This window comes from Pelistega europaea (genome assembly GCF_013133775.1).
In the GTDB taxonomy this organism is placed as follows: domain Bacteria; phylum Pseudomonadota; class Gammaproteobacteria; order Burkholderiales; family Burkholderiaceae_B; genus Taylorella; species Taylorella europaea.
In genome coordinates this window covers 57,672-115,342 of record NZ_JABGBO010000008.1, presented here as the reverse complement: position 1 = coordinate 115,342, position 57,671 = coordinate 57,672, and the positions used below count along the sequence as shown (strand labels likewise).

At 42.2% G+C, this 57,671-nt stretch carries 61 protein-coding genes and 1 pseudogene (2 of these 62 cut by a window edge); 20 read left to right on the top strand and 42 right to left on the bottom strand.

Annotated features, from left to right (window positions below; all coding sequences use genetic code 11):
* Window positions 1-411: the 3' end of a YadA-like family protein gene (locus HKX40_RS08300; protein ID WP_171589108.1), read on the top strand. 1,449 nt of this gene lie to the left of the window's left edge; 411 of the gene's 1,860 nt are visible here — the last part of the coding sequence; its start codon lies off the left edge, out of view; it ends in the stop codon at window positions 409-411.
* 128 nt (window positions 412-539) lie between these two features.
* On the opposite strand, the gene lipA is transcribed toward HKX40_RS08300, so the two are convergent.
* Entirely contained in the window at window positions 540-1,523 is a 984-nt protein-coding gene (lipA, locus tag HKX40_RS08295; RefSeq protein ID WP_171589107.1) for a lipoyl synthase, read from the bottom strand.
* 154 nt (window positions 1,524-1,677) lie between these two features.
* On the opposite strand from lipA, the gene cutA reads away from it, so the two are divergent.
* From cutA to HKX40_RS10745, 3 genes are all read left to right on the top strand, one after another.
* Window positions 1,678-2,013, top strand: a complete 336-nt coding sequence (gene cutA, locus HKX40_RS08290) for a divalent-cation tolerance protein CutA (protein WP_171589106.1) — start codon at window positions 1,678-1,680, stop codon at window positions 2,011-2,013.
* A 189-nt stretch (window positions 2,014-2,202) separates the two neighbouring features.
* Window positions 2,203-4,329 carry a protein-disulfide reductase DsbD gene (dsbD, locus tag HKX40_RS08285; protein ID WP_246233645.1) on the top strand — a complete coding sequence of 709 codons (2,127 nt, stop codon included), beginning with the start codon at window positions 2,203-2,205 and terminating at the stop codon, window positions 4,327-4,329.
* 548 nt (window positions 4,330-4,877) lie between these two features.
* Window positions 4,878-5,609, top strand: a complete 732-nt coding sequence (locus tag HKX40_RS10745; RefSeq protein ID WP_171589105.1) for a 2Fe-2S iron-sulfur cluster-binding protein — start codon at window positions 4,878-4,880, stop codon at window positions 5,607-5,609.
* A 103-nt stretch (window positions 5,610-5,712) separates the two neighbouring features.
* On the opposite strand, the gene HKX40_RS08275 is transcribed toward HKX40_RS10745, so the two are convergent.
* The 22 genes from HKX40_RS08275 to HKX40_RS08170 form a co-directional block, all read right to left on the bottom strand.
* Window positions 5,713-6,063 (bottom strand): 4a-hydroxytetrahydrobiopterin dehydratase, encoded by a 351-nt coding sequence (locus tag HKX40_RS08275; protein ID WP_171589104.1) that lies wholly within the window; start codon window positions 6,061-6,063, stop codon window positions 5,713-5,715.
* A 149-nt stretch (window positions 6,064-6,212) separates the two neighbouring features.
* The gene (phhA, locus tag HKX40_RS08270) at window positions 6,213-7,016 is read right to left on the bottom strand and encodes a phenylalanine 4-monooxygenase (RefSeq protein WP_171589103.1); all 804 of its coding nucleotides are present in this window, start codon (window positions 7,014-7,016) and stop codon (window positions 6,213-6,215) included.
* A 202-nt stretch (window positions 7,017-7,218) separates the two neighbouring features.
* Window positions 7,219-8,358, bottom strand: a complete 1,140-nt coding sequence (locus HKX40_RS08265; RefSeq protein ID WP_171589102.1) for a DMT family transporter — start codon at window positions 8,356-8,358, stop codon at window positions 7,219-7,221.
* 273 nt (window positions 8,359-8,631) lie between these two features.
* Complete coding sequence (gene rplQ, locus HKX40_RS08260; RefSeq protein ID WP_171589101.1) at window positions 8,632-9,018, bottom strand: 50S ribosomal protein L17; 387 nt, start codon at window positions 9,016-9,018, stop codon at window positions 8,632-8,634.
* A 269-nt stretch (window positions 9,019-9,287) separates the two neighbouring features.
* Window positions 9,288-10,271 (bottom strand): DNA-directed RNA polymerase subunit alpha, encoded by a 984-nt coding sequence (locus HKX40_RS08255; protein ID WP_171589100.1) that lies wholly within the window; start codon window positions 10,269-10,271, stop codon window positions 9,288-9,290.
* A gap of 209 nt (window positions 10,272-10,480) precedes the next feature.
* Window positions 10,481-11,104 carry a 30S ribosomal protein S4 gene (gene rpsD / locus HKX40_RS08250; RefSeq protein ID WP_171589099.1) on the bottom strand — a complete coding sequence of 208 codons (624 nt, stop codon included), beginning with the start codon at window positions 11,102-11,104 and terminating at the stop codon, window positions 10,481-10,483.
* 20 nt (window positions 11,105-11,124) lie between these two features.
* Window positions 11,125-11,529, bottom strand: a complete 405-nt coding sequence (gene rpsK / locus HKX40_RS08245) for a 30S ribosomal protein S11 (protein ID WP_171589098.1) — start codon at window positions 11,527-11,529, stop codon at window positions 11,125-11,127.
* 15 nt (window positions 11,530-11,544) lie between these two features.
* On the bottom strand, window positions 11,545-11,910 hold the full coding sequence (gene rpsM / locus HKX40_RS08240; RefSeq protein WP_171589097.1) for a 30S ribosomal protein S13: 366 nt from the start codon (window positions 11,908-11,910) through the stop codon (window positions 11,545-11,547).
* Between the two features lie 35 nt (window positions 11,911-11,945).
* The gene (gene rpmJ, locus HKX40_RS08235) at window positions 11,946-12,059 is read right to left on the bottom strand and encodes a 50S ribosomal protein L36 (RefSeq protein WP_081710613.1); all 114 of its coding nucleotides are present in this window, start codon (window positions 12,057-12,059) and stop codon (window positions 11,946-11,948) included.
* Between the two features lie 23 nt (window positions 12,060-12,082).
* The gene (gene infA / locus HKX40_RS08230; protein WP_159991406.1) at window positions 12,083-12,301 is read right to left on the bottom strand and encodes a translation initiation factor IF-1; all 219 of its coding nucleotides are present in this window, start codon (window positions 12,299-12,301) and stop codon (window positions 12,083-12,085) included.
* Between the two features lie 3 nt (window positions 12,302-12,304).
* Entirely contained in the window at window positions 12,305-13,648 is a 1,344-nt protein-coding gene (secY, locus tag HKX40_RS08225; RefSeq protein WP_171589096.1) for a preprotein translocase subunit SecY, read from the bottom strand.
* Between the two features lie 13 nt (window positions 13,649-13,661).
* Window positions 13,662-14,102, bottom strand: a complete 441-nt coding sequence (gene rplO / locus HKX40_RS08220) for a 50S ribosomal protein L15 (RefSeq protein ID WP_171589095.1) — start codon at window positions 14,100-14,102, stop codon at window positions 13,662-13,664.
* 10 nt (window positions 14,103-14,112) lie between these two features.
* Window positions 14,113-14,298 carry a 50S ribosomal protein L30 gene (rpmD, locus tag HKX40_RS08215; protein ID WP_171589094.1) on the bottom strand — a complete coding sequence of 62 codons (186 nt, stop codon included), beginning with the start codon at window positions 14,296-14,298 and terminating at the stop codon, window positions 14,113-14,115.
* Window positions 14,299-14,302: 4 nt separating this feature from the next.
* Window positions 14,303-14,824: a 30S ribosomal protein S5 gene (gene rpsE / locus HKX40_RS08210; RefSeq protein WP_171589093.1), complete on the bottom strand. Its 522-nt coding sequence runs from the start codon at window positions 14,822-14,824 to the stop codon at window positions 14,303-14,305.
* Between the two features lie 14 nt (window positions 14,825-14,838).
* Window positions 14,839-15,204 (bottom strand): 50S ribosomal protein L18, encoded by a 366-nt coding sequence (rplR, locus tag HKX40_RS08205; protein ID WP_171589092.1) that lies wholly within the window; start codon window positions 15,202-15,204, stop codon window positions 14,839-14,841.
* Window positions 15,205-15,225: 21 nt separating this feature from the next.
* Window positions 15,226-15,759, bottom strand: a complete 534-nt coding sequence (gene rplF, locus HKX40_RS08200; RefSeq protein ID WP_171589128.1) for a 50S ribosomal protein L6 — start codon at window positions 15,757-15,759, stop codon at window positions 15,226-15,228.
* Between the two features lie 17 nt (window positions 15,760-15,776).
* Entirely contained in the window at window positions 15,777-16,172 is a 396-nt protein-coding gene (rpsH, locus tag HKX40_RS08195; RefSeq protein ID WP_171589091.1) for a 30S ribosomal protein S8, read from the bottom strand.
* 10 nt (window positions 16,173-16,182) lie between these two features.
* Window positions 16,183-16,488: a 30S ribosomal protein S14 gene (gene rpsN / locus HKX40_RS08190; RefSeq protein WP_171589090.1), complete on the bottom strand. Its 306-nt coding sequence runs from the start codon at window positions 16,486-16,488 to the stop codon at window positions 16,183-16,185.
* Window positions 16,489-16,499: 11 nt separating this feature from the next.
* Window positions 16,500-17,039 carry a 50S ribosomal protein L5 gene (rplE, locus tag HKX40_RS08185; protein ID WP_171589089.1) on the bottom strand — a complete coding sequence of 180 codons (540 nt, stop codon included), beginning with the start codon at window positions 17,037-17,039 and terminating at the stop codon, window positions 16,500-16,502.
* 13 nt (window positions 17,040-17,052) lie between these two features.
* The gene (gene rplX, locus HKX40_RS08180) at window positions 17,053-17,373 is read right to left on the bottom strand and encodes a 50S ribosomal protein L24 (RefSeq protein ID WP_171589088.1); all 321 of its coding nucleotides are present in this window, start codon (window positions 17,371-17,373) and stop codon (window positions 17,053-17,055) included.
* A 10-nt stretch (window positions 17,374-17,383) separates the two neighbouring features.
* Window positions 17,384-17,752: a 50S ribosomal protein L14 gene (gene rplN / locus HKX40_RS08175; protein WP_171589087.1), complete on the bottom strand. Its 369-nt coding sequence runs from the start codon at window positions 17,750-17,752 to the stop codon at window positions 17,384-17,386.
* A gap of 456 nt (window positions 17,753-18,208) precedes the next feature.
* Window positions 18,209-18,997, bottom strand: coding sequence for a MetQ/NlpA family ABC transporter substrate-binding protein (locus HKX40_RS08170; RefSeq protein ID WP_171589086.1), 789 nt, complete (start codon window positions 18,995-18,997; stop codon window positions 18,209-18,211).
* A 443-nt stretch (window positions 18,998-19,440) separates the two neighbouring features.
* Between HKX40_RS08170 and yczE the strand changes: the two genes are divergently transcribed.
* The 5 genes from yczE (at window position 19,441) to HKX40_RS08145 (ending at window position 25,983) form a co-directional block, all read left to right on the top strand.
* Window positions 19,441-20,085 carry a membrane protein YczE gene (gene yczE / locus HKX40_RS08165; RefSeq protein ID WP_171589085.1) on the top strand — a complete coding sequence of 215 codons (645 nt, stop codon included), beginning with the start codon at window positions 19,441-19,443 and terminating at the stop codon, window positions 20,083-20,085.
* A 156-nt stretch (window positions 20,086-20,241) separates the two neighbouring features.
* Entirely contained in the window at window positions 20,242-21,567 is a 1,326-nt protein-coding gene (locus HKX40_RS08160) for a Na+/H+ antiporter family protein (RefSeq protein ID WP_171589084.1), read from the top strand.
* 496 nt (window positions 21,568-22,063) lie between these two features.
* Window positions 22,064-23,197, top strand: coding sequence for a copper-containing nitrite reductase (gene nirK / locus HKX40_RS08155; RefSeq protein WP_171589083.1), 1,134 nt, complete (start codon window positions 22,064-22,066; stop codon window positions 23,195-23,197).
* Window positions 23,198-23,475: 278 nt separating this feature from the next.
* Window positions 23,476-24,651, top strand: coding sequence for an SCO family protein (locus HKX40_RS08150; protein WP_171589082.1), 1,176 nt, complete (start codon window positions 23,476-23,478; stop codon window positions 24,649-24,651).
* A gap of 105 nt (window positions 24,652-24,756) precedes the next feature.
* Window positions 24,757-25,983 (top strand): YncE family protein, encoded by a 1,227-nt coding sequence (locus HKX40_RS08145; RefSeq protein ID WP_171589081.1) that lies wholly within the window; start codon window positions 24,757-24,759, stop codon window positions 25,981-25,983.
* A gap of 26 nt (window positions 25,984-26,009) precedes the next feature.
* Here the strand turns inward: HKX40_RS08145 and HKX40_RS08140 are convergent, their stop codons facing one another.
* Window positions 26,010-28,259, bottom strand: coding sequence for a heavy metal translocating P-type ATPase (locus HKX40_RS08140; protein WP_171589080.1), 2,250 nt, complete (start codon window positions 28,257-28,259; stop codon window positions 26,010-26,012).
* A gap of 85 nt (window positions 28,260-28,344) precedes the next feature.
* Window positions 28,345-28,557: a heavy-metal-associated domain-containing protein gene (locus tag HKX40_RS08135; protein WP_216605205.1), complete on the bottom strand. Its 213-nt coding sequence runs from the start codon at window positions 28,555-28,557 to the stop codon at window positions 28,345-28,347.
* 307 nt (window positions 28,558-28,864) lie between these two features.
* On the opposite strand from HKX40_RS08135, the gene HKX40_RS08130 reads away from it, so the two are divergent.
* The 3 genes and pseudogenes from HKX40_RS08130 (at window position 28,865) to HKX40_RS08120 (ending at window position 32,040) form a co-directional block, all read left to right on the top strand.
* Window positions 28,865-29,842 (top strand): tripartite tricarboxylate transporter substrate binding protein BugE, encoded by a 978-nt coding sequence (locus HKX40_RS08130; RefSeq protein WP_425500457.1) that lies wholly within the window; start codon window positions 28,865-28,867, stop codon window positions 29,840-29,842.
* A 138-nt stretch (window positions 29,843-29,980) separates the two neighbouring features.
* Window positions 29,981-30,430, top strand: a pseudogene (locus tag HKX40_RS08125) (tripartite tricarboxylate transporter TctB family protein); the annotation flags it as partial.
* 107 nt (window positions 30,431-30,537) lie between these two features.
* Complete coding sequence (locus tag HKX40_RS08120) at window positions 30,538-32,040, top strand: tripartite tricarboxylate transporter permease (RefSeq protein ID WP_171589126.1); 1,503 nt, start codon at window positions 30,538-30,540, stop codon at window positions 32,038-32,040.
* 138 nt (window positions 32,041-32,178) lie between these two features.
* Here the strand turns inward: HKX40_RS08120 and HKX40_RS08115 are convergent, their stop codons facing one another.
* The 4 genes from HKX40_RS08115 to HKX40_RS08100 form a co-directional block, all read right to left on the bottom strand.
* Window positions 32,179-33,096 (bottom strand): aldose 1-epimerase, encoded by a 918-nt coding sequence (locus HKX40_RS08115; protein WP_171589077.1) that lies wholly within the window; start codon window positions 33,094-33,096, stop codon window positions 32,179-32,181.
* Between the two features lie 24 nt (window positions 33,097-33,120).
* Window positions 33,121-34,509: an FAD-binding oxidoreductase gene (locus tag HKX40_RS08110; protein WP_171589076.1), complete on the bottom strand. Its 1,389-nt coding sequence runs from the start codon at window positions 34,507-34,509 to the stop codon at window positions 33,121-33,123.
* Window positions 34,510-34,638: 129 nt separating this feature from the next.
* The gene (gene dpaL / locus HKX40_RS08105; protein WP_171589075.1) at window positions 34,639-35,811 is read right to left on the bottom strand and encodes a diaminopropionate ammonia-lyase; all 1,173 of its coding nucleotides are present in this window, start codon (window positions 35,809-35,811) and stop codon (window positions 34,639-34,641) included.
* A 14-nt stretch (window positions 35,812-35,825) separates the two neighbouring features.
* Entirely contained in the window at window positions 35,826-37,052 is a 1,227-nt protein-coding gene (locus tag HKX40_RS08100; RefSeq protein WP_171589074.1) for a Zn-dependent hydrolase, read from the bottom strand.
* 160 nt (window positions 37,053-37,212) lie between these two features.
* On the opposite strand from HKX40_RS08100, the gene HKX40_RS08095 reads away from it, so the two are divergent.
* On the top strand, window positions 37,213-38,091 hold the full coding sequence (locus tag HKX40_RS08095; RefSeq protein ID WP_171589073.1) for a helix-turn-helix domain-containing protein: 879 nt from the start codon (window positions 37,213-37,215) through the stop codon (window positions 38,089-38,091).
* A gap of 47 nt (window positions 38,092-38,138) precedes the next feature.
* Here HKX40_RS08095 and HKX40_RS08090 read toward each other — a convergent pair whose 3' ends face one another.
* Window positions 38,139-39,497 (bottom strand): FAD-binding oxidoreductase, encoded by a 1,359-nt coding sequence (locus tag HKX40_RS08090; protein WP_171589072.1) that lies wholly within the window; start codon window positions 39,495-39,497, stop codon window positions 38,139-38,141.
* Window positions 39,498-39,629: 132 nt separating this feature from the next.
* Here HKX40_RS08090 and HKX40_RS08085 point away from each other — a divergent pair, with 132 nt between their 5' ends.
* The 7 genes from HKX40_RS08085 to betT all read left to right on the top strand — a co-directional run bounded on the left by HKX40_RS08085 (window position 39,630) and on the right by betT (window position 50,424).
* Window positions 39,630-40,241: a glutathione S-transferase family protein gene (locus HKX40_RS08085; protein ID WP_171589071.1), complete on the top strand. Its 612-nt coding sequence runs from the start codon at window positions 39,630-39,632 to the stop codon at window positions 40,239-40,241.
* A 14-nt stretch (window positions 40,242-40,255) separates the two neighbouring features.
* Complete coding sequence (locus tag HKX40_RS08080; protein ID WP_171589070.1) at window positions 40,256-41,914, top strand: formate--tetrahydrofolate ligase; 1,659 nt, start codon at window positions 40,256-40,258, stop codon at window positions 41,912-41,914.
* Window positions 41,915-42,191: 277 nt separating this feature from the next.
* On the top strand, window positions 42,192-43,367 hold the full coding sequence (locus HKX40_RS08075) for an acyl-CoA dehydrogenase (protein WP_171589069.1): 1,176 nt from the start codon (window positions 42,192-42,194) through the stop codon (window positions 43,365-43,367).
* Between the two features lie 59 nt (window positions 43,368-43,426).
* The gene (locus HKX40_RS08070; RefSeq protein WP_171589068.1) at window positions 43,427-44,626 is read left to right on the top strand and encodes a CaiB/BaiF CoA transferase family protein; all 1,200 of its coding nucleotides are present in this window, start codon (window positions 43,427-43,429) and stop codon (window positions 44,624-44,626) included.
* A 325-nt stretch (window positions 44,627-44,951) separates the two neighbouring features.
* The gene (gene betB, locus HKX40_RS08065) at window positions 44,952-46,412 is read left to right on the top strand and encodes a betaine-aldehyde dehydrogenase (protein WP_171589067.1); all 1,461 of its coding nucleotides are present in this window, start codon (window positions 44,952-44,954) and stop codon (window positions 46,410-46,412) included.
* 153 nt (window positions 46,413-46,565) lie between these two features.
* The gene (gene betA, locus HKX40_RS08060) at window positions 46,566-48,251 is read left to right on the top strand and encodes a choline dehydrogenase (protein ID WP_171589125.1); all 1,686 of its coding nucleotides are present in this window, start codon (window positions 46,566-46,568) and stop codon (window positions 48,249-48,251) included.
* A gap of 166 nt (window positions 48,252-48,417) precedes the next feature.
* Window positions 48,418-50,424, top strand: coding sequence for a choline BCCT transporter BetT (gene betT, locus HKX40_RS08055; RefSeq protein ID WP_171589066.1), 2,007 nt, complete (start codon window positions 48,418-48,420; stop codon window positions 50,422-50,424).
* Window positions 50,425-50,606: 182 nt separating this feature from the next.
* On the opposite strand, the gene rpsQ is transcribed toward betT, so the two are convergent.
* The 12 genes from rpsQ to HKX40_RS07995 all read right to left on the bottom strand — a co-directional run.
* The gene (rpsQ, locus tag HKX40_RS08050; RefSeq protein WP_171589065.1) at window positions 50,607-50,876 is read right to left on the bottom strand and encodes a 30S ribosomal protein S17; all 270 of its coding nucleotides are present in this window, start codon (window positions 50,874-50,876) and stop codon (window positions 50,607-50,609) included.
* A 1-nt stretch (window position 50,877) separates the two neighbouring features.
* A complete protein-coding gene (gene rpmC / locus HKX40_RS08045) occupies window positions 50,878-51,069 on the bottom strand; it encodes a 50S ribosomal protein L29 (protein WP_171589064.1) in 192 nt (63 codons plus the stop codon).
* A gap of 9 nt (window positions 51,070-51,078) precedes the next feature.
* Window positions 51,079-51,495 (bottom strand): 50S ribosomal protein L16, encoded by a 417-nt coding sequence (gene rplP, locus HKX40_RS08040; protein WP_171589063.1) that lies wholly within the window; start codon window positions 51,493-51,495, stop codon window positions 51,079-51,081.
* Window positions 51,496-51,497: 2 nt separating this feature from the next.
* On the bottom strand, window positions 51,498-52,277 hold the full coding sequence (rpsC, locus tag HKX40_RS08035; protein WP_171589062.1) for a 30S ribosomal protein S3: 780 nt from the start codon (window positions 52,275-52,277) through the stop codon (window positions 51,498-51,500).
* Between the two features lie 9 nt (window positions 52,278-52,286).
* Window positions 52,287-52,616 carry a 50S ribosomal protein L22 gene (rplV, locus tag HKX40_RS08030; protein ID WP_171589061.1) on the bottom strand — a complete coding sequence of 110 codons (330 nt, stop codon included), beginning with the start codon at window positions 52,614-52,616 and terminating at the stop codon, window positions 52,287-52,289.
* Between the two features lie 3 nt (window positions 52,617-52,619).
* On the bottom strand, window positions 52,620-52,895 hold the full coding sequence (rpsS, locus tag HKX40_RS08025; RefSeq protein WP_171589060.1) for a 30S ribosomal protein S19: 276 nt from the start codon (window positions 52,893-52,895) through the stop codon (window positions 52,620-52,622).
* Window positions 52,896-52,908: 13 nt separating this feature from the next.
* A complete protein-coding gene (gene rplB, locus HKX40_RS08020; protein WP_171589059.1) occupies window positions 52,909-53,736 on the bottom strand; it encodes a 50S ribosomal protein L2 in 828 nt (275 codons plus the stop codon).
* A gap of 1 nt (window position 53,737) precedes the next feature.
* Window positions 53,738-54,040, bottom strand: a complete 303-nt coding sequence (gene rplW / locus HKX40_RS08015) for a 50S ribosomal protein L23 (RefSeq protein WP_171589058.1) — start codon at window positions 54,038-54,040, stop codon at window positions 53,738-53,740.
* Complete coding sequence (gene rplD, locus HKX40_RS08010; RefSeq protein WP_171589057.1) at window positions 54,037-54,657, bottom strand: 50S ribosomal protein L4; 621 nt, start codon at window positions 54,655-54,657, stop codon at window positions 54,037-54,039. The genes rplW and rplD overlap by 4 nt, the downstream gene beginning before the upstream one ends.
* The gene (gene rplC / locus HKX40_RS08005) at window positions 54,657-55,346 is read right to left on the bottom strand and encodes a 50S ribosomal protein L3 (RefSeq protein ID WP_171589056.1); all 690 of its coding nucleotides are present in this window, start codon (window positions 55,344-55,346) and stop codon (window positions 54,657-54,659) included. The genes rplD and rplC overlap by 1 nt, the downstream gene beginning before the upstream one ends.
* Window positions 55,347-55,713: 367 nt before the next feature.
* On the bottom strand, window positions 55,714-56,868 hold the full coding sequence (argE, locus tag HKX40_RS08000) for an acetylornithine deacetylase (protein WP_171589055.1): 1,155 nt from the start codon (window positions 56,866-56,868) through the stop codon (window positions 55,714-55,716).
* Window positions 56,869-56,928: 60 nt separating this feature from the next.
* Window positions 56,929-57,671: the 3' portion of an ABC transporter substrate-binding protein gene (locus HKX40_RS07995; RefSeq protein WP_171589054.1), read on the bottom strand. The gene runs 856 nt beyond the window's last position; only the last 743 of its 1,599 coding nucleotides appear in the window; its start codon lies off the right edge, out of view; it ends in the stop codon at window positions 56,929-56,931.

Below are 57,671 nucleotides of genomic sequence, written 5' to 3'. Positions count from 1 at the left end.
CCTAGTATGACAACAGAAGGCATTAATGCCAACAACCAACGTATTAGCAATGTTGCCCCAGGGCGAGCTGGTACGACGGATGCTGTTAATATGCAGCAACTTAGTGCATTGCAAAGCAATGTGAATACCTTACAAAGCAATGTGAATAGAATAGAACACTCTGTCCGTAAAATACGTAAAGAAATGCGCAGCATCGGTGCTAACTCTACTGCTATTGCCTCACTTCCTCAAGTCATGCATGCGGGTAAATCTCAAATCGCCATGGCTACCGGTGTTTATCGTGATGCATCCTCAGTAGCAATAGGCTGGTCTCATGCCAACGAAAAAGGTAATACAGTCTTTAAACTCAATGGCGCCATCAGTAGTAACGGTGATGCAACGGCTGGGGTTGGTTTCGGTTACGAATACTAAAAACCTAAATCTCACTTTCTCCTCCCTTACAAGAGAGGAGAAAGTCATCTCATTTCACAAGACTATTGCGGTAAATAGGAAATATTAGCGCCTCACTCCATCATATCAAGGCGATTGAGGAGTTTGAATTACTGCTCCACACCCGCACCATGTGCCTGCAAATCAGCATGATAAGAAGAGCGTACCATCGCACCCACTGCTGCATGCGTAAAGCCCATCTTGTAAGCCTCTTGCTCAAACATCTTGAAGGTATCTGGATGCACATAACGCAATACAGGGAGATGGTGGTCGGATGGTTGTAGGTATTGTCCAATCGTTAACATCTCAATATCATGCTCTCGCATATCACGCATAACCTGCAAAATTTCCTCATCCGTTTCACCTAATCCCACCATCAAACCAGATTTGGTAGGGATATTAGGATACATGGCTTTAAAATCTTTGAGTAATTTTAAAGAGTGCAGATAATCAGCTCCTGGACGAGCTTGTTTGTAAAGACGAGGCACAGTCTCCAGGTTATGATTTAATACATCTGGAAGACCCTTAGCAAAAATGTCTAGCGCTTTTTCTAAGCGACCACGAAAATCAGGAACCAATACCTCAATTTTGGTATTAGGCGAACGCTCTCGAATTTCATTGATACAGTCAACATAATGTTGCGCCCCACCATCACGTAAATCATCACGATCCACAGAGGTAATCACCACATAGCGTAACTTCATCGCCGCAACAGACTTCGCAAGGTTAGCTGGCTCATTAGTATCCAATGGATCAGGACGACCATGCCCTACATCACAGAACGGGCAACGACGAGTACATTTATCTCCCATAATCATAAAAGTAGCTGTACCACCACCAAAGCACTCGCCAATATTAGGACAAGAAGCCTCTTCACAAACAGTTACCATCTTGTTTTCGCGAAGAATACGTTTGATGTCATTATATTTAGAATTAGCAGGCGCTGCCTTAACGCGAATCCACTCAGGTTTCTTTAGCTTCTCTACAGGGATAATCTTAATAGGGATGCGTGAAGTCTTCTCAAATGACTTCTGTTTCTTGGTCGCATCATAGGAAAGGTCTTTATCAGCTGGCTGTGTATTTAATGTATCCATAAACCGTCAAAGGCTCTGTGTATTTTAAGTAAAGGGATATTTTACCTTGATTGTCAAGATTTGAATACAAAAACCTTATAACTCCCTATTTTAACAATGAAATAAAAGCTATTTTCCGTTTATCATAGAGGTTTTAAAACTCAGAAAGAATACCATGCAAGCTAGTGCCTTGATTATTCAAACCACCGCCCCTGATTTACTTTTTGCCAAACGTCTCGCCCATATCTTGGTTGAAGATCATTTTGCAGCCTGCGTGCACATTGGGCATCAAGGATTATCTTTATATCTATGGCAAGATAGTCTGGAGGGTAGCGAAGAGGTATTGCTCACAATCAAAACATCCTCAAAAGCGGCTCAAGCTTGTATGGATAAAATTCGTGAATTACACCCTTATGATTTACCAGAGATTATTTGTCTACCCATCATCGGAGGCGATGCACAATACCTCGCTTGGATTGAACAGCAAACTCAATTACCCACAGAGTGTTAATGTGTTTGCTTGATAATATGGTTGCCACTCATCAATATTATTAACGATGACTTGAGAAGGTGTCTCTATATTTTCCACTCTTGTTGGTTTGCAATATCTCAATCCCTATTCTTAAATAAAGGCTAGTTTTAGCTTTGAATAATTTCCCGTACAATAACTCCTATTCCATTATTTACATCAACAATGAATATGAATAACGTTTTCTCCACCCCCTCTAAAAACCGTTTTATGCTGTGGTGTTATGCCTTGTTGCTCCTGCTCATATTCATAGGAATGCCTCTTCGTTTGGCACAGGCACAAGACTTTCTCAACCCTGAGCAAGCATTTAAAGTCAATGCACAAATCACACCCGATAAACAACTGGCATTGCATTTTGACGTTACGCCAGGCTACTACTTGTATCGTGAACGTTTTGAGTTTCATCAAATAGGGAATAACAATCAGGCTAGCCCTATCCCTGCCTCACAGTTTCAAATACCTACGGGAGAGGTCAAATACGACCCTACTTTCGATAAAGAAATGGAGGTCTATCACCACCCAATTACGGTTACATTACCTCTTACTGCATACACAGCAGCCTTTACTTTAGAAATCACTGCACAAGGTTGTGCAGATGCTGGACTTTGTTATCCCCCTATGTATTTTTATGTACCGATTACCCCAATTAATGGTACCTATGAAATCACTCTTCCCAAAGACAATACAGGGGTCAGTGAGATTGCCTATAACGAGGCTTCACTATTAGAAGACCAAACAGGAGAGCAAACAACTCTTATCAACTCTACACAAAATACAATACCTTCATTAACAGCCAACAATGCTGCACAAAACAATATTACGTTAAATCAAAACAATGCCTCTATGACAACAAAAAATGCTGGAGAGGTATTGCTTCAACGTGCAGCCGAGGCAACAAAATCAGGGCATACCTTGTCCACCAATGTTCAGAACACCGATACTGCTACCAATATCACTAGCATAGAGGCTGCCACAACAGCTACGGAAGCAGCCAATACCGATAACTCATTCAGTCTTTTTAATGCTGGAGATACTGATATTGCGACATGGTTACAAGGGGCAAGTTTATGGCATATGGTAGCCATTGCGTTTTTACTCGGCTTGGCTCTCTCATTTACCCCCTGCGTATTACCAATGCTCCCCATCTTGCTATCATTAGTAGTGGGTACTCAACAACAACGATCCTCTAAATTTGCTAGCACCAAATTAACGCTTTTCTATGTATTAGGAACTTCCGTTGTTTACACTCTTTTAGGGATTATCGCGGCATCTATTGGTGCTGCACTTGCTAACTGGATTCAAAATCCTTGGGTATTGAGTATTTTTGCATTATTCCTCGTACTATTCGGAATGGCAATGTTTGGTGCCTATAATTTCCAAATGCCTAGCAGTGTTCAGACTCATCTGAATACCTTGATGAATAAGCTACCTGCCGGCCAAAGTGGAGGAGCTTTATTGATGGGCATGCTTTCAGCACTCATTTGCGGCCCTTGCGTAGCAGCTCCTCTGGCAGGTGTCTTACTCTTTATCTCACAAACTGGAAATGTCATTACCGGTGCCATTATTCTATTTGTACTTGCCTGGGGGCAAGGTGCCTCGTTAATTATTCTAGGGACTGGCTCTGGGGCCTTACTTCCTAAAGCAGGCATGTGGATGGAAATGGTAAAAAGAATCTGCGGTCTCTTATTATTTGCTGCTGCCCTGTGGATGATTGCACCACTCCTACCTGACTGGCTTCCTATGTTGCTCTGGGCATTGATTTCTTTAGGTTTTGCCTATGTGGTAGGTACTTTTAGTGGCTATAAGCCGTTTCCTCGTCTTGGTTCACTTTGCCTCAAATTGCTAGGTTGGGTAGCTGTTGCTTGGGCGGTATTATTATGTGTAGGGCTAGGTTTAGGCTCTCGCAGTGTTTTGCACCCATTGCAAGCTCAACAAAGCACCTCTTTAGTCCACTTTAACCGTATTAAATCACTGGATGAACTACAAAGTATTCTCGCCAATACTGATAAACCAGTTATGCTTGATTTCTATGCAGACTGGTGTATTTCCTGCATAGAGATGGAAAAATTCACTTTTAGTGATGCTAATGTCGCTAATCTAATGAAACAAATGCATTTATTACAGGTCGATGTGACCAAGAATACGTCTCAAGATAGAGAGTTACTAAAAGCATTCAAACTCTTTGGACCTCCAGGGATTATTTTCTTTAATAATGCTGGTCAGCCCGTTCATCGTGTGATTGGTTTTCAAAATGCCGCTCAATTTACCCAAAGCCTATCTAAAGCATTGGGGAATTAAACAGTATTGCTATATCTTGTGTTGGCTTAAGGATGATTTATGTATTAAAACAAAAAAAGACAGGCTAAGCAAAGGAGGGATAAATTAAAAGCCTAGCCTGTTAGAGGGAAAATTAATGATATTCAAAGCAACTTTAGCAATAAGTGTGCCAACATTAATGAGATTCTCTGCTTTCCTGAAAAATGTAAAATCTGGTAGTTCTACTTTAACAGCCCGCATTGATGAAAACCTCCAACTATCGGAAAATATGGTTTTGAATCATATAGTTATATTGCTTTGCTAAGCTGTATTTATTATTTTAGCTTTCAAATAATGTGAAGAAATTCTGCCTTAAATCAGGGCAGGCTTATCAGGAGGTTGAATCAATATAGTGAAAGAATTCACCAAATTGATACGATAAGTTTTTTAATGAGCATTTTTGGAGAGATAGATTTTTGTTGAAGAAAATGAACATTACGACATTTCCCCTAAAATCATCAGGATTTCACAAGGCAACTTAAGTAAAATGAGTAAAATAGAGCCTTTTAAACTTAAGGACGAGAAATATAATGTCAGAACGTCAATTGCGATGGTTAGCAGCACGAGTGGAGTCGGTAGGATCAGAGCAACAGCTATCCTTATTTCTTCCGTCATTTGTTCGTTTTACTCCCTTGCCTGAACATCCTGTCATTCATATCAAGACCCCTGCTGGTATTGCTTGTCCTTATGCTATTGTTAGTATTGATGACAAGGCTCAACGCATTGTAGTTGCAGCATTACCTCAAAATAAAGAGGTCACTAGCGTCACTGATGGTAAGGCATGTGATAGCCAAACAATGCTGAGCAGCACCACACAGGGCAATGCAGTCAGTGATGTATCTACAGGGAATAGGCCACTGGTCAGTGATACATCTACAGGGAGTAGGCCATCGCCAAGAGATGTGTCAGACACCACCAGCCAGACTTGGTTTCAAGAGGGAGATATTCTTGAAGTAACAGCCCCCTTTTCTCAACCACAGGCACATGAAGATATTGATTTTTATGTAACTTTGGCCCGCAAAGGAATCACCTTAGCAATTCCTAAAGGGGTGAGTATTAGTGATGTGATGCGGGAGCACCATTTACATGTAAATACATCTTGTGAATATGGAGTGTGTGGAACCTGTTATACGACTGTGTTGAGTGGGGAAATTATCCATGAGGATACCTATCTGATGGATGATGAAAAAAATCAACAAGACTGTATGATGATTTGTGTCTCTCGAGGTAAACCAGGGACAACGATTATATTAGATTTATAGATGTTAAAAAAAGCACCTCACTATTTATGACGGGGTGCTTTTTCATCTGCACTAGGCTTTTTGTTGAGATAAGCCAGATATTATGCGAAAAAATACACAAGTGTCAGCTTTGGTTGTTTTGCCAGAGCTCATCTGTCTTGGATGCCATAATAAAGTCATTGCGATGCAATCCCTTTATACTATGAGACCACCATGTCACAGTAACTTTACCCCATTCAGTGAGAATCCCAGGATGATGCCCCTCTGCCTCAGCTAAATCGGCAAGTTGATTAGTAAACATCATAGCTTGTTTAAAATTCTTGAATTTAAATACGCGTTGTAGCTGCATAATGCCATCCACAACAATGGCTGTCCATTCAGGAATCATACGGATAAGCTCAGCAAGCTCTTCGTCGGATACACGTGGGGCATCAGCACGGCAAGCCTCGCAAGATTGTTGGTTTAATGAAGTCATAAGTTTCTCCAAAATTGTACGATGTGGACTTAATAAAACGGATTGCATCTATATTTCCAATATTAAGTCCATATTTTCATAATCATTGGTACTTAAATGGTGTTTGTGAATGCTGGTAGATAGATTTATAACCAAAGCCAAATGAACAATTACTGTTTTTCGTTTAGTAAACTGGGGTGTGGTTCAAATAAACCTTTCTCCATAGCAGTATGGACTTCTTTCATGATGTCCGTCTCTTTAGCTATTTTAAACAGGCTATCAATATGATCCAGCACATAATAAATAGGCTGGATGCGATCAATCCGATAGGGGGTGCGTAATACATCAGCAATGTTAAACTCGCGATATTCTGGCTCACCTCCTAGTGCATAAATTGTCTCTGCGGGAGAGCTGAGAATGCCCCCTCCGTAGATGCGTCGATTTTCAGCAGAGGTACCTACCAAACCAAATTCAATGGTGAACCAATATAGCCTAGCCAGAAAGACTCTCTCCTCTTTAGTCGCCTTGAGACCCAATTCTCCATAAGTCTGATTAAATGTTGCAAAGGCAGGATGTGTCAGCAAAGGGCAATGCCCTGCAATTTCATGAAAAATATCCGGTTCTTGGATATAGTCAAAATCCTCACGACGACGGATAAAGGTCGCAACAGGGAAAGAGCGGTTAGCTAATAACTCAAAGAAACGCCCAAAAGAAATTAAGGCAGGGACTTGAGCCGTACGCCACCCAGTCGTTGCCAACAAGACTTGGTCAATATCAGCGAGCTGGGGGATTTTCGTTGTGGGTAATTGCAATGCCTCCAATCCTTGCAAATACTCAGTGCAAGCACGGCCAGGTAAAACCGCTTGTTGATTAGTAATCAACTCTTGCCAAATAGCGTGCTCCTCCACAGGGTAGGTAATAAAACCTTGCTCATCGGGTAGACGAGCCGTATAAATGTGTTTGTCTCCGTTCATAGTTATAATATACCCTCCTTGTGAGAGGGAGATTAAGTGAGTAACGCCAATAATTTATCAATATTATGTTCAGCTATATATTGGCGTTTTCACTAGTTTTGTTATGAACCTCATCTTCATTCTTACCCTATGACAGTTTGCGCCCATCTGCATCATCGACTGGTTGAACCTCCCCCCATCGTTGCAACTTTTTAACTATTGATTAGGCTAAAAGGCGAATAATCACCACACCAAATATTAATAGTAATAATCCAGTCAGCTGAGCTATTTGCAGTGGTCTACGAGGCAATCCTAATAAACCAAACTGCTCAATACAAATACTACCCATTAACTGGCCTAATAACACTAACACAAGTAGTTGCCCTACCCCTAAAATAGGGACTAGCACAACACTCATAGCAACAAAAAAAGCCCCTAAAGCCCCACCCATCCATATCCACCAGGGTCGATTCTTTCCACAAGCATTAGCAATATTATGAAAACGCCTATCCTTTAATAAAGCTACGATAAATAATGAGACAGCTCCCACAAAAAAAGAGATAAAACTCGCTTGGATTTTAGAGCCTAAAGCAATGTTAAGTTGTGTGTTAATCGCCGTCTGCATAGCAATCATCACACCACCACCAATAGCTAATAAACGCCAAATCCATGCTGTCCAGGGGTTAGCACTCTGAGCAAGCACCATAGCAGTTGGTATAGAGGGAGCATGGTGTGATTTCACAACATCAGATTGAGGCACTGTAGAAGTTGTTGGCTGATGGAAAGATAAATCAGAGGCTTTACGACAGCCTATCACTGATGCATCTGTTGTGGCTGGTTGCTGCTGAGGAGATGGATGAGATTCTGTGGGCATTAATACAGGTTGGGCAGCTTCCTTTTTAGTGAGTTTTTGCTTTAGTAAAGGCCATGCAACAGCAATCATAATCCCTGTAAGCACACATAATACACCGATAAGTTGCAAAAGAGAAATCGGTTTTTCTGGGGTTTTGAATAAGCCAAAATGATCAATAATGACACCCATCACAATTTGCCCCAACACGGGAAAAATTGAAGTCTGAATAGGTCCTAGTTGCAGGAACACAAAAATATTAATTGTAATCCACCCTGCACCTAGTAATCCCCCTATCCAAAACCACCACGGTGTTGTTTGCCATTGTTCCATGCTTGGAATAACTGCATCTCCTAACACCAGTAACAATAAAAATAATAGCGATGTTCCAACGGTAAAAGAAATCAATGAGGCCAACAAGGGTGACTGAATATGCGTGCGTAAATGGGTATTAATCACGACCTGTACTGATACACAGATACCCATTAAAATGCCCAATAAAACCGCTATCATAACGTTTTCCTGAGGTTGTTGTACTAGTAACTTAATCAGACCATCACATCATAGTTTAGTCTTGCTAATGAGAAGTTTCATCTTTTTTAGATATGAAAGATGCTTTTAGCCAATGGCTCACAAAAAACACGCTTGAGATTCCCCAAGCGTGTCGGATGCTATATACCTGACTAATCGACCCTCTTCTTGCTAAAACAAGAAGATTCCTACTATGTCCAACGATATTGCCTGTTAGCTCACTGCAGTAGGTCGTAGTACTACTGACTAATAAGATTATTCAGCAGCAGCTTCCTCTGTTACTTCTGGACGATCCACAAGTTCCATGTAAGCCATAGGTGCATTATCACCTTGACGGAAACCCATTTTAAGTACGCGAGTATAACCGCCATTACGCTCTTTGTAACGAGGACCAATTTCAGCAAATAATTTTACTACTGCATCACGGTCACGCAAACGAGCAAATGCTAAACGTTTGTTAGCAAGAGTAGGCTCTTTGGCTAGAGTGATGAGGGGCTCGATAACACGGCGTAATTCTTTAGCCTTTGGCAATGTAGTTTTGATTGCTTCATGTTGAATCAAAGATACAGACATGTTGCGAAACATAGCCAAGCGGTGGCTGCTAGTACGATTTAATTTACGAAGACCATTACGGTGACGCATGATAATTTCCTTTTGAATCTAAAAATGATAAACCAGAGTTTATCGTTGTTAAACGGCTCTTCTATCCACATAAAGTGGCGGTCCGATTAAAAAATACCTATTGCTAGGTAAACCAAATACTAATCCACAATATTATAGTAGGCTAGTGTAAATCTTTAAAATTTGTCGTATCAGCTTAACAACCAATACTACCACACGACGAGAATACTATCTCGTTCATTTGGATGAGTAGCCGTCACTGCATTGTAACGGCTATTCATAAGCTGCTATTAAGGACGTTCTAATCCAATAGGAGGCCAGTTCTCTAGTTTCATGCCAAGAGACAAACCACGCGCAGCAAGCACATCTTTAATTTCATTAAGTGACTTACGACCCAAGTTAGGTGTCTTAAGCAACTCATTTTCAGTTTTCTGGATAAGATCGCCAATGTAGTATACGTTTTCTGCTTTAAGGCAGTTTGCAGAGCGAACAGTAAGCTCTAGGTCATCTACAGAGCGTAGCAACACTGGGTCAATTTGTGGAGTACCACGGGCAGGAGCCTCATAAGATTCAGAAGCACCTTCAAGAGCAGCAAACACAGAAATTTGATCCATCAAAATACGAGCTGCTTGACGAACTGCTTCTTCAGGAGCAATAACACCATTTGTTTCAATCTCAAGCACCAATTTGTCCAAGTCAGTACGTTGTTCCACACGGGCATTTTCAACTTCGTAGCTCACACGACGGATTGGGCTATAAGAAGCATCAAGAACAATACGTCCAATGGTATGTTGACGGTCTTCACGAAGTGCACGAACATTACCAGGAACATAACCACGACCTTGCTCTACTTTGATATGCATCTCTAATTTACCATTGGATTGTAAATTGGCAATCACGTGATTAGGATTTACAATTTCTACATCGTGAGGAAGTTCAATATCACTCGCTAATACAGGACCTTCACCTGATTTATTTAACACTAGAGTAACTTCTTCACGACCATGTAATTTAAATACAACACCTTTAAGGTTAAGAAGAATATCTACTACATCTTCTTGAACACCGGGAAGTGTAGAATACTCATGAACCACGCCAGCAATTTGCACTTCTGTAGGTGCATAGCCAGTCATAGAAGAAAGAAGAATACGGCGAAGTGCATTGCCTAGTGTGTGACCAAAACCACGCTCAAATGGCTCCATAACCACTTTAGCACGATTTTCAGTAATAGGAAGCACATTAATAGTGCGAGGCTTTAAAAATGCTTGTGACATATCAATTCCTTTTCAATACCCTCGGCTCGTTACACCGATAAGGCTGATGGATGAGTTAAAAAAGGGCTATTATACCCCTACACCAGTCATTATACAACTCTCATAACGACCAACACCCTTGACAGAAAAAAAATCTTATCAAGGGCAAAAAATCTTTATACAAAAACACAGCAAGCATCGGCCTGCTGTGTTTTTGGAATGAATCAAGATTAACGAGAATACAATTCCACAATCATTGATTCGTTAATATCGCGAGCGACATCTGCACGATCTGGAGCTTGCTTGAATGTACCCACTAATTTGGCTGAATCAACTTCAACCCATTGTGGTAAACCAAGGCTAGTAGCAAGTTCCATTGCTTCTTTAATACGTGCTTGACCTTTTGATTTTTCACGCACTGAAACAACGTCACCAGCTTTCACAAGCATAGATGGAATGTCAGCTTTATGGCCGTTAAGCTCAATAGCACCATGGCTCACTAATTGGCGAGCTTCTGCGCGAGTTGAACCAAAACCCATGCGGTACACAACGTTATCTAAGCGAGATTCAAGCAATTGAATCAGGGTCTCGCCTGTGTTACCACGGCGACGCTCAGCTTCAGCAAAGTATTTACGGAATTGTTTTTCCAATACACCGTACATACGTTTGAGCTTTTGTTTCTCACGTAATTGAGTACCGTAGTCAGAAGTACGAGCACCAGAAGTGCGACCATGCTGACCAGGTTTGCTTTCAAACTTACATTTAGAATCTAAAGGACGACGAGCGCTCTTTAGAAATAAATCAATACCTTCACGACGTGAAAGTTTACATTTTGGACCAGTATATCGTGCCATTATGTATGTTCCCTATAAAATTAGATGCGGCGGCGTTTAGGAGGACGGCAACCGTTGTGCGGAACTGGCGTGATATCTGAAATACTAGTGATTTTGATACCAAGCGCATTCAATGCACGGATTGAAGATTCACGGCCAGGGCCTGGACCTTTTACACGTACATCAAGTGTCTTGATACCGTATTCCAATGCTACACGTCCCGCTGACTCGGCTGCAACCTGAGCTGCAAAAGGCGTCGATTTGCGTGAGCCTTTAAAGCCCGCTCCACCCGACGTCGCCCATGACAAGGCATTGCCTTGACGGTCAGTAATTGTGATGATTGTGTTGTTAAAAGAAGCGTGAACGTGTGCAATACCGTCCGTCACTACTTTTCTTACTTTTTTGCGTGCGCGTGCTGCGCTAGCGCTAGTAGAAGCTTTCGCCATAGTTAGCTACTCCGATTATTTCTTCAATGATTGCGCTGCACGACGTGGACCTTTACGGGTACGCGCATTCGTACGAGTGCGCTGACCACGAACTGGTAAACCACGACGATGGCGCATTCCACGGTAGGTTCCCAAGTCGATTAAGCGTTTAATCGATAATTGTACTTCGCGTCGCAAATCACCCTCAACTGTGAACGAACCTACTTGTTCACGAATTTTTTCGAGTTCTGCGTCTGTTAAATCTTTAACTTTCTTAGTAAATGGAACACCAGATGCTTCGCAAATTTTGCGTGCACGAGTGCGTCCAATACCATAGATTGCTGTTAAACCGATTTCAGCGTGCTGATGCGGCGGAATGTTAATGCCTGCGATACGGGCCATGACTGTTCCTCGTTATATCTACTAAAACGCAAGGATTAACCTTGACGTTGTTTATGACGTGGATCTGTACAAATTACTCGTACAATCCCGTGACGTTTAATGATCTTGCAATTACGGCAGATCTTTTTAACCGATGCCATTACCTTCATTGGTAGACTCCTAATAGTTCCACTTATTTAGAGCGGAATACGATTCTAGCACGATTTAGGTCATATGGGGTTAATTCCACAGTAACTTTATCACCGGGCAGAATCCGAATGTAGTGCATACGCATCTTACCAGAAATATGTCCTAGTACTACATGTCCATTTTCCAGCTTGACGCGGAAAGTTGCGTTTGGGAGGTTTTCAATAACCTCACCTTGCATTTGTATGACGTCGTCCTTTGCCATGTCTTACCTCATTAAAAGATGATTACCGCGGAAATTTGCTTTCTTAAGTAACGAATCATATTGATTAGACATCATGTAAGCCTGTACTTGTGCCATGAAGTCCATTGTCACCACTACGATAATCAGTAGTGAGGTACCACCAAAGTAGAAAGGTACATTATGCCATTGCATACGCAAGAATTCTGGAACCAGACACACCAAAGTGATGTAAATTGCGCCAACCAAGGTTAAACGCATAAGAATCTTGTCGATATACTTAGCAGTTTGTTGGCCTGGACGAATACCAGGGACAAATGCACCGCTCTTCTTCAAATTGTCTGCTGTCTCACGACTATTGAAAACCAATGCCGTATAGAAAAAGCAGAAGAACACGACTAAGGCTGTAAATGCTGTAATATAAAGCGGCTGACCAGGTTGCAATGCTGCAGACAAATCGCTTAACCAGCGAATTTGGTTAGCATTAGAGAACCAGTTAGCGATAGTCGCTGGGAATAACAAAATCGAAGACGCAAAGATAGGAGGAATAACACCTGCCATATTGATCTTGAGTGGTAAGTGAGAACTTTGACCACCATAGATTTTGTTACCAACTTGACGCTTCGCATAGTTTACTGTGATACGGCGTTGACCGCGCTCCACAAAAACCACCAAAGCAGTCACAACAATCACTAAAGCAAGAATCACAATCGCTGCAAAAGCACCAATTTGATTTTGGCTCACTAACTCGAACATGCCAGCCATGGCTGCTGGTAGACCAGCTACAATACCTGCAAAAATCAGGATAGAGATACCATTGCCTAGACCACGTTCGGTAATTTGCTCTCCTAACCACATTACAAACATCGTACCAGTCACAAGAGATACCACTGTGGTGAATACGAACATCGGACCGGGACTATAAATAAGTCCCGGATAAGACGCCATATAAGCCTGTAATGTAGAGGCAATACCAAATGACTGCAATAAAGCTAAAACAACTGTCCCGTAGCGGGTGTATTGGGTAATCTTACGACGACCTGATTCACCCTCTTTTTTAAGAGCCTCTAAAGAAGGTACAACAGACGACATCAACTGCATAATAATAGATGCAGAAATGTACGGCATAATACCCAGTGCAAACACCGAAAAACGTTGTAAAGCACCACCAGAGAACATATTAAAAAAGCCCAAGATGCCACTGGATTGCGACGAGAATAGCTGTTGCATTACCGTCGGATTAATACCGGGAACCGGAATATGTGTACCCAAACGATACACCACCAGTGCCATCAATAGGAACACTAGACGCTGTCTTAAGTCGCCGTATTTTTTACCGCCACCTTGACTTGTTGTCTGCGCTTTAGCCACATTTACCCCTTAATTAAGCAAGAGAACCGCCAGCTGCTTCGATAGCAGCACGAGCACCTGCTGTTGCAGTGATGCCCTTAAGAGCGACTTTGCGAGTTAACTCACCTGATTTGATGACCTTAACGTGACGTACGGCTTGGCCAACCACACCAGCTTGCTTGAGAACTTGAACGTCAATTTCTTCAGCAGTTAAACGCTCTAAATCAGACAAACGAATTTGATCGTATAAGTGTTGATTTAAAGTTGTGAAACCGCGTTTTGGTAAACGACGGTGTAAAGGCATTTGACCACCCTCAAAGCCGACTTTATGAAAGCCGCCTGAACGTGATTTTTGACCTTTGTGACCACGACCTGCAGTTTTACCTAAGCCAGAACCAATACCGCGACCAACGCGACGTTTGGCATGCTTACTACCTGCAGCGGGTGATAAAGTGTTGAGTTGCATTTCAGACATCTTTATTCCTTTAGACTTCTGAAACTGACACGAGATAATCCACTTTACGGATCATTCCGCGCACTTCAGGTGTATCGAGTAACACTCGGCTGCTGTTAACCTTACCTAAGCCTAAACCACGTACAGTTGCACGATGGTCGCTTTTAGTACCGATAACAGAACGAACTAAAGTTACTTTAATTTGTTTTTGTGCCATGATCTTATCCTAGGATTTCTTCAACAGTTTTACCGCGTTTTGCAGCAACTTCAGCTGGAGTCATGCAAGCGTTTAAACCGTTAAGAGTAGCACGTACTAAGTTGTATGGGTTGCTAGAACCTAGGCTCTTGGCTACAACATTACGTACACCCATTACTTCAAAAATAGCACGCATTGGACCACCGGCGATCACACCAGTACCTTCAGCAGCAGGAGAAATAAGTACAGTTGATGCACCATGCTTACCAACAACAGTGTGATGTAATGTACCGTTGTTTAAAGCAATTTTCTTCATGCCACGACGAGCTTGCTCCATAGCTTTTTGAACAGCTACAGGCACCTCACGTGCTTTACCTTTACCCATGCCGATGCGACCATCGCCATCACCAACCACGGTTAACGCTGCAAAACTCATGGTACGACCACCTTTTACAGTCTTGCTGACGCGGTTAACCGCGATCATTTTTTCACGAAAACCGTCATCGCGCTCTTGTTCAGCGGCTTGTTTGCCTTGTGCTTTTGCCATTTGACAATCCTTCCTTAGAACTTAAGACCGGCTTCACGCGCAGCTTCAGCTAACGCTTTAACACGGCCATGATAACGGAAACCCGAACGATCGAAAGCGACCGATTCGATACCAGCTGCTTTAGCTTTTTCAGCAACGCGCTTACCTACTAATGTAGCTGCTGCGACATTGCCACCAGTGGTTTTGCTAGCAGCCAACTCTTTGCGCACTTCAGGCTCAAGAGTAGACGCAGCCACCAACACTTTGTCGCCTTCTGGCGAAATAATGTTCGCGTAAATGTGCAGATTGGTACGGTGTACAGCCAAACGATGTACGCGTAATTGGGCAATCTTGCGGCGAGTAGCCACTGCACGACGCAAACGAGATAATTTCTTGTCCATGATAATTCCTTGTCTGCGCTATTATTTCTTCTTAACTTCTTTGATGATAACGGTTTCATCAGCATAACGCACACCTTTACCTTTATAAGGCTCTGGTGGACGATAACCACGGATGTTAGCCGCTACTTGACCAACTACTTGTTTGTCATAACCTTTGAGAACAATCTCAGTTTGGCTAGGACACTCGGCTTTTACGCCTTGAGGTAATTGGTGAATTACATCATGTGAGAAGCCTAACTCTAGTTTTAATGCGTTGCCTTGAACTGCAGCACGGTAACCCACGCCAACAAGAGTCAAACGACGCTCAAAACCTTTGCTCACGCCAACAACCATGTTGTTAACAAGAGCACGTAGAGTGCCAGACATTGCTTTAGCATGACGAGAGTCATTGTTTACAGCAAAAACAACTTTGCCATCTTCTAACTTAACTGCTACATCGCCTGTTAAAGCTTGGTTTAATTCGCCTAATGGGCCTTTTACGCTGATGTTGTCAGCAGCGATTTTAACTTCAACACCACTAGGTACTACTACTGGATTCTTAGCAATACGTGACATAGTCATAGTAACTCTCCTTATGCCACATAGCAAAGTACTTCACCACCCACGCCAACTGCACGTGCTTTACGGTCAGTCATTACACCGCGTGAAGTAGATACGATTGCCACACCAAGACCGTTCATCACTTGAGGAATGCTTGCACGACCTTTATAGATACGCAAACCAGGACGTGATACGCGCTCTAGACGCTCAATCACAGGTTGGTTATTGTAGTACTTAAGTTCGATCTCAAGTTCTGGTTTAGCCTTGTCACCTTTTACTTGGAAGTTTTCAATATAGCCTTCTTCTTTCAGCACAGTAGCGATAGCCACTTTAAGCTTTGAGGATGGCATAGATACAGAAACCTTCTCAACTTGTTGACCGTTACGGATGCGAGTCAACATGTCTGCGATTGGATCGCTCATGCTCATATTTCTTCTCCTACCAGCTTGCCTTAGTCATACCAGGCACTTCACCACGCATAGCCATTTCGCGTAGTTTGTGACGAGTAAGACCGAATTTGCTGAAAACGCCACGAGGACGGCCAGTGATTACGCAACGATTACGTACGCGAGTTGGGTTTGCGTTACGAGGTAATTGTTGCAACTTCAAGCGCGCTTGATAGCGCTCTTCATCTGATTTTGATTGATCGTTGATAATCTCATTAAGCGCTGCACGTTTAGCAGCAAACTTAGCTACTAATTTAGCGCGTTTGATATCACGATTGATGAGTGATAATTTTGCCACGTCATCGCCCCTTAGTTACGAAACGGGAAACCAAAAGCTTTCAATAAAGCCTTAGCTTCTTCGTCAGTCTTAGCAGTTGTTGTGATGCTGATGTTTAGACCACGCAATGCGTCAATCTTGTCGTACTCAATTTCAGGGAAAATGATTTGCTCTTTAACCCCGACGTTGTAGTTACCACGACCATCAAAAGCACGACCAGAAATACCACGGAAGTCACGTACACGTGGTAAAGCGATAGTTACTAAACGATCTAGGAACTCATACATGCGTTGACCGCGTAGAGTTACCATACAACCGATAGGATAGTTTTCACGAATTTTGAAACCCGCAATCGCTTTGCGAGTCTTAGTAATTACTGGTTTTTGACCGGCAATCTTAGTGAGATCAGAAACAGCATGCTCAATAACTTTCTTATCAGCCACTGCCTCAGAAACACCCATATTCAAAGTAACTTTAGCGATACGAGGCACTTCCATGTCACTCTTATAACCGAATTGCTTCTTGATTTCACCAGCAATTTTGTTGTTGTATAAATCTTGGAAACGAGCCATTTAGTCTTGCTCCTTAAGCTTTAACGCCAACGACTTCGCCGTTGGAACGATAAACGCGAACTTTATGACCGTCTACTTCTTTAATACCTACACGATCAGCTTTGCCAGTCGCTGGGTTAAAGATTGCCACATTAGAAATGTGGATAGGCATAGCTTTATCAACAATGCCACCTTGAGCGCCAGTCATAGGGTTAGGTCTTTGATGTTTTTTAGCAACATTAACGCCTTCAACGATAACGTGATCTGCATCAACGCGCTCTAAAACGATACCGCGACGTTTTTTATCGCGACCAGCAATAACGATTACCTCGTCACCTTTACGAATTTTATTCATTGCCTGCCCCTTAGATTACTTCTGGTGCCAATGAAACAATCTTCATAAAACGCTCAGTACGTAATTCACGAGTTACTGGGCCGAAGATACGAGTACCAATTGGCTCTAATTTAGAGTTAAGCAATACAGCTGCATTACCACCAAAGCGGATTAATGAGCCATCCTTACGGCGAACACCTTTAGCAGTACGCACTACTACTGCATTGTACACTTCGCCTTTTTTGACGCGACCGCGCGGAGCAGCATCTTTGACACTCACTTTGATAATGTCACCGATAGCAGCATAACGGCGCTTAGAACCGCCAAGCACTTTAATGCACATTACTCGGCGTGCACCAGTGTTGTCAGCCACGTCTAGCGTGCTTTGCATTTGGATCATGATTATTCCTGTTCCAACTTAGTTACATAACAATCACCCACATGGGTGATTTCCCATATACATATAACCAGTTTTGGGCCCGTATGAGCACGGTACTTTTTGTAAATAACCTGTTGATTTCTCTCAACAAACTACCACACTAGTTGCCCTACTCTGGGATTGATTCTGTTTATTTATTCTCCGCTATTTTCTAGCGAAGACTTTGATTGTACCTCAAATTTCTATTTTATTCAAGCCCTTAGCGTAAATTGTTCAGGCACCTGCCTGATTTATACAACACAGTCACGCCGAAAATGAGCAAAAAAATGCCACCCATAGGGTGGCAACAAAGATGTACGCACTAACCGGTTTGGGGAGGAGGAGTAACCCGATTAGATGTGCGCACAGCAATTTAGATTGTACGCATTTTTTGTCATTCCGTTTACACTATTTTTGTATATGATATATATCTATTAGTTATAAATCAACAGGGATAACGGTTCCTTTGTATTTTTCTTCAATAAATTTAACGGTCGCAGGACTGTGCCACTCTTGCATCAGTTTTTTCACTACTGGTGAATCCTTGTATTGAGGATCTGCTGCACACAAGTTAGCATAAGGAGACTTCTCATCCTCACGAATCAATGAGTCAGTTTTAGGGTTAAGGTGTGCCTCTAATGCATAATTGGTATTGATGACTGCCAAATCTACGTCATCTACCACACGTGGCAATGTCGCTGCTTCTAGCTCATTAAACTTGAGATTCTTAGGATTTTCAACAATATCTGCCGCGGTCGCATTTAAATCGTTAGGATCTTTTAGCTTGATTAAGCCTGCTTTTTGCAACACTAATAATGCCCGAGTACTGTTGGTAGGGTCATTAGGAATAGCCACTGTCGCACCATCAGGCAAATCTTTGACATCTTTAACCTTGCGTGAATAGGCTGCCATTGGTGGCACATAGATATAACCGACAGGCACTAAACCAGCGCCAGTGCGGGCATTAAAGGAGTCAAGGAATGGCTTGTGCTGAAAGCAATTCATCATCACTTGCTTATCTGCCACCTGTTGGTTAGGTTGGATATAGTCAGTAAATTCATATACCTTAAGCTCTACCCCCTGTTTCTCAAGTGCTGGTTTCATAAACTCAAGTACTTCAGCAGCAGGAACTGGGGTAGCTGCCACACTAAGTTGTTCTAAGGCATTTGCGCTATGCGCTGCCGCTAAACTCACAACCAATGCACCTAATAATTGTTTGCGTTTCATTTTTAAAATCCTTATTTATTCCAAATAATATAGAAAGCATAGCAAAATATTTTTTAGTAATAAACAAAACCTTTCCTATATTTATATAACTATTAGTTTTTATGAGTTGATTTCTTATTCAAGATAAATTTCATTCATCTTTGCTCGTCTCTTCTGCGGTTTGAAAGCAATGAGTTTTATATCCCGAAAGATTTTCTATAATAAATTGTCATATAAAACCCAAATATGTACTTAATCAAAGGTACAGAGCCCCCTATTAGATTCTCCTGTCAGATTCTCCCATCAGAGCCTTCTATTAGATTCTCCAATTTTTCCTGCAACAAAACCCACTATTTTTCTATCCAGAAAACTACCCTCTTCTATTATTAGAGAAAGCCTTGTATGATGTAACTTTTTTCTTTATCTTGTTGTTATGCCTGTCACAACAAGGGCTGTTTGTTATCATGAGTAATCGCAAGCACACACTCTCTCGTACCCCCTGGTCTGCTAATTCTTTCTGGATTCCATCATTTAGCTCTCTGTCTGTTCTAGTGATTTCCTTGCTCATTTTTGGTGTGGGAGATGGTTTTCTTGTTTTAGCTCATCTTGGCTCCACCCCCTGGACGGTACTGGCACAGGGCATTGCTACCAAAACTGGTGGAAATATTGGTTTAGTTAGTTTTTTTATCAGTGCCTCTGTGATGATTACCTGGCTGCCCTTTAAACAAAAACCAGGGCTAGGCACTGTTCTGAATATTACACTTATTGCAGTGGGACTTGGTGCAACCGCTAGTTTGATTCCTGCTCCTGAGACACTCTTTTGGCGTATATTTTTTATGCTTTGTGGTGTATTGCTTATCGGTGTTTCTTCTGCTTTTTACCTTACCTGTCATATGGGTCCAGGACCTCGTGATGGTCTTATGGTAGGCCTTTATCAGACTACTGGTCTTAAAATTGGTACTATTCGTACAATTATTGAGGGGACGGTGTGTTTGCTTGGATGGCTTCTTGGCGGAGTTGTTGGTGTTGGCACACTCATCTTTGCTTTGGGTGTAGGCTGGGTTTTACAATTTACACTTGAGCATTTTATCAACCGCTTTGCCCGCTAGCAGAGGATTTTCACCCTCTTCTCTTCCAATAGCTATAATCACGCTATATCACTAAGGTAATTTGACATTACTATTCTGTTTTTTTATGTAACGATTCGTTGTCATGCTACACTTTAGCGGAAACAAAACATTATTTCTTCATTTAGGGAGTTTTACATGAACGCTATCGTTCTTGCTGTTGCAGTGATGCTAGTGCTATCCATAGCACGTGTACACGTTGTACTAAGCCTTATTTTAGGAGCTATTGCAGGCGGTTTAACTGCCGGTCTAGATATGAGCACCACTATCAAAGCCTTTCAAACTGGCTTATCAAACGGCGCAGAAATTGCTCTATCCTATGCCATGCTAGGTGCTTTTGCGGTAGCCATTGCGCATTCTGGCCTGCCTCAAATGTTGGCCAATGCATTGATTAACCGTATCAACCAATCTGGTAGCACTGGAGGCTCTATTAAATGGGGGTTGCTATTAGCAATTCTAGCCATGGGCATGATGAGTCAAAACCTTATTCCCATCCATATTGCCTTTATTCCACTCATTATTCCTCCCCTTTTACTAGTATTCAACCGCATGCAAATTGACCGTCGCATGTTAGCGTGTATCATGTCTTTCGGTTTGGTCACTACCTATATGTGGTTGCCTTACGGTTTTGGGGAAATCTTCTTAAAACAAATTTTATTGGGTAATATCACTAAGGCAGGGCTTGATGTGTCTAACATCAATATCTTTGGCACCATGACCATCCCTGCGCTAGGCATGATTGTAGGTCTCCTAGTGGCGGTATTTTTCAGCTACCGCAAACCTCGTCACTACCAAACCACTGAGGTTGATGTGCAATCCAATCGTCATGCGTCTGTTCCTGTTACTTCAAGTTACCGTAGTTTTGTAGCATTGTGTGCCATCGTAGTGTCTTTTATTGTCAACATCTGGTCTGGCTCTATGCTAGTGGGAGCTATGATTGGCTTTGCTGTCTTTATGGCATTAGGTGTTGTCCGTCTTAAAGATGCAGACAATGTTTTTAATGATGGCATCAAAATGATGGCCATGATTGGTTTCATCATGATTGCTGCACAAGGTTTTGCAGAAGTGATGAAAACCACCGGAGAGATTGAACCGCTGGTGAAAGCATCCACAGAACTCTTTGGTAACAGCAAAGGAATGGCGGCCCTTGCAATGCTAGTTGTAGGCTTACTCATTACCATGGGTATTGGTAGCTCATTCTCTACTCTACCGATTATCGCTACTATCTATGTGCCTTTATGTATGTCGATGGGATTTTCTCCTGCCGCAACTGTAGCTTTAATTGGTGCAGCCGGCGCTTTGGGGGATACAGGCTCTCCTGCATCTGACTCTACTCTAGGTCCAACCTCAGGTTTAAATGTCGATGGTCAACACGATCATATTCGAGATACCGTTATCCCTACTTTCCTACACTATAACATCCCGCTTGTTATCTCTGGCTGGATTGCGGCTATGGTGCTGTAATCTCCATCTTATACGCCAGAGAATGGATAAACACCTTATCCTTTCTCTGGCGCATCTTCCTTCTACCTCCTCTTTGCAGTTCTGAGTCTTCACTAAAATTAATAATAATTATTGGCAAAATAATATAGCTCCATCACCTATAGCCTTCTTAGAGCTTTACTGCTACACACTTTAATCGATACCGGGGAAAGAAGGCCCTTATTACTCATGCCAAATACTCGACAACCAGTCGTAGTCAAAATCGTACCCTTATGATGAAAAGTGATAATCCCTATATCGTTTAACAATGCCAGCAAAACCATTGTGCTTTAATCCTTGTCAGTCATGACACGGACTTATTGATGCACAGTTGTCATCAGGTCATTGATTTAGCTCGCTATGTTCAGTAGATAATTTTGTCTGTTGTGCTTCACTATTGATTTTTATCAATTATATTTTACACACGTGCCCCTTATAATACTAGCACTGACATTTCATTTGTAGAGGAGAATTTAAAATGAAGTCTAAGTTTATGATGACTGCCCTTATGGCAGCTTTATTGGGTGCAACAACCGTCCACGCTGCTGATGCAGTTAAATCTCATACTGGAGGATTACCGGGTTATGAGGTTATTAAGGCCGATGATTTATCTAAATTACAACGTGTAAAACAAAAACTTGTTGCCCCTCCATATGTGCCAGAACATAGCCTAGAGGCTCCTGCTGCCCCACGTATTGTTGAGGTTGAAATGACGATTGACGAAAAAGAAATCGAAGTTGAGCCAGGCGTATTTATGTGGGCATTTACTTTCAATGGTTCAGTACCTGGTCCTATGATTATCGTACATGAAGGCGACTATGTTGAACTAACTTTAAAAAATGCCTCACACAATAAATTAGTACACAATATTGACTTCCATGCATCTACTGGTGCATTGGGTGGTGGTGAGTTAACTCATGTTGCTCCTGGTGAAGAAGTAAAACTTCGCTGGAAAGCCATCAAACCTGGTGTCTTTGTTTACCACTGCGCCCCTGGTGGTGCCATGATTCCTTGGCACGTTGTACACGGTATGAACGGTGCAATCACTGTATTGCCTAAAGATGGTCTTAAAGACAAAAATGGCAATAAACTCAAATACGACAAAGCTCTTTACATTGGAGAGCAAGACTTCTACATCCCTAAAGATGAGAACGGTAAGTACAAACGCTATGCAGACTCAGCTTCATCTTTTGCTGATGACAAAAAAGTCATGGACGGTTTGATTCCTACACACGTTGTGTTTGGTGAGCGTAAAGGGGCTTATACTGGTGACAACGCTCCTACAGCTAAAGTGGGTGAAACTGTGATGATTTATCACTCTCAAGCTAACCGCCAATCTTACCCTCACCTTATCGGTGGACATGGTGAATATGTTTGGGAACGTGGTAACTTGGCAGATGCTCCTGCACAAGATTTAGAGTCTTGGGTGATTGGTGCAGGTTCTGCTGGTGCTGCAATGTACACTTTCAAACAACCTGGTACTTATACCTACCTAAGCCATAACTTAATTGAGGCGGTTAACCTCGGTGCATTGGCACAAATTAAGGTAGATGGTAAATGGAGCAATGACCTCATGGAACAAGTAGCTCCTCCTACCAAGATGAAAAAATAATCATCTCTCACGATAAAGGTTATCGGCTCCCAAAGGCCGATAACCCTCACTCTACCGACAGTTATAAGAGACAAGTTAATGCGGTAACGTACCTTACCGTATGTGAAGTTATTGAGGTAAGTAGGTTTCTTCTCCCTTAAGTAATCTATTTAAATACTGTCCCATCCGATAACTTTCGCATTTGGTACAATACCGCACCCTTGGTGCTTATCTGCCCCAAACACAACACTCATACATTACAATACCGCATCAACCATAACTGGTAGCAAGGATTTACGATGTTGGTCAATTTTTTATCCCGTTTATGCTTATGCCTACTTTTTTTAGTAGGTTCTATCGCCTATGCTCGCCCAATTTCCTTTGATCTAGAAAATACCCAAGGACGAGTGACTCAAGCCGATTTCCCTGATAAATATATATTACTAGCACTAGGCTATACCTCATGTCCTGATATTTGTCCAACGACATTGTATGAATTTGCTGCCACTTTAAAACAATTAAAAAAACCAGAAGCCATCACTCCTGTATTTGTGAGTATTGACCCTGTGCATGATACAGCGGAAACCATGCAGTCCTATGCCCACTATTTTGATAAACGTATTGTAGGTTTAACCGGAAGCATGGAGCAGATTAAAAATCTCACTAATCAGCTCGGTGCAACCTTTGGATATCGTCTTAATGGAAAGAAAGTTGACCTTCCTACTAAAGGCTCTGGTTATACTGTCTATCATAGTTCTCTCATTTATTTGATTAACCCAAAACATGAGTTGGTCGATGTATTCGACTATCAGATTGGTGCTGATGATTTAGCCGCAGCAATTAATAAGGTTGTAGCTGTAACACCATCTGACACATCTCATCATGCAGTTGCTAATACCCGTAATAATGCTGCACTCCCTGTTGCCGATGCTACAACTAGCTCACACAATACACCCCCAGCTGCCGATGCTAGAGCCCACACACAAAATACTCCATCGGGTGCAGCGGCTCAACAAGCCCATGATAGCAATGGTGCCACAAAAACAGAAGATTGTCCTCTGCCAAAGGGTTTCACTCCTTTGCGTCAAGACATCGCTCTCAAAGATATTTATCCTAATCCCTCAACTCAAAAGGTTGAGTTACTCAACCTATGGGCAACATGGTGCGCTCCTTGTCGTATTGAATTACCTATCCTGGATAAATTCACACAAAACACACAGGAGTTAGCTATACACACCCTCAACCTAGGTGATAACCAAACCAAGATTGAAGAGTTATTTCAACACAATAATATTCATCACCTAGCTAAATACTCGGTTGAGGGTACTCGTTTACTCAAACAACTCGGAGGTAAGGGACTACCGTTTAACGCCTTATTTGTCAATGGTAAACAAATCGCAATCAAACATGGCATTATTGAGGAAACAGATTCTCTTACTGCTTTTGCTCAGTGTGTTAACAAGCAAAACAAATAAACTTTCTCGTAAAATGATAGTTCCCGTGGACATCATGCACAAAAAGGCAATTTAATATTGTGAAGCAATGTAGCACATAGCAAATACCACCAATCAAGGTAGACAATGAAAAGACGCGATTTTTTATCATTAACTGCAGGACTCACACTAGGTTTATCTGGTTTATCTTCATGGGTGAATGCAGCAACACAAGAGTCCACAACCTCTTCCAGCGAGGCTGCTGAACCCTCTTTATATGCACCCACACGTTATCTTTTCGTTACAGATAAATCAACTTATTATATTGCTGTGTTTGATATTATCACTGGTGAGCGTGTTGGACATCTCAACTTTAATTTCCGTCCAGATGTGATTGAGATTGCTCGTGATGATCATATGCTTGCTGTTGGTAATCCTAACCTATCCGAGCTTTATCTTCATGATTTAAAAACACGTCAAACCAAGGTTATCAAGCTACCCTCTCCTGTCTATCAGGTATTCTTTATCCCACAATCCAAGCTACTTGCAGTGGCGTTACGAGACCAGGTAGGAATCATTAACTATATCTCAGGAGAATTAAAAATTTTCCCTGAGAAATTTGACTCACCACAGCGCCAAACAGTACTTTATCAATACTACACTTTACTATTTAGTTCGTTTAGCCAATCTTTCTGGATTTTAGATAAGACCAAGCCAGTTATCCATCATAAACATGGCTATGACGATGTCCATATACCTTGGCGGCAACTGGATTTTAGCAAGCGACTTAATACTTCTGCAGGCTTGGATAAAGGAGTAGCAAGTCCTGAAGATTATATGATTGCCTTTAATACTCTTGATGGTACAGAGGGTTTAATCTATTTCCCTGAAACCGATAAATTACTTCAAACTGGTCCTATGTATACGGTAGGAACTACTTATCGACCCATGGTGTCACCCTACATTGATGCTTACTCTAAACGTGTTATTTTTGCAGATGTATCAGGGCATATGGCATACTTTAATTTAGAGCGTGGTGATGAGAAACCGCTACGCTATGAAGTCGACTTTTCTCCCCGCCTCATTCGTAGTGGATGGTTAGAAAGCACATGGATTATTGGTGGAGACCGGGGTCTGATGTTTCACGATTTCGATAATCCTGATAATCGCAAGGTCTACCGCTTTCCTTATGAAATCGTAGATATGTGGGTCACTGGTGATAGCAAAACCCTTTTTGTTACTGTAGATGAAGGTCCTCCACAAGTATTGCGTTTCGATATTCGTACACGAGAAATGCTTGAGCCACTGCGAATTAGTGGTATTGTGATGGGAGGATTGCTTCGCATGGGCTCCAACAATAGTATCTGCTATTAAGGCAAAAATTTAAAACCAATATAGGGCTAAATTTTTAAATATTTAAGTCTTAAAGCATTACTTAATACCGATACTGAACTCATTGCCATAGCAGCCCCCGCAATCACGGGATTAAGAAAACCAAAAGCAGCTAGTGGTATACCGAGTACATTATAAATAAAAGCAAAAAATAGGTTTTGCTTGATATTGTGCAAGGTAGCCCGCGACACCAACAAAGCATCTACCATCTGGTTAGCAGACTGTTGCATTAAGGTTGCAGAAGCAGAATACTCTGCTACATCGGAGCCGCCTTTCATAGCAAAACTTACATTTGCTGCCGCCAATGCCGGAGCATCATTTACACCGTCTCCTACCATAGCGACAATTTTTCCCTCTTTTTTCAGGGCTTGAATACGTTCAGCCTTGTCACGAGGACTCAAGTTACCAAAAGCATGAGGAATCCCCAGTTGACCTGCCACATAAGAGACCACTTGAGGATGGTCACCACTCATCACATAAATATCAATATTATTTTCTTTGAGTCGTCTAATGGCATCGACTGTATCCTCCTTAAGTCCATCAGCCAATGCAAAAGCACCTATCGCTTTACCATTGACCGATACCGCCACAATACTTGCAACATCCCATATCGCCTCATGCTCGGCAGGCAAGATAAAATGACAAAAATCTGCCTTACCTACACGAACCTCTCCCACATCAGGAAGATTGGCTAACATACCCTCTCCCACGATAAATTCTACTTTAGTAGGTTCTGTTAAAGTCAATGCCTTAGTTTGTGCTGCATTAACAATCGCCCGTGCTAACGGGTGGGTAGCACTTTGCTCTACACTTGCTGCAATACGTAGCAAATCGTTTTCGCTCAGACCAGTACCTGCCACTAAAGAAACAGCTCCTAACTGTGGCTTGCCCTCTGTTAAAGTACCTGTTTTATCAAAAACGACAACATTGACATGAGCCGCTTCCTCCATCACCGTAGCATCTTTAAACCATATACCACGTTTGACTGCTTGCCCCATACCCACCATAATCGCCGCCGGGGTTGCTAAGCCTAATGCACATGGGCAAGCAATTACCAGTACGGCAACCGCATTCATAATAGCAACTGTCATATCGCCCTTAAGCCATAATGTCAACACAAAGGTTAGCAAAGCAATCCCTACCACTACAGGGACAAAAATACCAGAAACTTTATCAGCAATACGAGCAATAGGTGCTTTACTACCCTGTGCCTCTGATAGAGCTGACATCATATCGCCCAATAAAGTCTTTGCACCCAGCTGTTTTGCTTGGTAAATAATACTGCCATCATTTAATACAGAACCAGCTAATACCTGACTACCTGTTGCCTTTTCTTCAGGGCGTGACTCTCCTGTAAGATGACTTTCATCAGCCCAACCATTACCACTTAATACCACACCATCAGCAGCAATGCGATCCCCGTGGTTAGCACGGATAACATCTCCAATTTGCACTTGATTAAGAGGAACTGTCGTCCATGTCTCATCACGTTTGACTTGAACCTGGGTAGGGCGTAACTTTAACAACAAAGATAAGCTGTTCAGACTATTTTTCTTAGCTCTTTCTTCAAGAAACTTGCCCAAACTCACAAAACCAATCACCATCACGCTTGCCTCAAAGTAAACGTGAGGCATCCCCATTGTTGACGCCAAATCATGCCCCCCATGAGGAACCAGACTATGTCCCGCCATTGCTGAGTTAGCACTCATATCCGCCATATTGCTAGCCAACGCCCCGGCAACACTAGCATCTCCCCAAAACAACATATAGGTAGAATAAAGGTAAATAGACACTGTGCCTATTGTGACAAGTACATCCATATTAGCAAGCCCCCCTTTAATAGAGGCCCATGCACTTTTATAAAATGGGACAGCAAGTACTAGCTGAACAATGCTTGCTAGAATAAATTGCCATAAAGGAGGAAGCATAAGATGGTGTTGCCCAATAAGCATGCCCACCATACCAATAATAAAGGGAATATTAATCAGCAATAGCACCCATAGACGTATGCTTACATGGGAAGCTGGTGCGATGGCAATTTCTTTTTTTATAGAAGCCTGATAGCCGGCTTTTTCAATAAGTTTAATCACCCCATCTGTATCTATTTGCTGATTATCAAATACAACTTGTGCCTCTTCACTGGCAAAGTTAACTTCTGCCTGCACAATCGCATCTTTTTTGTTTAACACTTTCTCAATACGTGTTGCACAAGCCTGACAAGTCATGCCCTCAATAGCAAAACTCTGTTTTTGTTGCATAATAATCTCTCTTTTGTGGGGGAATGCATGCTCTTAGGTGAAACAGACAACCATTTCACCTATCATAAAAAATAGCAAAATCTACTTATTTTGATGCATCGTAACCCGCGTCTTCTACAGCTTCAATTAATGCATCCACATTAGTTGCTTGTTCATCAAAAGTCACTACCGCCTGTGCTTGCTCACGGCTTACATCAGCACTTTGTACTCCTGCAATACCTGTTAACACACGGCTCACACTCTTCACGCAACCACCGCAAGTCATGCCGTCAATTTTCAATGTTACTGTTTGCATCATAAACTCCTTGTTTAAATTGTAGGAGTTGATCGATTTTCTGTACCCACCACAGGTACAAAACACCCACCAACCATAAATCTTCTTCACTTGGCAATATGGGGACAGTTTTATCACTTTAAAGCAGGTCAACTGCCATTTCCATTTCAGACAAATTTAAGATAAAAATGCACTATCATGGAACAAATATAAGAAAAGTTATAGCATAAACAGCGTAAAAACCCTTAAAAAGAAACTCCTCCTATTGTGGTTATCTTTTTATACGTTAGAATCAAACCTGATTTCTATTACCATTATGGAGACAATCATGATGAAAAAAACTTTTTCTAAAGTAGCTACCCTTGTCGCTTTTGGTCTAGTCGCTTTCTCATCAGCGGCACATGCAGCCTATCCAGATCGCCCCATTCGTGTTATTGTGCCATTTGCACCTGGCGGTTCAACTGACATTGTCACTCGCATTGTCACCAAAAAGATGGGAGAGATTTTAGGGCAATCCATTGTTGTGGATAATAAAGGGGGAGCTGGTGGTGCCATTGGTGCACAAGAAGCGGCCCGTGCCAAGCCTGATGGTTACACGCTTTCCATTGCAACAGTATCTACTTTGGGAGTAAATCCTGCATGCAAACCCAAAGGCCTAGGTTATGATGCTCTCAAAGACTTTGCCCCTGTGACCAACTTTGCTAATGTACCCAATATTGTGGAGGTAAACCCTAGTTTCCCTGCTAAAGACTTTAAGGGTTTTTTAGAGGAGATTAAGGCTCACCCAGGTGACTATACCTATGCATCTTCCGGTCAATGTAGTGTGCTTCATCTACTTGGGGAGGCATTCCGTCTCTCAACAGGAACTGATATTGTCCATGTTGCTTATCGTGGTGCTGGCCCTGCCGTTGCAGACACTGTGGCTGGCCATGTAAAGATTATGTTTGACAATCTTCCTTCTTCTTTAACACACATTCAGGCCAAAAGTCTCAACGCACTTGCCATTGCATGGCCAGAACGTCTTCCTGAATTGCCTAATGTACCCACTTTTAAAGAGTTAGGTTACCCTGAACTTAACAACCCCGTTTGGTATGGTTTGTTGGCACCTGCCAATACTCCTAAAGAGATTATTGACACGCTTTATAAAGCAGCATCTGAAGCGCTCAAAGACGAAGAGGTCAAAGCATCTTTACTTAAACAAGGCGCTTTTGCTTCTGGCAATACACCAGAGGAGTTTGCAAAAGAAATTCAAACTCAGTATGACTGGGCAAAAGGGGTTGTTACCAAAGGAAAAATTGAACTAAAATAAAAAGCTCATATTGAAAATGAATACCTAAGTAATACCGAAATACTGTGTTACTTAGGTTTCTTATTTGTCATGATGATTTGATTCCATGCATCAACCGTCATGACCAATCGAAAACATATAACTTATTAGGGAAAAATCATGTTAGTGAAAAACCAACAGGACTTTTGGTCAGGTTTGATGTTTATGGCGCTTGGCGCAGGCTTTGCCCTCATAGCCCAAGCAAAGTATTCTATGGGAACTGCTGCTCGCATGGGGCCAGGGTATTTCCCGTTTATTCTAGGTGTCTTGCTAGTTATTTTAGGAGCTATCGTGGCATTATCTGCCCTACGTGGCGAACATAACCACGAACATGATGTACGTCACTTTGACTGGGATATCCTTATTCTGGTGATAGGCTCTATTTCGCTATTTGCACTGATGCTGAACTATGTAGGCATCTATCTTTCTATCGTAATACTCATTCTGTTCAGTAGCCTTGCTAGTCACGAGTTCAGTTTTAAGATTGCTGTTTTTAATGCTATCTTTTTAATTCTTTTCGCTTGGCTAACTTTTATTAAAGGACTTGGACTTGTTTTCCCTACGCTGCCTATCCCATTTGCTGAATGGAGTAGCATTGCACAAGTCGTTATTCCACTGTCTATTGTTGCAGGTTTAGTTGTACTTGTGTTCAAAATTAAAGGGAGCAAATAATCATGATGGATTTACTTCATAATTTAGCACTCGGTTTTTCTGTTGCTGTCACTCCCGAAAATCTACTCTATGCTTTTGTAGGTTGTGTGTTGGGTACGCTTATCGGCGTTTTACCAGGAATTGGTCCAGTACCTACTATCGCCATGCTACTGCCATTGACCTATGTATTACCTCCAGTTGCAGGACTTATTATGCTTGCTGGGATTTACTATGGTTCGCAGTATGGTGGCTCGACAACAGCCATTTTGGTTGCATTGCCTGGCGAGACATCTGCGGTTGTCACGGTATTAGATGGCCACCAGATGGCAAAGAATGGGCGAGCCGGTGCTGCTTTATCCATCGCTGCACTAGGTTCTTTTTTCGCAGGTTGTGTAGCGACTGTACTACTTGCTGCTTTTGCACCACCTCTTGCCTCATTAGCCTTTGAGTTTGGTCCTGCAGAATATTTTTCTCTTATGGTAACAGGTCTAATCGGGGCGATTGTACTTGCTTCTGGCTCACTACCTAAAGCTCTATGTATGATTGTACTAGGTCTGCTCATTGGTATGATAGGTACCGATGTAGACTCAGGGGTAGCTCGTTTTGACTTTGATATTCCTGAATTACAAGATGGTTTAGACTTTGCTGTCATTGCCATGGGGGTATTTGGTTTAGCAGAGATTATGAATAATCTAGCTCAAAAAGAAAACCGAGTTAATATTACCGATAAAATTGGCTCTCTCTACCCAAATCGTCAAGAATTTAAAGAAGCAGCACCTGCTGTGGTTCGTGGCACTGCACTCGGTTCCGCCTTGGGTATTCTTCCTGGTGGTGGTGCGGTGTTGTCCGCCTTTGCCTCTTACACCCTTGAGAAAAAGCTCTCCCGTGAACCTTCTCGTTTTGGCAAAGGACATCCTGCAGGTTTAGCAGGACCAGAGTCAGCCAACAATGCTGCTGCTCAAACTTCCTTTATCCCCCTACTTACTCTGGGTATACCAGGTAATGCAGTAATGGCATTAATGGTAGGGGCAATGATGATTCATAACATCCAACCAGGACCTCAAGTCATGTCTTCACACCCCGACCTATTCTGGGGATTAATTGTGTCAATGTGGGTTGGTAATTTAATGCTTGTTGTACTTAACTTACCACTTGTCGGGTTATGGGTTAAATTATTGAAAGTACCTTATCGTATTCTATTCCCAGCCATTTTATTATTCTGCTCCATCGGTGTCTACTCATTAAATTACAATGTTTTTGACATCTATGTAATGGCCATTTTCGGGATTATTGGTTATATTTGGAGTAAATTGCGCTGCGAAGGAGCTCCTCTATTATTAGGTGTAGTACTTGGTCCTATGATGGAAGAAAACTTCCGTAGAGCATTGCTCTTCTCTCGTGGAGACATCACAACCTTTGTCACTCGCCCATTATCCGCCACATTACTACTTCTTGCTGTAGGTTTGATTATTATCGTAGCTTTACCTGCCATCCGCAAGAAACGTGAAGAAGCGTTTGTTGAGGATTAAGGTAGCAAAAACTTTCTATTTAGTTGCACCTTAATCTTCACCATGAATGAAGAAAAAGGTGCAACTGATAGATAAAAAGCAAATAGAAACACCGACACCCCAAATCTGGGAGTAAACCCTATCAATATCTACAACTTCCTAGAAAGGGCTGCTACAGACACTTTTAAACCTCGGTTGCAATAAAAAACTCGTCTTTATACCCTCTCCTGGCAATAAATCCATTCCCCCTATACTCTCTCTTGGGAATTTATTTCTTAAATTAAAACTATCAGTGATATTGGCAAAAGGTTCAGCACAAAACCATGACATACCTTGAGGATTATAGAGAACAAAAAAATTCATCGGCTCACTGACTTGGTAGGATAGCTGCCTATCGCCCCAGTCAATCACTACCTTTCTATCCCAACCAGTAAAAATTGTGTCCCATACTTGTTCTTGTACGGCATAACCCTGTTCCAGTTTTTCTACTAAAGGATGGTTATCAAGATGAGTGGGCATCATATCGTTATCATTAAACCATGCTTGTTGCACTCGTGTGTATAACTTAGTATTGGCATCACAAGGGAAAAATGGATGATGCCCCATACTAAATGGCATAGTCTTGTCACCCGTATTTTTAACATCCACCCAAATACTCAAACCAGTATCGTCCAAACCATACTGCTGTATCACCTCAAAAGAAAAAGGCCAATCCTTGTCAGCATGATGACCAAACTTTAAAATTAAACTATTTTCTTGTTGCGACTCCACGACCCATGGAAAATCTCTGGTAAAACCATGCATACTATGTGGATTATCTAAAAGACGACTAGGATACACAATTTGCTTACCATCATAAGTAAACGAACCGTGATAAATTCTGCCTGCCCATGGCACCATCAAAAAACTCGACATTTCACTGATTTCCCTACGCTCAATCGCTTGCTTAGAAGCCGGTCGTAAGAAATCAATCAACTTTCCTTCATAAACTACTGCATACCGCGTGATGGCCGCCCCTAAACTCGGAGCAACCTGTAGTAATTGCTGGCAATACTGTAAAGTAATAAGTGCTGTCATATCTTTGCTAAACAACGATAAACACTACTTGTTCCAAGAAAATACTTTTCCAGGATTCAAGATATTTTTAGGGTCAAAAGCATGTTTGATACGACGCATCATATCAATTACAGGCTCCCCCAATTCTTCCTTGAGGAATTCCATTTTGTGAATGCCTATACCATGCTCTCCTGTACAGGTACCGTCCATTGCAATAGCTCGACGCACAAGACGCTGATTAAATGCTTCGGCCTGCTCTCTTTCCGATTCATTATGCGGGTCAATCATCATCAACACATGAAAATTACCATCTCCTACATGACCTAACATCGTCCAAGGGAAAGGTAAGCCAGCTAAATCTGCCGCTGTTTCACTCACACATTGGGCTAAAGAAGAAATAGGTACACATACATCCGTCGTGATGCTACGAGAATTAGGTCGTAACTGTAAACTTGCAAAATAAGCATTATGACGAGCGGTCCATAAACGATTACGCTCTTCAGTTTTACTAGCCCATTCAAAATCAGAACCACCACATTCTTTTGCTAACTCTTTAATTAATTCAATTTGCTCTTGAATTCCACTAGCTGAACCATGAAATTCAAAGAATAAAGTTGGTACTTCTTTTAAACCTAAATGACTATACCCATTCACCGCACGAATGGCATTGCTATCCAAAAACTCCACACGACCAATTTGTGTCCCACTCTGACGAATCATGACTGTACAGTTCACAGCATCTTCCAACGTTGGGAAAGCACAGATAGCCGCTACAATTTCTTCTGGCACAGGGTAAACTTTAAGCGTAATTTCTACGATAATACCAAGCGTCCCCTCACTACCAATAAAAAGACGTGTTAAATCATAACCTGCCGATGATTTTGCAGCTCGGCTACTTGTGCGAATTAACTCACCATCAGCCGTCACCACTTTAAGCGACAACACATTTTCCCGCATCGTACCGTAACGTACAGCAGTAGTACCTGAAGCTCGGGTACTCACCATACCACCGATGGAGGCATTTGCACCGGGATCAATAGGAAAATATAAACCCGTATGACGGATTTCTTCATTAAGTTGATGACGTAACACCCCTGGTTGTACGGTCACAGTGAAGTCTTGATCATCCACTGACAATACTTTGTTCATTTCGCTTAAATCCAAGGTAATACCACCATGAATAGGCAAAATATGTCCTTCGATAGATGTTCCTGCTCCAAATGGTACGATAGGAATATTGTAAGCACTACAAAGTTTGACGGCTTTAATCACATCCTCTGTATTGCGTGCAAAAATAACAGCATCAGGCAACGTTTTATCATAGGCAGATTCATCTTGTGCATGATGCTCTCGAACCGCCGTAGTTGTCACAAATTGGGCACCAAAGGCTTGTTCAAATTCGACTTGAATATCCTGTGTTAATTCACTATACATTTTCTTATCCTTATTGGACTGATAAACACTTTTACTCTCGTGTTTAAAACAATACGCTTAGTCTTACTATACGCTGCTTAGAATTTAAATCAAGCCTTATCTTCTATTTCTGAAAATTAGCACTTCATTTTACTCGTACCGGCTATATTTACCCTCCCATACTATTCGTCTGTAATTGTCTCCATCTGTATCTCCTTCCGTACTAAAACAGACAACCACTGAATTTTCATCTAACCCTAATCGTTCCCTCATAGATTGCAGGGAATTATCCCGCATAAGTCTACACACCACCCCCGTTGTCACTGCACCACTCTCTCCTGAAACAACTCGTTCATCTTCTTTTAATGGATGTCCTAAAATACGCATTCCATCTGCCGCAACATCATCTGAGCAGGAAACAAAAAAACTATCATGTTGCCTAATTTGATCCCATCCTATAGGACAAACCTCACCACAACACAATCCCGCCATAATAGAAGATAAATCTCCGTCCACTTTGTGTAATTTACCATCTCTTGCCTTGGCTGTTCTGTACAAACAATTAGCTTGACTTGGTTCGACATAAATAATAGTAGGCATAGCATCAGTATAATAGTGGGAAAAAAAGCTAGTTAATGCTCCTGCCATTGCACCTACCCCTGCCTGCAAAAAAATATGCGTAGGTCTTACGTCCCCCAATCTCTGTACCAGTTCTAATGCCATAGTTAAGTAACCTTGCATAATCCATGAGGGAATTTCCTCATAGCCCTGCCACGCAGTATCCTGTACTAAAATACCTCCTTGCTGTATCGCTTGTTGTTGTGCAAATCTCACCGTATCATCATAATTCAAAGAAGTAATATGCGCCTCTGCACCAAGTTGTAGAATTCTGTCAAATCGTTCCTGTGCCGTCCCTTTCGGCAGATAGACAATTGCTTTTTGACCCAATTTTTTTGCTGCCCACGCAATACCTCTACCATGATTACCATCTGTTGCCGTAACAAACAAAAATCTCCCTTGATCCACTTTATGCACATCGAATAAATCAATCCCTAAGCGTTGCTCAATAATTTTTGCTAATGCATAACTTCCTCCCAGTCCTTTAAAAGCATTTAGTCCAAAACGCTTACTTTCATCCTTGACATAGAAGTGAGCAATCCCGAGATAATGTGCCAAATTGTGCAAAGAAACTAATGGAGTTTCTTGGTATTCCCTTAAAGTTTGATGAAACAGTAATGCAGCTCTAGCGTGTTCCACGCAGAAGACTTCATCATAACGACCATTGTTTCTATCTTTTTGAAAAGCAATAATATCAATACTCACTTTTTCTATCTCCTTTATGCCACCAAATCCATTACGACATCAAGAAAAACGTTTGCACCATGAACTAAATCTTCTACTTTAGTAAACTCTCTAGGATTATGACTAATACCCTTTACACTAGGAACAAAAATCATCGCAGAAGGGCAAATGCGTGCCATCATCTGAGCATCATGTCCAGCACCTGATGTCATCCTTCTACACGATAGTCCTCTGCGTTGAGCTGATTGCTCTACACGGCAAACAAGATTTTCATCAAAAAGGACTGGTTCAAATCGCACCAATCGAGTGGCAGTAATAGTCACCTTGTCCTGCTGCTCAAGCTCTCGTAGATATTGTGCTAAGGCTTGCTCCTCTGCCTGAAGTAATTCTTCATTTGTGTTTCTAATATCAATAGTCAAGGTAGCCTGTGATGGAATAACATTAACCGCGTTCGGGGTAAATGCAAGCTCTCCAACAGTCGCTACAGTTCTACCAGAAGATAATAAACATCTTTCTCTTAGGAAAACAATAATTTTAGCTGCGGCAAGACCCGCATCAACTCTCATATCTATAGGCGTAGTTCCTGCATGGTTAGCGACCCCTTTGATAGTCAGTCTCTGCCATGAAATACCTTGTAAATTTTCAACAGCACCAATCGTGATATTCTGAGCCTCTAAGATAGGACCTTGTTCTATATGTAACTCTAAATAAGCAAAGGGTTTAACAAATCCAGGGGCTAGGTCACCTGCATATCCTATACGGTCAAGCTCTTCTCCTAATATAGTTCCATCCATTCCTTGAGTAGCTAAAGCTTGCTCTACAGATAATCCACCTGCATATACTAAAGAACCCATCATATCAGGTGCATACCTTATCCCTTCTTCGTTAGTAAAAGCCCCCACTATAATCGGTCTCTGCGTTGTCAAACCTATTTCTTGTAATCGTTGAATAACCTCTAATCCTGCTAATACCCCATAACAACCATCATATTTACCTGCATTAATAACCGTATCAATATGCGATCCTAACATTAAGGGTTGTTGATCCTTATTAGCAGTTGTTTCCCATATACCAAAAATATTACCTATACGATCTACTACAACTCTCAAACCAGCTTCTTTCATCCACGAAACTACCTTATCTCGTCCTGCTTTTTCTGCATCAGTTAATGCTAGCCGAGTTAGCCTTCCCTCCCCATCTTTACCAATATGACCCAAATAGTCTAAACGGTCTAATAATCTACTCGCATTAATTTCTACCATTGTCCACTTCCTACTATAATAGATATATCAAATTTATACGCAGTATAGGAAGTAAAATGGGTTATTTCTATCAAAATTCTCATTATTTTTATCAGATTTATACCTTTAAAGATATAATCTATTAATGTACCAATAGCAGTTAATTAATTCATATTCACCAATGTCATACCCTCCTCGATCCACCCAAGTTAATGGTGACTTTCCTTTTATCACTACTAACGAATTAAAAGAAAACCATCTCTACGCTATCAAGGATTTGGCTTTATCGGTCTACACTCAGCATTACACGCATGGTTTATTTGATAACGTTCCTTTGCACTGGCATGAGACCTTTCAAATTGTATGGGTCTCCACAGGAGAGTTAGACTATTGTGTAAATGAGGAGCACTTTATATTATGTCCAGATACGTTATTATTGCTCAACCACCATCAATTACACACTTCGCATACTACCCAGCAAAATGTACGCACTCTTTGTATCAATTTTGACTGTTCTATTTTTTCTGCTTTCGTACAACAACAATTTATTATCCCTCTAATGCAGAGAGATAATTTTTCCTACGCACTAATCCCATTATCACCTCAACAATTGAGTAAACTACAAGAATTAAGTAATCTATCACATGAAAAACTATATTATTTTTCTCTGATAAATTTTATTTCTCAAATAATAGAAAATACTCTAAAACACCTCCCATCAAAAATTGTCAATAAGAAGGAACTTACAACTTTTCATATGATGGTGGATTACATTCACAAAAATTATGCACAACCACTTACTGTAGCAATGATTGCCAAACACGCTCTAAGTAATAAGAACCGCTGTACCGCATTATTCAAAAAATATGCCCATACCTCCCCGATTAAATACTTAAACACTCATAGACTACATATTGCACGGGAAATGTTACTCCACTCAGATCAATCTATATCGGAAATCGCTTTAGCATCAGGTTTTAATCAGATTAGTTATTTCATTGTGCAATTTCGTCTTGGCTATGGGAAAACACCCTTACAATACAGACACGCCTTCACCTAACCAACTTCCTATTTCTGCAAGGCTGACTGAAACTTACCGAGTTAAATTTAATCCACTACTCGCCCTTTATTTAATAAATTATCTGGATTAATCAGTTGTCGAATAGACCGCATCAACTGTATTTGCTCCTGGCTTCTACTGTAGTGTAAGAAAGATTTTTTAATGCGACCAATCCCATGTTCAGCCGTGATACTACCACCATATTTGGCTGTGAGTTGATACACCAAATCATCCACAGCCTCAAGCTCCTCTTGTTTTAACTTACCTGTCAAGATATGTAGATTACCATCACCCAAGTGACCAAAGAACAAATTCACGGCATGTGGATATTGGTCTGTAATGGCTTGATTGACCTCATCGATAAAGGTCTGCATATCCTTTAATGGAATACCAATATCAAACGCCACAAAATATTGTAATGTACGAAAAATCTCCGATACGCCATCACGGATATGCCACAAATTCTTGGCTTGCTCTTCATTCTGGGGAATAATCACATCTTGCAATAAACCGCGTTCTATTTGTCGCTCCAAGAAATGCACAAATTTATCCTGCAAACCATATGCCGAGCCCTCAACCTCCATCAACACATAAATGGGGTAATGTCCTTCAAAGGGAACTGTTCGCTTGGTGGCAATAGCAGCCGCTTTTAAGTAATTATCCCACATCACCTCAAAGCTAGCTAACTCAGCCAAACTACCTCGAGCCTCCTTCAAAAGTTGGGCTACATCTTCAAATGAAGCCAAAGCAACAAGTGCATTGTGTACTGCTTCCGGTTTGGGGAAAAGGCGTATACATACTCTTGTTACCACACCATATATCCCCTCGGTACCAATAAATAAATGCTTTAGATCCATGCCAGTGTTATTTTTAATCACTCGATTCAGCATATTTAGCACAGTGCCATCTGGCAACACGACCTCTAGACCTAGCACCAACTCTCTAGTAGTGCCATATCGAAATACCTTATTGCCCCCAGCATTGGTTGAAACATTGCCTCCAATCTGACAAGAACCTCTTGCCCCCAAATCCAGCGGAAAATACCAACCCTGTTCAAGTACTGCTTGTTGCAGTTGCTCTAATACCACTCCTGCTTGCACAATAGCGGTACCACCGATTGTGTCAACTTCCTCTATCTTATTCATGCGTTCAAGAGAAATCACCACATCCCCCTCAGCAGGACAAGCACCGCCTGCCAGCCCTGTTAGACCTCCTTGTATGGTGTAATTTTTATGTGCTGCTGCACAAGCCTTGATACAAGCCGCCACCTCCTCTGTATTGGCTGGACGTAACACAATACTAGGCAACGCAGGGGGGTAACCACTACTATCGGCTGTGTATTTCTGTAGCTGTTCTGAATCGGTAAGTTGGGAAATGGAAGACAAGGAAGAAAGTAATGTATTCATATCTATGGCGTCATTCAATCTAATTTTCACCATTATAGCTTGTCAGCCTCTTCTCTCATTGCTATTTTTTAGCAGTATCAATACAATAGCACTCAAATGACGATAAGTAAGAAACCATACTGGAGACAAGTCATGCAAATTTTTTACTCCCCCTCCTCTCCCTTTGTACGTAAATGCTTGGTTACTGCCAAAGAGTTGGATTGTTTTGATGAGATTCAGCTATTGGATTCGTCAGCTCACCCCATCGATAGAGATAAAAATATCTTAAAGAGGAATCCTCTTGGGCAAGTACCCACCTTGGTTACCTACAAAGACGAGTCTTTATTTGATAGTCGAGTGATTTGCGAATACCTCAACAAACATAAAAAAGGGAATTTATTTGGGGATGACGAGTCTAAATGGGATATTCTCAAGGAACATGCTATCGCCGATGGGATAATGACTACGACTACACTTATCCGTATTGAGACTCAGATGCGTCCTACTGAACTTGAGTGGAAAGACCTCACGCATGGACATTTTGATAAAATTTGCACATCATTAAGTTATTTTGAAGAAAGTGACGAGGCATTGACACGTCCAATAAATATTGCACAAATCACTTTAGCTTGTGCATTAGCTTATCTAGATTTTCGTTTACCCTATTTTGAGTGGCGAAAAGATTTTCCTAAACTCGCCGAGTGGTTTAATGTATTTCGTCAAAGACCATCAATGCAATCAACAGAATTTCATTTAAAAAGTTAACTCAGGAAGGATTTATGACTGACGCAGAAATTGCTCACCAACATACGTTATTACCCATTACCACTATCGCACAACAGCTAGGTCTACAAGAGGACGAAATTGAGTGCTATGGGCGTTATAAGGCAAAAATCAATCGTCGTTCAAGAAGCGATAAGCAAGGTCATTTAATCCTCGTCACCGCGATTAATCCGACCCCTGCAGGCGAAGGAAAAACAACTGTTACTATTGGACTTACCGATGCCTTGCGTCAATTAAATAAAAAGTCCATCGTTGCCATGCGTGAACCCTCACTAGGACCTGTTTTTGGGATTAAAGGAGGAGCAGCTGGAGGAGGATACTCGCAGGTGGTTCCTATGGAAGATATTAACCTACATTTCACGGGTGATTTTCATGCCATCACCTCAGCGAATAATCTTCTGGCAGCCTTAATTGACAACCACATTCATCAAGGCAATGAGTTAAACATTGACCCTAAACGGGTACTCTGGCGTCGTGTAATGGATATGAACGATCGCCAGCTACGTAATATTATGAGCGGCTTGGGGAAACCAAGTGATGGCACTATCCGCCCAGACGGCTTTGATATTACTGTTGCCTCTGAGGTTATGGCAATCTTTTGTTTAGCCACTGATTTGCAAGATTTAAAAACTCGCTTAGGCAATATTCTTGTTGCTTATACCAAGGATAACCAACCTGTCTATGCCAAAGATTTACAGGCTCATGGTGCCATGGCTGCCTTACTCAAAGATGCCATCAAACCTAATTTGGTCCAAACCATAGGAGGCTCTCCCGCACTTGTGCATGGAGGTCCTTTTGCTAATATTGCCCATGGTTGCAACTCTGTGATTGCGACAAAACTTGCTTTAAGTTTAGGTGATTACGTAGTAACAGAGGCTGGGTTTGGTGCCGATTTAGGGGCAGAAAAATTCTGCGATATCAAGTGCCGTCTTGCTGGTTTAACCCCTGATGTAGCCGTAGTAGTAGCAACCGTCCGAGCCTTAAAGTACAACGGAGGTGTTGCCAAAGATGCTCTTTCATTAGAAAATCTTGATGCCTTGAGAGCAGGTCTACCCAACTTACTTAAGCATGTGGAAAATCTAAAATCCGTCTTTAATTTACCCGTTGTCGTCGCAATTAACCGTTTTAATAGTGATACGGACGCTGAATTAGAGCTAATTCGCCAAGCAGGTTCTACACATGGTTTTGAAGTGGCCCTCAGTGAGGTCTGGGCAAAAGGTGGGGCAGGAGGTATAGAGCTTGCTGAAAAAGTCATTCAGTCGATTGAAACCTCTACTAAAAAGTTCCATTTTGCCTATGAGCTAAGCGGCTCAGTTGAAGATAAAATCCGTGCTATCGCCCAAAAAGTCTACGGAGCTAGAGAGGTGTTATTTAATCGTGAGGCATTAGATGAGATTGCTCGACTTAAGCAACTAGGCTATGACCAACTGCCCGTTTGCATGGCCAAAACGCAGTATTCCTTAAGTGACAATCCCAAGTTGCTCGGTTGCCCCAAAGATTTCGAGATTACTGTACGTGGTATTTCTCTCTCTGCAGGGGCTGGTTTTATTGTGGCTTTATGTGGCGATATGATGCGTATGCCTGGTCTACCCAAACACCCAGCAGCCCATCAAATTGATGTGGATCAGATGGGCAATATTGTAGGGTTATTCTGATATACCTTAAATACTGTCCAATCTCTCCCATCTCTATGATAGCCATATCATAGACGTATTCTAATCCCTTCCCAGAAAAGCTACTCGTCTAGGTAGAGTGGCTTTTCTGCCTTAGCTTAAATCCGCAAATTCATTCTCTTTCATAATTAAAAAGCTCACACACCTTATTCACGGTGGTACACTAGTAATATGTAAAATACTTTTACATTTATCAAGCGATAAAGTAAGAGGAGTTTTTCACTATTCACAATACATTTTGAGACCAAAGGAAGAAACTATGTCACGTGCCCCTTTTAATTGGCAAGACCCATTTTTGTTAACAGAACAACTCACTGAAGAAGAACGAATGGTGCTAGAAACTGCTGAGGCTTTTTGTCAAGAAGAATTGATGCCTGGCATTCTAGATGCTAATCGCCATGAACACTTTGATAGAGATATTATGCTCAAAATGGGGGAATTAGGTCTACTGGGTTGCACTATTGATGGTTATGAATGTGCAGGGATGTCCCATGTAGCCTACGGACTTATTGCCCGTGCCGTTGAACGAGTTGATTCTGGGTATCGTTCGGCAATGAGTGTGCAATCTAGTCTTGTCATGCATCCTATTTATAGCTACGGCACAGAGGCACAAAAGCAAAAATACCTACCTAAATTAGCAAAAGGAGAGTGGGTAGGTTGCTTTGGTCTAACAGAACCCAATGCTGGATCCGATCCTGCTAGCATGCAAACTCGTGCTCGCAAAGTGGATGGTGGCTATTCATTAAGTGGTAGCAAAATGTGGATTACCAATAGCCCCATCGCTGATGTGATGGTGGTCTGGGCAAAAGATGATGAAGGGCAAATTAGAGGGTTTATTCTTGAACGAGGGATGAAAGGTCTAACCACCCCTAAAATTGAAGGTAAATTCTCGCTTCGAGCTTCTATCACCGGTGAAATTGTGATGGATGAGGTTTTTGTCCCTGAAGAGAACGCATTTCCAGAGATTCGAGGACTTAAAGGTCCCTTTGGTTGTTTAAATAAGGCACGCTATGGTATTGCTTGGGGTTCTATGGGGGCGGCAGAATTCTGCTGGCAAGCAGCTCGCCAATATACTCTTGATCGAATCCAGTTTAATCGCCCTCTAGCGGCAACACAATTAGTCCAACTGAAACTTGCCAATATGCAGACTGAAATTGCCCTAGGACTACAAGCCGCATTACGTGTAGGTCGCCTTATGGATGAAGGGCGAGCAGCTCCTGAGATGATTTCTCTCATTAAACGCAATAACTGCGGTAAAGCATTGGATATTGCACGTGTTGCACGTGATATGCATGGGGGCAATGGTATCGCCGATGAGTTTCACGTGATTCGCCATGTGATGAATCTTGAGGCAGTTAATACTTATGAAGGTACACATGACATTCATGCCCTAATTCTTGGTCGTGCACAGACAGGCCTACAAGCATTTGTTTAACCCCCTATTTAAGGAGTATCGCCTAGACACGGTGCTCCTTCTTACCGTATAGGATAATTATGTCATCAGCCAATACCCAACAAGCATTACAAGGCATCAAGGTCGTCGATTTATCTCGTGTGCTTGCTGGTCCAAGTTGCACTCAAATATTAGCCGACTTGGGTGCCGAGGTCATTAAAATTGAACGCCCTCTCTCTGGGGATGAGACGCGTCAATGGACGCCTCCATCTTTTGCTGATGGAACTTCTGCTTATTTTGCGACAGTTAATCGCAATAAAAAGTCGGTTGCAGTTGACATTAGTCGACCAGAAGGACAAGATATTATCCGTCAATTAGTCAGTGATGCAGACGTATTTGTGGAGAACTTTAAAGTAGGCGGACTCAAAAAATACGGTCTAGACTATCTTTCTTTGCAGAAAATTAACCCTCGCCTCATCTATGCCTCGCTGACAGGTTTTGGACAAACAGGACCTGATGCAAAAAAACCAGGGTACGACTATATTATCCAAGGATTGAGTGGGCTAATGAGTATTACCGGACCCAGTGATGGTTTACCTCATAAAGTAGGTGTTGCGGTGATAGACCTATTTACAGGATTACAACTCACCATCGGTATTCAGGCTGCGTTGCTTGCTAGATGCCAAACAGGCAAAGGTCAGCACATTGATGTTTCATTACTGGATAGTGCTATTGCAATGACCGCCAATGTTGGCATGAATTATTTGGCCAGTCAGGAAGTGCCTCCTCGTCTAGGCAATGCTCACCCAAGTATTGTCCCTTATCAGGTTTTTGAAGTCGCCAACCAACAACATCTTATTCTTGCTTGTGGCAATGATGGGCAGTTTGCCGCCGTATGTCAAGTCATGCAAATGACATGGAATCAAGATGCTCGCTTTGCTCATAATCCTGACCGAGTGAAATACAGAGAGCAACTCATTCCGCTTATGCAAGCGATTTTTCTCACAAAATCCCGTGATGAATGGCTGTCTTTATTCGAGGCAGCTGGTGTCCCTTGTGGTGCGATAAACAATGTTGCCGAAGCCCTCAACCTCCCACAAATACAGCACCGCCATATGATTGTGGATTTTGCTCAACAACAAAGTCCTATCCGCACACTAGGTAATCCTATCCACCTCTCTGACACCCCTGTCCAATACCGCAGTGCCCCTCCTACCCTAGGCCAACATACAGAGGAAATCCTATCACAATACTACGACACCACATATCTTTCCTCTCTGAAAGAAAAAGGGATTATTTAGCATTGATACATCAGGCTTATCTGCTGCCTGCTTATCTGCTCCAAATCGGGGCAAATCCTGAATATTACTGTCGCAATTTGACAACACCTCATTAAAAAACTTAAAATGTAAGCCAAAATTCATTAATTATCATTAAAAAACGCTATTTACTTACGCTTTTATTGATGTCTTGCGTAAGTGTCACACTTTTCAGTTTACGCTGACTTTCAGTATCGCTGTATGAGTTCAGTAATTAACTTTACTATGCTCGTGTTTTGTTTCTTACTTGTTTTTGTCACGTTGTCTAGACTGAAAAAACAATATTAGTTAAATAAAAAGGAGTCTCATGACAGTACTAACTGCTTATATTAATGGTGCTTTTGTCGCCCAAGATGCACAAGCAACACTTTTTGATAATATCAATCCTGCCAACGGGACAGTGTTGTCACAAGTACAGCAATCTTCCTCTCAAGAAATTGATTTGGCCGTAAAAACCGCTAAAGAAGCACAAAAAGTATGGGCTTCTATGACTGCTGTGGAACGTAGTCGTATCTTATTAAAAGCCGTGGCAATACTACGAGAGCGCAATGATGAGCTTGCTCTTATTGAAACACTTGATACAGGGAAGCCTTTATCCGAAACCCTTTATGTAGATATTGTGACTGGAGCAGATGTCATTGAATATTATGCTGGACTAGCTGCCGCCATTGAAGGTCGTCAAATTCCTCTTCGAGACAGTAGTTTTGTCTATACCCGTCAAGAACCACTAGGGGTTGTGGCAGGTATTGGGGCTTGGAATTATCCTATTCAAATTGCAATGTGGAAGGCCGCTCCAGCTTTAGCTGCTGGCAATGCTATGATTTTTAAACCCAGTGAAGTTACCCCAACAGGAGCATTAAAACTTGCTGAAATCTTTACTCAGGCAGGTGTGCCAAATGGGTTGTTTAATGTCGTGCTAGGTGACTGGCGAGTTGGTCAAGCATTAAGCGAGCATCCAGACATTGCCAAAATCTCATTTACAGGTGGCGTCAGTACTGGCAAAACAGTGATGTCTCAGTCCGCACTTGCCAATCTCAAAGATGTCACCATGGAATTAGGAGGAAAATCGCCTCTTATCATTATGGATGATGCTGATTTAGACAAAGCAGCAGACATTGCCATGATGGCAAACTTTTATAGTTCAGGTCAGGTTTGCACCAATGGCACTCGAGTATTTATTCCTCTCAATAAAAAAGACACTTTTGAACAAAAAATTATTGAGCGTGTTCGACGTATCCGCATGGGAGATCCTCAACACCAAGAAACTAACTTTGGTCCTCTTGTCAGTTTCCCCCATATGGAAAAAGTACTTTCTTATATTGAGAAAGGTAAAGAGCAAGGAGCTCGATTGCTTATTGGTGGTCAGCGTGCTAGTGGAGAGTTTGCCAAAGGTGCTTATGTAGAGCCAACGGTTTTTACAGACTGCACAGATGATATGACTATCTGCCAAGAAGAAATCTTTGGTCCTGTGATGAGTATTCTTGCCTATACCACAGAAGAGGAAGCAATCGTTCGAGCAAACAATACCAGCTATGGGCTTGCTGCTGGAGTAGTGACACCTAGTCTACAAAAGGCTCACAGAGTCATTGCACAATTACAAGCAGGTATTTGTTGGATTAATACATGGGGAGAATCTCCTGCACAAATGCCTGTGGGCGGCTATAAACAATCTGGTATTGGCCGTGAAAATGGTATCCAAACTCTCATGCACTATACACAAACAAAATCTATACAAGTCGAGTTAGGAGATTATCAATCAGTCTTCTAATCCCCTATAAAAGCCTAAGGTGAATGCAAGACAACATCACCTTATGGCATCTCACTTGTCTTTATTAAAGGGGAAAGTAAGGTCAAACTTTTTCTTTGCTTTCTCCACAGTTGCTCCGCGACAAGCTCATCTGAATTGATACTAGGAGATATGATGAAATTAAAAACTTCCTATGACTATATTATTATCGGGGCAGGTAGTGCAGGAAATGTATTGGCTGCACGTCTGACTGAGGATGAAAATGTCTCTGTACTACTTTTAGAAGCTGGATTACCCGACTATCGCTTCGACTTTCGCACTCAAATGCCTGCCGCCTTGGCCATGCCTTTACAAGGTACCACCTATAACTGGGGCTATAAAACCGATCCAGAGCCTTATATGAATCATCGTATTATGGACTGTGGACGAGGCAAGGGCTTGGGAGGTTCTTCTCTCATTAACGGAATGTGCTACATCCGTGGGAATGCGTTGGACTTTGATCACTGGGCCAAAATACCCGGTCTTGAAGATTGGACTTATTTAGATTGTCTACCCTACTTTAAAAAAGCAGAACAGCGTGATGCCGGGGAAAATGACTACCACGGTGGTAATGGCCCTATCCATGTCACGACCTCCAAACCAGGGGTCAATCCTTTATTTGAAGCAATGGTTCAAGCGGGTGTCGATGCTGGGTATCCGAGAACAGAAGATTTAAACGGTTATCAGCAAGAGGGTTTCGGTCCCATGGATCGCTTTGTCACCCCCAACGGTCGCCGCTCCTCTACGGCTCGTGGTTATCTTGATATGGCTAAACACCGAGAACGTCTTACCATTGTGACTGGCGCACTTACCGATACGATTCTATTTGATGGAAAACGTGCAGTGGGTGTACGTTTTCATCATAAAAATGAGGTCTACAGCATTCAAGCCAACACAGAAGTGTTGCTTTGTGCAGGTGCTATCGCATCCCCTCAAATTCTCCAACGTAGTGGTGTTGGTCCAGGTCAATGGTTACGTGAGGCAGGTGTTAATGTGGTTCTTGACCTTCCTGGTGTAGGAAACAATCTACAAGATCATCTTGAGCTCTATATGCAATATGAGTGTAAACAGCCTGTGTCCATTGCTCCAGCAACACATTGGTGGAATAAACCCATGATTGGTGCTGAGTGGTTATTTATGGGAACAGGACTTGGAGCCAGCAATCATTTTGAGGCAGGTGGATTTATCCGCTCTCATGAAAAATTCGAGTGGCCCAATATCCAGTATCATTTTTTACCCATTGCAGTTCGCTACGATGGACGTAATGCCAGTAAAGCCCATAGCTTCCAAGCACATGTAGGTTCTATGCGCTCATTAAGTCGAGGGCGAATTAAACTAAAATCTCGCAACCCTCATGAACACCCCAGCATTTTGTTTAACTATATGAGTCACGAACAAGACTGGGAGGAATTCCGTGCTGCTATTCGTATCACCCGAGAGATTATGAATCAACCAGCACTTGACCCCTATCGAGGAGAAGTCATTACGCCAAAACTCTCCATCCAAAGTGATGCGGAGTTGGATGAATATGTCCGTAATCATGCAGAAACTGCTTACCACCCATCATGCACCTGCGCCATGGGAACAGGCAATGATGCGGTTACCGATGGACAAGGACGCGTACACGGCATTGACGGACTTCGTGTCGTAGACGCCTCCATTATGCCCAATATTATTACTGGTAATTTGAATGCTACCACTATTATGTTAGCAGAAAAAATTGCTGATACGATGCGAGGACGTAAACTACCTAAGTCCACCGCAGATTATTATGTGGCCAATGGAGCTCCTGTCCGTGGAGAACCAAAGCGCCACGCATAAACTATCAGAAAATAGCTTGTGTGCTGTGCAAAGAGATAAGGGTTGTCTGATTTAAATAGACTATCCTTATCACATAGGTAGTCACAGTGATAATTCATCTCTTTGCACACAGCAAGTATAAGACAAGGCAGATTCATTTTGCCTTTTTAAAACAAGGAGACCAAAGATGCCACAGACATCTACTACTCAACTTCCCCAAAATGCACCTTCTGGGGTCAATAAAACGGTGTTTCTCACCTCCTCTATTGCCACTATTGCATTAATTCTCTTCACCATTCTTTTTCCTGAAACGAGTGGTGCACTACTGGATAACTCTCTACGTTGGGTATCCGATCATTTTGGTTGGTACTATATGCTGGTTGTTGCAGCCTATTGTATCTTTGCTTTATTTGTGGGCTTCTCCCGATTTGGTGATATTAAATTGGGACAAGATCATGACAAGCCCGATTTCCCTTTTCTAGCCTGGGCAGCGATGTTATTCTCCGCAGGGATTGGGATTGACCTCTTGTTCTTCGGAGTATCAGAACCTTTATCCCACTATCTTGCCCCGCCTACTGGAGAGGCTGGTAGTTTAGAAGCTGCTCGTGCGGCTTTGCCACAAACCTTTTTACACTGGGGATTACATGGTTGGGGAATTTATGCCCTTATTGGGATGGCACTCGCCTATTTTGCCTATCGTAAAAATATGCCTTTGGCTTTACGTAGTGCTCTGGTCCCTTTATTTGGTGAAAAACGGGCTAATGGGGCATTAGGCTACACTGTAGATACTTTTGGGGTCGTGTGTACATTACTAGGTATTGCCACCAGTTTAGGGATTGGTGTCCTACAAGCCAATGCCGGCCTAACCCATATGTTTGGGGTAGAAAATAGCAAGTTTGTACAGGCGGTTATCATTATTGTAGTCGTTGCAGCAGCAGCCCTTTCAGCCATGTCTGGAGTTGAGAAAGGGGTACGTCGTTTATCAGAAATCAATATGCTGGGAGCGACATTCCTGCTCATTGCTATTTTAGTGATGGGACCAACTCAATTCTTATTTAACACCTTTACCGAGAATATTGGAGACTATTTCCAAACTATCGTGAGCAAAACGTTCCAAGTCTATGCTTATGATGGTGAAAAAGGTGCTGAGTGGAAATCATGGTGGACTATCTTCTTCTGGGCATGGTGGGTGGCTTGGGCGCCTTTTGTTGGCTTATTTATTGCCCGCATTTCTCGTGGACGCACCTTACGCTCCTTTGTCTTTGGTGTCATGTTTATTCCCCTAGGCTTTATCTTTGCTTGGTTCTCTATTTTCGGGAATACGGGTATTGATTTAGTGAACAACGGTGCTACAGACCTCGGTAAAATAGCACTTGAAGAGCCTGCAATGGGGATGTTTGTGTTATTTGAACATTTCCCTTATGCCAAGGTATGGTCTAGTCTAGGCGTTTTCATTGGCTTAATTTTCTTTATTACCTCAGCTGATTCGGGTGCCTTAGTACTAGCAAATTTAAGCTCAAAGAATCTTTCTAATGAAGTCGATGCCCCTATCTGGTTGCGTCTTTTCTGGGCAGCAGCAACTGGTCTAGTAACCCTTGGGCTATTATTCGCAGGTGGTTTTTCCTCCTTGCAATCTGTCTCAGTTGTAGCCGGTTTACCATTCTCCTTTGTATTGATTGCCTATATGATTTCGATGTGGATGAGTCTGCGTCAAGAAGGTAATAAACGCAAAGCTGTCAATGTCGATAAAGCCCTTGTATTAGACAACGGTAATAATTGGCGTAATCGCTTACATCGCCTAGTTTCTTTCCCTGATGCTAGAGAGGCTCACCGCTTTATGGAAAAACAACTACATACAGCAATGAGTGCCGTAGCAGCAGAGCTACAAGCAAAGGGATTAGATGTCAAGTTGCTCCAAGAAGAGCTCAGTTTAAAACTAGAAGTGCTTCATGGTGAGGAGGTTGATTTTCTTTATGAAGTTCGTCTTGTCCAAGCCATTAAACCTGTCTTTGCTCTAGGACAATCTAGTAATATCTCTGCGAAACACGACGATGATAAATATTATCGTGCTGAAGTGTTCTTGACTGAGGGTAGCCAGGATTACGATATTTTGGGCTACACAAAAGAGCAGATTATTATCGATATTCTTAACCAATACGAACGTCATATGCAGTTCCTGCATTTTGAACGCTAGATGTAAGATAGTGGCTTGTGCGGTTAGCTTGTACGGAGCCGTACAAGCCACTTCTCTGCCAACACCCTTCTATGCAATCAATACAATATGCCTTGAAGAAATAACAAAAGCCACCTCAATGAGGTGGCTTTTTTAAGCAATCGCTTAATCTTCTACTGTCAGTGATTTCTCACTGATGATTATTAGATTACACGAACAGCTTCAATCAAACGTACAACGCTCCACGATTTAGAACGTGAAATTGGACGACCTTCAGCGATTTCTACTGTATCGCCCTCATTGTATTGATTGTTTTCATCATGCGCTTTGTACTTGTTAGTACGGATAATGATTTTGCCATAGATAGGATGTTTAACACGGCGCTCTACTTGAACAACCACTGTTTTATCCATCTTGTTGCTCACCACTTTACCGATCAAAGTACGTTGGCGTTTTTCTGTTGTTTGGCTCATATTACTTTCCTGCCTTTTCGGTCAAAACAGTACGTACACGTGCGATATCGCGACGCACCTTGCCTAACTGGCTTGTGTTAGAAAGTTGTTGAGTAGCACGTTGCATACGCAAGTTAAATTGTGCTTTCAACAATTCCTCGAGCTCTTTATGTAGCTCGGCTGCGTCTTTTGAACGTAATTCACTCGCTTTCATAAAGACTCCTTACGAACCTAAGTGACGAGTCACAAATGTCGTCGAAATAGGTAACTTAGCAGCAGCTAAACGGAATGCCTCACGTGCTAGCTCTTCGCTTACACCGTCCATCTCGTATAGCACTTTGCCTGGTTGAATTTCAGCGACCCAGTATTCTGGATTACCTTTACCGTTACCCATACGAACCTCAGCAGGTTTTTGCGAAATTGGTTTGTCTGGGAAGATACGAATCCAAATACGGCCACCACGTTTAATATGGCGAGTCATGGCACGACGAGCTGCCTCGATTTGACGTGCTGTCAAACGACCACGACCTGTAGCTTTTAGACCGAAATCGCCAAAGTTTACGTTAGTACCGCGAGTAGCTAGACCAGTATTACGGCCTTTTTGCTCTTTACGGTATTTTCTACGTGCTGGTGATAACATGTTTATTCTCCTTCTGCCGCAGGAGCTGCTTCAGCTGCAGCTGCTGGCTTGCGACCACGACGGCTTGGACGACGTTGCTCTGTACGCTCACCACGTGGACGACGAGCACGACGCTCTTCATCACGAGAAGGAGCTTCAGCTGGCATTTCGCCATTTGGCAATAAGTCGCCTTTGTAAACCCATACTTTGATACCGATGATACCGTAAGTAGTTTGAGCTTCTGATGTAGCGTAATCGATGATAGCACGTAAAGTATGGAGAGGTACACGACCTTCACGATACCATTCTGTACGAGCAATTTCGATACCATTCAAACGACCTGAAGCAGCTACTTTGATACCTTGTGCACCAGCGCGCATAGCGTTTTGCATAGCACGTTTCATGGCACGACGGAACATGATACGTTTTTCAAGTTGTTGAGCGATAGAATCAGCGATTAATTGCGCATCAACTTCTGGTTTACGAATTTCTTCGATGTTAACATGAACTGGCACGCCCATTAAGCGTTGCAAGTCAGATTTTAATGCATCGATATCGTCACCGCCTTTACCGATAATCACGCCTGGACGAGCAGAGAACACAGTAATACGTGCGTTCTTAGCTGGGCGTTCAATTAATACACGACCAACTGAAGCAGCTTTAAGTTTGCGCTTCAAGTACTCGCGTACACGAATGTCTTCTGCTAGCATAGTACCGAAATCTGCATCTTCAGCAAACCAGCGAGAATTCCAGTTACGGGTTACAGCGAGACGGAACCCTGTAGGGTGAACTTTTTGACCCATTATGACTCCTTAAGCACCAACTTTAACCACAATGTGGCAAGTTTGCTTCTCAATACGGTTACCGCGGCCTTTGGCACGTGCGGAGAAACGCTTCATTGATTGAGCTTTGTCCACATAGATAGTGGTTACTTTTAACTCATCAATATCAGCACCATCGTTGTGCTCTGCGTTTGCAATAGCAGACTCAAGAGCTTTCTTAATGATGACAGCGGCTTTTTTCTGTGTGAATGTTAAGATATTCAACGCTTGAGCTACTGACTTGCCACGGATTAAATCCGCAACAAGGCGAGTTTTTTGCGCTGAAATATGAACACCACGAACGATTGCAGTTGTTTCCATCGCTTACCTCTTAGACTTTTTGTCCGCAGCATGACCCTTGAATGTACGAGTATGTGCGAATTCGCCAAGCTTATGACCAACCATGTTTTCGTTCACATATACTGGAACGTGCTGACGACCGTTGTGTACAGCGATTGTCAATCCGATAAAATCGGGAAGGATGGTTGAACGACGCGACCAAGTTTTGATCGGCTTTTTATCTTTGCCTTCGATAGCAGCTTCTACCTTCTTCATGAGGTGAGCATCTACGAAAGGACCTTTTTTAATTGAACGTGACATAGTTTACCGTCCCTTATTTACGCTTACGACGTGAGACAATCATATTGTCTGTACGTTTGTTACGGCGAGTTTTGTAACCCTTAGTAGGAGTACCCCATGGGCTCACAGGTTCACGTGCCTCACCAGTACGGCCTTCACCACCACCATGTGGGTGATCAACCGGGTTCATTGCCACACCACGTACGGTTGGGCGAATACCGCGCCAACGTACTGCACCAGCTTTACCGATTTGACGCAAGCTATGTTCACCATTGCTTACTTCACCGATAGTTGCACGGCAGTCGATGTGTACTAAACGAACTTCACCAGAACGTAAACGTACTTGAGCATAGATACCTTCACGAGCCATCAATACAGCAGAAGCACCAGCAGAACGTGCTAATTGAGCACCTTTACCTGGTTGCAACTCTAGGCAGTGAATAGTAGTACCTACTGGGATGTTACGGATAGGCATTGTGTTACCTACACGGATAGGCACTTCTTTACCTGATTCGATAACAGCACCCACTTCTAAGTTACGTGGAGCGATGATGTAACGACGCTCACCGTCAGCATAGCAAACTAAAGCGATATGTGCAGTACGGTTTGGATCGTATTCAATACGCTCAACTTTAGCTTGGATACCATCTTTATTACGACGGAAGTCAATAATACGGTAGTGAGATTTGTGACCACCACCACGATGACGTACGGTAATATGACCGTTGTTATTACGGCCAGAACCACGTTTTTGTGTTTCTAATAACGCAGCAAATGGAGCACCTTTGTGTAGACCAGGTGTAACTACCTTAATCATACCACGGCGACCAGCTGACGTTGGTTTCATTTTAACTAATGCCATCTTAGTTCACCTCCGAAAAGTCAAGTTCTTGACCTTTTTTGAGCGAAACGTAAGCGATACGGTTATCACGGCGACGACCCATATAACGGCCAGTACGTTTAACCTTACCTTTACGGTTCAGAACAGAGACAGACTCAACTTCTACTTTAAAAAGCATTTCAACAGCTGCTTTAATTTCTGGTTTAGTTGCATCAGAAGCCACACGCAATGCGATTTGTGGTTTCGCGCCAGATTCAGCAATAAAGGTTGCTTTTTCTGTGATGACTGGAGCCAGAATTACTTGCAATAAACGTTCTGCTTTCATCCTAAGATCTCCTCAAATTGAGCGATAGCTGCTTTAGTAATCAATACTTTTTTGTAGTGTACTAAAGAAAGCGGATCAGCGTAACGTGGCTCAACAACAGCAACGTGTGGCAAGTTGCGAGTCGCTAAGTAGGTATTCTCGTCAACAGCGTCAGTGATTACTAATACTGAATCCAAGCCCATTGCTTTAAGTTTTGTTGCAGCCAATTTTGTTTTAGGGGTATCGAAAGTGAAAGAATCCACTACAGCGATACGATCTTCACGAGCCAACTGTGACAAGATAGAACGGATACCTGCACGGTACATCTTCTTGTTTACTTTTTGGCTAAAGTTCTCGTCTGGAGAGTTAGGGAAAATACGACCACCTCCACGCCATAAAGGAGAAGAAGACATACCAGCACGAGCACGGCCAGTACCTTTTTGACGCCATGGTTTTTTAGTCGTATGTTTAACTTCAGAACGATCTTTTTGTGCACGATTACCACTGCGTGCGTTAGCTTGGTAAGCTACCACGATTTGGTGAATCAACGCTTCGTTAAATTCGCGACCAAAGATTGTATCTGGAGCGCTTACTGTTGCGCTAGATTGACCTTGTTCATTTAGGAGCTTAAGTTCCATTATTTGGCTCCTTTAACAGACATTTTGATTGCTGGTAGAACGACGATATCTGAGTTTTTGTGGCCAGGAACAGCGCCTTTAACCAACAACAAACCACGCTCAGCGTCTACGCGAACAACTTCAAGATTTTGAACTGTACGAGTCACATCACCTAAGTGACCTGACATGCGTTTACCAGGGAAAATGCGACCTGGGTCTTGTGCTTGACCGATAGAACCAGGGACACGGTGAGAACGTGAGTTACCGTGAGAAGCACGTTGAGAACCGAAGTTGTGACGTTTGATAGTACCAGCAAAACCTTTACCGATAGTTGTACCTTGAACGTCTACTTTTTGACCAGCTTCAAACACGCTTTCAACAGGCACAACAGCACCCGCTGTAAATTCAGCAGCTTTAGCAGGATCTAAACGGAACTCTTTAAGGATAGAGCCAGCTTCAACGCCAGCTTTAGCGTAGTGACCAGCCAATGCTTTAGTCACACGAGTTGCACGGCGAGTACCGTAAGCAACTTGAACCGCTGCATAACCATCAGTCTCTACAGACTTAACTTGAGTAACACGGTTGTTAGATACGTCTAGCACTGTTACTGGGATAGACTCGCCTTCCTCAGTAAAAATACGCATCATGCCAACCTTGCGACCCACTAGTCCTAACCGATGAGCGGCAGGTGTAGGTGTCGTATTCGACATCGTTTTCTCCATACCTCACTACGATTGGTGAGGCTCTAAAAATTAATTAATTCAAGTAGTTATAGCCAATCAACTCAACCCATTAAAAAGCAACGACAGGCTCAAGTCACTATAACTTCACTCCTAACCCATTAAAGGTTAGCCTCTAAATTTAACATTTTTTTGAGTTTTCCACAAGTAGGAATGCCAAAAAATGTTGTAAAAATAGCTATTTTTTCAAGGGTTTAACGTTTTTGAGTGTATAACTCTGGAGCGCTTTTGTTTTGTTGAGGACTTTTACGCAATCTTTTCCTTCTTATTAACAAAGCGCTTACGCTGAGTATTAATCAAAAATGCCATCCCCTCTCAGGAGTGAATGAACAGTCAATTATTGCAATGAAGCAACCAGTTTTCTCAAAAAATTATCACACGCCACCAGCTGTGTAAGCTCAATAAACTCATTCGGTTTATGTGCTTGGTCAAGATTCCCAGGACCGCATACAATAGAAGGAATGCCAATCTTCTCAAAGAGTCCTGCTTCGGTACCTCCACCTACTTTCCGAATTTTGTTATCCTGCGTTAATGCTCGAACCAGGGCTGTGATTGCGGCTTGCTCAGAAGCCTCTAAACTTAAAGTGGTATTGTCCACAGTAATGTCTATATTCGCTTCAGGAAATGTCGTCCTCATCCTCGGCAACAAGATTTGATGAATATAATCCTCTATCTTAGATTGGATTTGTTGCATGGGAACACCAGGCAGGTTACGCACTTCATAGGTAAAAGAACAATCACTAGGGATAATATTTGATGCCGTTCCTCCTTGAATCATATTTGAAGATAAGGTGGTAAAAGGCACATCATAATCATTATCAAAGGGTCCATTCTGGCGATACATTTCAGCAACATCTTGAATATGGCAAATGAGGCGTGCGGCATGTTCAACGGCGTTACAACCCAAAGGAGTCAGAGATCCATGTGCAGCCCTACCATGGACATGACAGGTAAATGTACTGCTCCCTTTATGCGCAACAATGACCCGCATATGCGTGGGCTCGCCAACAACACATCCTTCAATTTGCTGCTGACGTCTCACCAATTCATCAATCATTAACGGGGCTCCTACGCAGCCGAGCTCTTCATCATAGGAAAAAGCAAAATGCAGCGGTTTTTTGCGTTTTTGTTGTATGAACTCTGGAAGCAAAGCCAATGCAGAAGCAAGAAATCCTTTCATATCGCAAGTCCCTCTCCCATATAGCTTTCCTTCCTTCTCAGTCAGGACAAAGGGGTCTGTATCCCACTCTTGCCCATCCACAGGAACCACGTCTGTATGTCCTGATAAAACAATTCCTCCTTGTGTATTACCATCATAGGCTGGTAGTGTTGCAAATAGATTTGCTTTAGTACCATCTGAATTTTTGGTAATCCAACTAGGTAGGTTGTAACGGTCAAAGTAAGACCGAACCCTATCAATTAACTCCAAATTAGAATAACGACTGGTTGTATCAAAGGAGACAAGCTCCTTTAGCCATTGCTGTGTATTCATTTGCTAATCAACCCTGACATATAAAGTGAAATCATATTTATTGAGACTGGTTTATGCTGCTTATTCAACACTCACCCCTGAAAATTGGAAAAGGCCAAAAGGACTTATCTTAAATCCGGAAACTCCTTTACGCATTGGGACATTAACAATAGAGGTAGCAATAATAGAGGCCACGGCCTGATCAAAAAAAATCTGCTGTGCTTCTTCATAAAGCACACTTCGTTTTTCTGGATTTATCGTATGTTTGGCTTCTGTGACAATTTTCTGGAAGGGGGCATAACAAAACCGTGAAAAATTACTTCCCCCTATCGCCTCACAGCTGAATAAGTTACCTAACCAGTTATCGGGGTCACCGTTGTTACTAGTCCACCCTGACATTGCAATTTGATGCTCTCCCTTGCTAGCACGTTTGAGGTACTCCCCCCACTCATAAGTGGTAATTTTGACTTTAACACCAATTTTTGCCCAATCCGCTTGTAGCATTTCTGCCATCAACCTACCATTAGGATTATAAGGACGCTGAACAGGAATCGACCATAAAGTTGTCTCAAAACCATTGGGATAACCCGCCTTAGCTAATAATTCTTTTGCTTTAGCAACATCCATCTCCCGAGGTTTGATTTTTTTATTAAAAGACCATTGAGTGACGGGCATTGGGTTGACAGCGAGTTGTCCCTGCCCTGCATAAACCGCCTGAATAATTGCAGGTTTATTAATTGCATAATCTAATGCCTGACGAACCTCTACCTTATTGAAAGGAGGAATTTCTGTGTTATAGGCAAGAAAGCCAATATTAAAACCAG

Coding starts and splice junctions, on each gene's coding strand:
- HKX40_RS08090 (WP_171589072.1), bottom strand. CDS start 39,497: ATGAATACATTACTTTCTTCCTTGTCTTCCATTTCCCAACTTACCGAT.
- dsbD (WP_246233645.1), top strand. CDS start 2,203: ATGAATAACGTTTTCTCCACCCCCTCTAAAAACCGTTTTATGCTGTGG.
- rpsK (WP_171589098.1), bottom strand. CDS start 11,529: ATGGCGAAAGCTTCTACTAGCGCTAGCGCAGCACGCGCACGCAAAAAA.
- HKX40_RS08140 (WP_171589080.1), bottom strand. CDS start 28,259: ATGCAACAAAAACAGAGTTTTGCTATTGAGGGCATGACTTGTCAGGCT.
- yczE (WP_171589085.1), top strand. CDS start 19,441: ATGAGTAATCGCAAGCACACACTCTCTCGTACCCCCTGGTCTGCTAAT.
- rplO (WP_171589095.1), bottom strand. CDS start 14,102: ATGTCTGAAATGCAACTCAACACTTTATCACCCGCTGCAGGTAGTAAG.
- rpsE (WP_171589093.1), bottom strand. CDS start 14,824: ATGGCAAAAGCACAAGGCAAACAAGCCGCTGAACAAGAGCGCGATGAC.
- rplD (WP_171589057.1), bottom strand. CDS start 54,657: ATGGAACTTAAGCTCCTAAATGAACAAGGTCAATCTAGCGCAACAGTA.
- lipA (WP_171589107.1), bottom strand. CDS start 1,523: ATGGATACATTAAATACACAGCCAGCTGATAAAGACCTTTCCTATGAT.
- HKX40_RS08130 (WP_425500457.1), top strand. CDS start 28,865: ATGAAAAAAACTTTTTCTAAAGTAGCTACCCTTGTCGCTTTTGGTCTA.
- HKX40_RS08275 (WP_171589104.1), bottom strand. CDS start 6,063: ATGACTTCATTAAACCAACAATCTTGCGAGGCTTGCCGTGCTGATGCC.
- nirK (WP_171589083.1), top strand. CDS start 22,064: ATGAAGTCTAAGTTTATGATGACTGCCCTTATGGCAGCTTTATTGGGT.
- HKX40_RS08075 (WP_171589069.1), top strand. CDS start 42,192: ATGTCACGTGCCCCTTTTAATTGGCAAGACCCATTTTTGTTAACAGAA.
- argE (WP_171589055.1), bottom strand. CDS start 56,868: ATGAATACACAGCAATGGCTAAAGGAGCTTGTCTCCTTTGATACAACC.
- HKX40_RS08145 (WP_171589081.1), top strand. CDS start 24,757: ATGAAAAGACGCGATTTTTTATCATTAACTGCAGGACTCACACTAGGT.
- HKX40_RS08095 (WP_171589073.1), top strand. CDS start 37,213: ATGTCATACCCTCCTCGATCCACCCAAGTTAATGGTGACTTTCCTTTT.
- phhA (WP_171589103.1), bottom strand. CDS start 7,016: ATGAACGGAGACAAACACATTTATACGGCTCGTCTACCCGATGAGCAA.
- HKX40_RS08150 (WP_171589082.1), top strand. CDS start 23,476: ATGTTGGTCAATTTTTTATCCCGTTTATGCTTATGCCTACTTTTTTTA.
- HKX40_RS08135 (WP_216605205.1), bottom strand. CDS start 28,557: ATGATGCAAACAGTAACATTGAAAATTGACGGCATGACTTGCGGTGGT.
- HKX40_RS08110 (WP_171589076.1), bottom strand. CDS start 34,509: ATGTATAGTGAATTAACACAGGATATTCAAGTCGAATTTGAACAAGCC.
- HKX40_RS08085 (WP_171589071.1), top strand. CDS start 39,630: ATGCAAATTTTTTACTCCCCCTCCTCTCCCTTTGTACGTAAATGCTTG.
- rpsQ (WP_171589065.1), bottom strand. CDS start 50,876: ATGAGCCAAACAACAGAAAAACGCCAACGTACTTTGATCGGTAAAGTG.
- HKX40_RS08120 (WP_171589126.1), top strand. CDS start 30,538: ATGGATTTACTTCATAATTTAGCACTCGGTTTTTCTGTTGCTGTCACT.
- betB (WP_171589067.1), top strand. CDS start 44,952: ATGACAGTACTAACTGCTTATATTAATGGTGCTTTTGTCGCCCAAGAT.
- HKX40_RS08080 (WP_171589070.1), top strand. CDS start 40,256: ATGACTGACGCAGAAATTGCTCACCAACATACGTTATTACCCATTACC.
- rplC (WP_171589056.1), bottom strand. CDS start 55,346: ATGTCGAATACGACACCTACACCTGCCGCTCATCGGTTAGGACTAGTG.
- rpmC (WP_171589064.1), bottom strand. CDS start 51,069: ATGAAAGCGAGTGAATTACGTTCAAAAGACGCAGCCGAGCTACATAAA.
- rplB (WP_171589059.1), bottom strand. CDS start 53,736: ATGGCATTAGTTAAAATGAAACCAACGTCAGCTGGTCGCCGTGGTATG.
- rpsC (WP_171589062.1), bottom strand. CDS start 52,277: ATGGGTCAAAAAGTTCACCCTACAGGGTTCCGTCTCGCTGTAACCCGT.
- HKX40_RS08115 (WP_171589077.1), bottom strand. CDS start 33,096: ATGACAGCACTTATTACTTTACAGTATTGCCAGCAATTACTACAGGTT.
- rplW (WP_171589058.1), bottom strand. CDS start 54,040: ATGAAAGCAGAACGTTTATTGCAAGTAATTCTGGCTCCAGTCATCACA.
- HKX40_RS10745 (WP_171589105.1), top strand. CDS start 4,878: ATGTCAGAACGTCAATTGCGATGGTTAGCAGCACGAGTGGAGTCGGTA.
- rpsH (WP_171589091.1), bottom strand. CDS start 16,172: ATGAGCATGAGCGATCCAATCGCAGACATGTTGACTCGCATCCGTAAC.
- rplV (WP_171589061.1), bottom strand. CDS start 52,616: ATGGAAACAACTGCAATCGTTCGTGGTGTTCATATTTCAGCGCAAAAA.
- betA (WP_171589125.1), top strand. CDS start 46,566: ATGAAATTAAAAACTTCCTATGACTATATTATTATCGGGGCAGGTAGT.
- infA (WP_159991406.1), bottom strand. CDS start 12,301: ATGGCAAAGGACGACGTCATACAAATGCAAGGTGAGGTTATTGAAAAC.
- rpsD (WP_171589099.1), bottom strand. CDS start 11,104: ATGGCACGATATACTGGTCCAAAATGTAAACTTTCACGTCGTGAAGGT.
- rplR (WP_171589092.1), bottom strand. CDS start 15,204: ATGGACAAGAAATTATCTCGTTTGCGTCGTGCAGTGGCTACTCGCCGC.
- cutA (WP_171589106.1), top strand. CDS start 1,678: ATGCAAGCTAGTGCCTTGATTATTCAAACCACCGCCCCTGATTTACTT.
- rpmD (WP_171589094.1), bottom strand. CDS start 14,298: ATGGCACAAAAACAAATTAAAGTAACTTTAGTTCGTTCTGTTATCGGT.
- betT (WP_171589066.1), top strand. CDS start 48,418: ATGCCACAGACATCTACTACTCAACTTCCCCAAAATGCACCTTCTGGG.
- rplX (WP_171589088.1), bottom strand. CDS start 17,373: ATGAATAAAATTCGTAAAGGTGACGAGGTAATCGTTATTGCTGGTCGC.
- rpmJ (WP_081710613.1), bottom strand. CDS start 12,059: ATGAAGGTAATGGCATCGGTTAAAAAGATCTGCCGTAATTGCAAGATC.
- rplQ (WP_171589101.1), bottom strand. CDS start 9,018: ATGCGTCACCGTAATGGTCTTCGTAAATTAAATCGTACTAGCAGCCAC.
- HKX40_RS08100 (WP_171589074.1), bottom strand. CDS start 37,052: ATGGTAGAAATTAATGCGAGTAGATTATTAGACCGTTTAGACTATTTG.
- rpsM (WP_171589097.1), bottom strand. CDS start 11,910: ATGGCCCGTATCGCAGGCATTAACATTCCGCCGCATCAGCACGCTGAA.
- rpsS (WP_171589060.1), bottom strand. CDS start 52,895: ATGTCACGTTCAATTAAAAAAGGTCCTTTCGTAGATGCTCACCTCATG.
- rplE (WP_171589089.1), bottom strand. CDS start 17,039: ATGGCTCGTTTCCAAGATTTATACAACAACAAAATTGCTGGTGAAATC.
- rplN (WP_171589087.1), bottom strand. CDS start 17,752: ATGATCCAAATGCAAAGCACGCTAGACGTGGCTGACAACACTGGTGCA.
- HKX40_RS08160 (WP_171589084.1), top strand. CDS start 20,242: ATGAACGCTATCGTTCTTGCTGTTGCAGTGATGCTAGTGCTATCCATA.
- HKX40_RS08070 (WP_171589068.1), top strand. CDS start 43,427: ATGTCATCAGCCAATACCCAACAAGCATTACAAGGCATCAAGGTCGTC.
- rplP (WP_171589063.1), bottom strand. CDS start 51,495: ATGTTATCACCAGCACGTAGAAAATACCGTAAAGAGCAAAAAGGCCGT.
- HKX40_RS08170 (WP_171589086.1), bottom strand. CDS start 18,997: ATGAAACGCAAACAATTATTAGGTGCATTGGTTGTGAGTTTAGCGGCA.
- rplF (WP_171589128.1), bottom strand. CDS start 15,759: ATGTCACGTATTGCTAAGAATCCAGTAGTAGTACCTAGTGGTGTTGAA.
- HKX40_RS08265 (WP_171589102.1), bottom strand. CDS start 8,358: ATGATAGCGGTTTTATTGGGCATTTTAATGGGTATCTGTGTATCAGTA.
- HKX40_RS08255 (WP_171589100.1), bottom strand. CDS start 10,271: ATGTCACAAGCATTTTTAAAGCCTCGCACTATTAATGTGCTTCCTATT.